This window comes from Facklamia sp. P13064 (assembly GCF_050409425.1).
GTDB lineage: Bacteria > Bacillota > Bacilli > Lactobacillales > Aerococcaceae > Facklamia.
Genome location: NZ_JBNUPM010000013.1, coordinates 1 through 56345 on the forward strand (window position 1 = coordinate 1; position 56345 = coordinate 56345).

Sequence of the window (56345 nt, forward strand, 5' to 3'; positions counted from 1 at the left end):
CTGCTTCATGATAAGTCCAATTGAAGACTTTCTTTTCATCGGATTGCCATTTTTTTGTCTGTTCTTTTAACATCGTGCTATAGGGGATGATGGCGATGGTATCGGGATGATGGTCTTCTAAGTAGGCATAGTTGGACTCGGAACCATACCCAGCGTCCATCGAAACATAAGTCATCGAATCAATGAGTGCACGGTGGGTCTCAAAGAATGGTTGAAGCGTTCGTGTGTCGGTTGGATTGGGATAGATGTCATAAGCTAATACATATTGATGACTGGTGGCGATTTGTAGGTTATAGCCAGGTTTAGTTTGACCGTTTCGCATTGGATCTTCTTTCATCCGCATAAAGGTCGCGTCAGTATCCGTTTTAGAATAAGAATGACGGTCACCTAAAAGATGACGATGTTTTTCATAGTTTTGTTTCTTTTCAATGCGTTCATTGAGTTGGTGCTTGAGAGATTTTAAGCGACGACGTGATTGCTTGGCCGGATTAGGCGATTGTTTCTTTGTTTCTTCCACTTCTTTTTCTAAAGCTTCGAGACAGCTCTCTAACTGTGTCATCACTTCTTCCAGCTGATCCATCGTTAAGTCTGTTCCCTCAGGAAGTGTCATGTCTTGATAGGCTACTTTGGTTTCTTTTAACAGCTCTTTGATTTGTGCTTCATTGGCTTCATCAAAACGGATGATGTTCTTTTTCCAGACGAAGGTATATTTATTCGCATTCGCTAAAATTTTTGTTCCATCAATAAATAAAGCATCGTCTATCAGACGTTGTTCCATTAAATAGTTTACAAGTCCATCAAACCCAGCATCTAGAATGTCTTGTATGCTCTCATCCACTCGGCATCGGCAGATCGTGGTATGTGAAGGGACTCTACCTTGTGTTAACCATTGAGCCGGTAAGTTTTCAGCCGCAAAGCGTTCAATCTTCCGACTGGTAAATATCTCTCGAGTATAGGCAAAGAGAATGAGCTTTAAGACGGCAGATAAAGGGTATTCTCTCGGGCGACCAAACACATAAGGATGATCAATGGCTAATTGGTTGACCAAGCCATCAATAAAGTGGACAACATGTGCTTCTTCAGGAATATAGGCATAAGAGATTTCCAAAGCTAATTGATTTGTGTTATAATGAAAATGCATTTTTATGTCCTTTCTTTTGTGTTAGAGGAGAGGCATTGACGAAGCAGAAAGCGTCAACTTTCTGCTTTTTTATATCTTTATTATACCATAAAAACCACTATAAACATTGTTTAAACAACGTTTATAGTGGTTTTTCGGTTTGAGACTTATGATACAGCCCCTCCAATGAATTATTATTCTGCTTCAGCTTTTTCGTTTGATTCAACTTTCTTATCTTTACTATCCTCTTTGTGGATTGAATAAGTAATGATTACCGGAGTCCCTTCTTCTGGTAAAATCTCACCATTTCCTGAAAACGCTACTTCCCCTCTTTTTTCAACGGCCCCGTAGGTATAAGTAGCATTTGAAATAAGTCCGACTGGGCATGAATCTAAACAAGTGATACAACCTGTATGTTTATCATGGGCACGCCCTTTATTTCCACCAAAGCGGAATTCAAAGTCATTGCCATTAGAATCAATAATTGTTTCACTTAGGTTGTATTCTTTTTCAGCACCTTCCCAAGTTACTTTAATATCCATTAAATCCCCTGCAACATGCGTTTCTTCCGCATTTTCAGCCGTCATATTATCGCCTGGTTCTGCCCCGATTTCTATTAAAGCTTCATAGAATTTATTTTGATTAGCAGTTGTTCCGAATACCGATTTTCCACCAAAATTACCATCATCGAAGACCACGGCATGACGGGTAGATGTTTCTAAGTATTTTCCATTTACGTAAGCATATATCGAAATGGTGCCTGCTTCCTTATCGACCACCATCGGGTTTTCCTCTGTCGGTAAATTTGCAGGAGCATCTTCCTTTGCAAGTGTTGGGACAGATAAAGATAAAACGGTAACGAAGGCAAAGACAAGTGTCATTAATTTTTTAATCATTTTGTTCATATTATTCATCCTTTCAAAATTAAACTTGCTGACTTTTTAGCTTTCGATCTTTCAACCAAAAGTAAATCATTAAAAGAGTCATGACTATCATCAAAATTAAAGTAATCATTTTAATTTGACCTATCTTCATATCTAAAAAAAACATATCGCGAACATTATAATAAAAAATATTAGGTGATTTAACAAGCATTAAAGTAACGACACTAATAAGTCCTAGGAAGTAAGTTATTGGTTTTATCTTGAACAAAAAACTTACCATGATAAATAGAACAAAAACTATCCAACACAAAACCCAAGTATGCACTCGCATTTCTAACCATACCCAATATGACATTAAAGCGCTTGCTAGAAGAGCAAAAATAAACCCTGAGCAAATTGCTATTAGTAAATTATGCCATTTGAACATCCAAAAACCTCCTTTGCTATTTAATCTTCCAATTTAACATTTAGCCAGCGCTGAAATAAATTCTTTCGTATTTGATCTGCCTTTTTAACAACAGGTGTATTGATTAAAGCTTTTTTTAAAGGTCTAGAGCTTGAGTAAGGACTGAAATCAAAATCTTCCGCTATTAAAGAACCCATTGAGAGACTATTAACAGAAACATTAAAAGAAGTCCATTGATCCTCAAATAATTCAGGATTTACTAAATAGACCGCTGCTAATGAATCCCAATTATAAAAGCCTTTAATACCATACTCATCTTCATTATCGACAAACCAAGGTTCTGCATAGTTTTGAATTAAATGAGCAATGGCCGATTGTTGGTTAGAAAAAGCTTCTTCATATTCTGATCGAGTAAATAAAAGATCTAAACAGTGATTAGCTGTTAAAATAGAAACATTTCTTCCCTTAGTTAAAACGGTAAAAGCAGCCTGCGGATCAATGGAAAAGTTCATTTCTCGCATTTCTTGCTTGTCAAAGATCAACGGCTGAGTAATCCCACCCATTAAGACAAGTTGTTTAACTTTTTTGAAGAAATTACTGTCTCTTAGATAGGCCCCTTGCAAGTTGGTCATTGAACCGACTGCAATAATGATTAACTCATCTTTATATTTATTAGCCAAATCTACCAATAGCTGGCTTGCTGGTGTTAAATAATCAGCTGTTTCACTTGCACCTTTTGCATAAGGAATTGAATGAAGGCCAAGTTTGCTTATTAATTGACGGGTCGATTGGTCTACTTGCTCAATGGTCGAATTCCCAAATGTCGAAGTGATACCCACTATAGCGACTTCTGGACTCCCTAATAAATACATCAGCGCCAAACCATCATCAATGTCGCGATGGGGTGTGAAAAAAGTATTATCAAAATCAATTAAAACTTTCATTATCCCTTATTCCTCCTCATCTACTTCAAGCTTTTGGGCTACTTCTGGATTTTTCTTCTTAATAAATTTCCCTAAAAAGGCTGTGCCGAATACTAGTAAAGCCACTAATATTATTGATAGTGAAAAAGAGGCATCACTAGGTTCTAAAGCCTTATCGCCAACATTTACAAAAATAAATGTCCCCGGCAAAATGCATATGAGAGAAATCCAAAGATAGTCCCAGAATGAGATATCCGTTAAGCCAAAAGCATAGTTTTCAACATTATAGGGAATTACAGGCATAATCCGAGCCAATGCAAGAACTAACTTTAAATGTTGGTTATCGGTGGTCAATATCCCTTTGGAACTAGGATATCTTTTAAATAAAAATTTTTGTGCCGGTTGCCTAAATAAATAGCGCGAAATTAAAAACATGAAAGTTAGATTCAAAGCCGCACCTATAAAAGTCAAGATGGAGCCTAACCATAATCCAAATCCCATTCCTCCAGCAAAAGCTAGGAAAGGAACAGGGAAAAACCCCATCGGTAAGAAAACCCAAAGTAATACATAAATCCATTTTGCAGAAGACCCTGATTGTAAGATTATTTCTCGTACACGCTCGGTTGAAAAATTTAAGGTCAGCCAGATAGTTAAAGCTACTAAAGCAATCACTAAGCAAACCTTAAACCATTTACTTAGCTGCTTTTTTTGCATGGCGTTCATTATAAATCGATTTAACAATATAAATGACAATTGTTACAGCAAATAGTGACATTAATCCAATAAATAATTGTTTACCGCCACCACCGAAGTTTTGTCCAATATAAGAATAAACAAGAGTAGCCGGCAATTGACCGATTCCGGTTGCTAAAAAGAATGGCCAGAATTTCATAGAAGTTAAACCAGCTGCATAAGAGACTAGGTCAAAACTAACAAATGGTAATAAACGGCAAACTACAATGGTGTACTTTCCATATTTTTCAAAAAACACATCTAAAGATTTTAAGGCTGTTTTACTGGTAATCTTGGCAACTGCGTCGCGTCCCAAAATTTTAGCAATGTAAAAGCATAAGGTCGCTCCAGCCATTGAAGATGTCCAAGACAATACCGCTCCCCAAAACCATCCAAAAATGGCAGCATTAGATAGAGTGATTAAGAAAGCAGGAATGGGTGAAAGAATCGATTGCAAAATCATCAAGAAAAAGGAAACACCAGCAGCAACATTTCCGTAAGAACGAATATAAGCAATTGTCTCTTCTAAATTAACTGCTTTCATGGCTGAAATAGACTCGTTAATAAATGACTGCACCGAGGGAATAAAGAGATAAGATAAAAGTGATAATACAAGTACAACAATCACTGCCAATTTATTTTTTTTCATAAGAACCTCCTAAATATTAAACTCCACCACCATCAAAATTTTACATTTTTATAACAATTCCTCGATTTGCTCTAGTAATTGCTTTTCATTGATTAGGCCAATATGATGGTATACTACCTCTCCTTCTTCATTTATAAAAATAGTAGCGGGCAAAAAGGTAGCTTGTAGGGACATCATGGTTGAAAAGTTAACATCATAGAATACAGGAAGAGTCAAATTAAGGTCTTCTAAATATTCGTTCACTGCTTCTTTAGTTTCGCCAGGTTGCGAATTAGTGGCATTGATCATATAAAAATCAATATCTTCTTGGTAATCTTCCCAAGCCGTTTGAAAATAAGGCATTTCTTTTTTGCATGGTGGACACCAAGTTGCCCAAACATTAACAACCATAGGTCGACCAAAATTTTCAGATAAAGTCATTGATTTATCTACTTGATCTTTAATCCTTACACTATCTACATTAAGATGACCATATCGATCTTGTTTTTCTTCATTTGTGCTATTAAGCTGACTACTTTCTTCCCTTGAAGTTTGAAGAGATACTTCTTTTCCTTCAATAACCTCTTCGCTTGTTTTGTTAAATGTTAAATCGATCTCATTGACAGTTTCCTGAATTGTTTCTTTTTTATCGATAGATAAACTTTGATCTTGAACTTTGTTATAAATAAAGCCCCCCAGACCTATAATAACGATTAAAAGCAAACCATACGTTAATAACTTTTTCATTGTATTCCTCCTAGACTAGTTGTAGTAAAAGCGTTTCTAAGATGCCTGATATTGTTAATAAACCGAAAAGGATTAAAAACCAGCCTGAAGATAGATTGACTAAGTGATAATGTTCCTTGATAAATGTAAGGACTTTTTTACTTTCATCTACCAATAATGCAGACAGAATGAAAGGAATACCTAAACCTAAACAATAGCTAATTATAAGCAAAAATGAAGTCCAGCTAGTAGCGACACTGGCTATATAAGTTAATGCAGAAGCCAAAAATGTTCCAACACATGGCGACCAAGAAATGGCAAAGACTAGACCAAATAAATAAGGATTGGCCACATAGGAACCTCGCGAATGAGGCCTTAACTTAGTCATTAGCTTTTGACCATTAAGATAATCGACACCCATAATAATCATAATGCTTCCTGCGATAAAGTTAACGACTTGTCGGTGCATCATAAAAAAGGATCCTACAGTGGACACAAAAAGACTTAATAAGATAAATATCGTAGAAAATCCTAACATAAATAAAATTGCTTTAATGAGGGTTTGTTTAGTAGAGCTCTCCCCTTCACTGCCTGCAAAGAATGCAATATAAAGTGGAAGCATTGGCAGTAAGCAAGGAGAGACAAAAGTCATTAATCCCTCGATAAATAATAATAGATAGTCCATATTTTTAAGCTCCTTTCTCACAAAGATTATCATGCCATTGGAGTCATTCAACTAAAAGTAATCACGCTAGTATAAATAAATTAATTATTTGAAAGTAAGCCGCTATTCGCATTATGTGATTGAATAATTAAGCTTTTTTAAAAGGTCTTATCTCCTCTGCCCCACCTGATACAGCAAAATCTAAGAATTGATCCATAACTTGCCAATGCTTAATAGAATCATTCGCCTCTCCAAAAGTTAAACCTAAAGGAAAATCAATGGTAAACATTCTAGGTGGTCTCGATTTGGCTGCCACTTTAGGTAAGTGCATAATTGAAGCGGTACGGATCCCTTGCTTTTCTACTTCTCTTTGGATTAGCCCAACGGACTGATGGCAAATATATCAGCCAGGAGAAAGGAGTACCAAATCTACTTGATCTTCAACTAACTGACGGGCAATCGCAGGTGCTGTTTCATCAATTAGTAAATTTACTTTTGGTATATAACCCATTAGGCCATAATGGCGCGGTGCAACAGAGCCGATTTTGCCCTTTGTTGCCATCTCTTGAAGCATCTGTATGGGAAAGACACAGTTTAAATCTTCATCTGCCGGTCCATGATCATAATGATCATGAGTAATCATAATATTTTCCACCCGACTATCCCCAGGAATCATTCGGAAAGTATGATCTCCCTTAATATTAAAAGGGGCATCGCTTTTCAAATGGGTTCCTGCTGTTGTGATAAATGCTACCCTACACTCTGAAAGAGGTTTAGTTAATTCAACATTAGAGGGGGCTTCATCGATGGTAACCACCATTCTTTTGGCTATGGCTGCAATGATATTTTCTTTAATACTTCTCTTTTTCATTCGAATCCCCTTCTACGAATAATAGACTTGAGTGATTGCTTTCATTGAGTAACCCTTACGAAATAGATACTGGCAATATTGCATCTTAAGAAGTGTTCTAAAGACACCTTTTTCTTTAAAACGACGGTCCGAGGTATAAATGAACTGATCTGCTACAACTAATTCTTCACCCTTAGCCTTGTTTCGTAAAAATAAATCATAGTCTTCCATTAAAGATAAAGCATGAAAACCTCCTAGTTCCCAATAGTAATCTTTTGTCATAAAAATCCCTTGATCACCGAAAGCTATCTGTCGATGTTTAAGTCGCCAATTTGATCCATAAGCAATCGCTCTTAGCCATAAATTATCTGTTTGAAAGTCTAATGGAAAAGCTCCAATCTTTCCTTTCAGCAGACTACTCAGGATGACCTTTTTTGGAGAACGTTTAAAGTAGCTATCTGCATGTAAGAATAAAAGATAGTCTCCTTTGGCCTTTTTAGCCCCTACAGCTAATTGACTACCACGACCCTTTGGACCATTCAGGACTTTATATTGATTTTCGCTAATAAATTCTTGAGTTCCATCTTCACTACCACCATCTACAAACAGAATTTCAATTTCTTCGTCCTTTAAATGCTGTAGATGCTTTAAAGTTTGAGGTAAAATTTTTCTTTCGTTATAAACTGGAATAATCACACTGATCAAATAATTCATAAGGTAATATCCTCCAACTTTTCAATATAAGCTTTAATTTCTTGTAAGAAAACAGGGCTAATAAAGCGGGAGATGGTTTCAAAAGAGTGGTCATTTGACTTAACTTTTTGTGCTTCTAAATATTGAACATAAGCCATCGAACACCAAGTGACTCCTCTTAAACAAGTAAAATGAAGATATTGTTTAAGCTTATCTTTATTAATTTTCACCTGGGAGGACTTATCATACTCTTTAATGAAAGCGGAGATTTGCTCATATGAAAGTAAGTGGTCTGTTTTCCATAATGTGGTTGTGGGAGCTAGAAAATGAGCGATATCTTGTTCCCTCTCACCAACCAAAGGCTTCTCCCAGTCAATTAAATAGGAATCACCTTTAGAATTAATCAAAAAATTGTGTGAATTAAGTTCTGTATTAATAACGCAAGGATTGCTTAATTTATTATTGAACGAATATTTTTTCAGACCTGCCATCAATGCATCGATTAGATCAATAACCTCAAGATCTCTGCCCTTCCATTTTTGATAATGACTATACATGTCAACAAATTCCTGATACATCAGTTGGAAGGGATTATTAGCCTTAATAAGATGAGGAATGGTCTGGCTATCTACACTATGGATTCTAGCCAAAATATTAGCAGCTTTGGATAAGTCCTTTTGATAGTCTAAGGGATGACCGGGGAGGTATTCTTCAATTAAATAACCCTTACCTAACAACTTAGTATGAGGCTGGCATTGATATACCTTCGGCACAACCCCTGAAGAAGCCAAACCCTTCAGTGCTAAGTATTCATATTCAATTTGATTGTCTAAATTCATTTGCGAACCTAAAGCAATCCTAAAAATCTTTCTGCCCTTATCAATTAGAAAGTTGGCATTATATTCCCCCTGATTAAAATAAACTGCATCTGGATCTCCTGATAGATAACGCACCACATCTTCCCGCGTGTCTAGGTCACGAATGGTTTCTGTCAACGCATAGGAAAGTTTTGCTGCAGAAACTTTATTGATCGTCCTTTGGCATACTTCATCGTGTGAATAATTCTCTAAATCAAAAAGAGACTTAGAGAACAAACGGCTGGCTATAATGCCATAACCTCCATCTAAGGTAGGAGCTAAAACAACATCTTCAGTGTCTAGCATGTCAATCATTTGCTCAACCAAAGATTGCTTGATGTCAACTAGATCACAGCCTAATAAAAGAACTTTATCATAGCCACGGTTAAAAATTTGCTGCATGGCTCGCGACATTCGTTCTCCTAAATGAGCTGTTTCAAGCTGGCCGAATATCTTATCACTATCAATAGCTAAGTATTTTTGAATGGCTAATTTTTGATCAGCAGGTGCTACAAAAAGAAAGATGTCTGCATCCACCTTACAAATTTCTTTGTAAGTTTGTTGTAAAAGGTGAATCGATAGATGGTGAATATCTTCCTTAGGTAAAAACCCTTGTAATCTAGTTTTGTTATATCCAATTAAAGGTAATTTGACAAAATAAATAATTGCAGTCGACATTATATGGCTCCTATCTTAATTTCGCATTCTTTAGTCTGAGGATGGAATAAAAAAATTAATAAACAACCTATCAAATTTCCAACTCCTAAAAGTGGTAATCCTACTAGGAAATACGGATACATAATTAAAAGACTTTTATCTGTAAAAAAGCTCATAATAATTAGTTCAGACAGAGAAACGATCAACAGTATCGCCCAATGTGTTTTCCAAGAAAATTGATAACAAAATTGAATCCAGCTTTTAGTTTTAAATAGAGCAATAATAGCAATTAAAATAATGAAAATAGCTACAACATACCAAATCCAATGATAGTTTTCAGCAAACCAAAACTGATTAAATTGAAATTCTCGATAATACACATGGCGATAGAGTCCTATCCGCTTACTAGCATATTCATTCACAAAAAAACCACCTGTGACTATTAATATTTCAATCGCCCAATATATTTTACTTAACATTTTGGACCTCCTCTTATAACCTTGCTCATTATAGCATACAGCTACTTTTTTTTGAATGAATGTTTTATTGATATTACTAATAAATAGCCCGTATTTATTTAATAAGTCTATTTGTGATTAGATGACCATTTTAATAAAATAAAGACATCAAAATAAAGGAGTGGGTATAATGCAAAAAACACTTTTAAAATCTTTAAAACTTATTGTCACTTTTGTAGCAGTTTTTGCTTTGGGTCTTTCGAACGTTTACGCCCAAGCTGAGATAATGACAGGCGAAGAACTTGAAAAAATCCAACTAGATAAAAAGAAAAAGGAAAAATATTTGGTAATTGATGTCCGACCTGAAGAAGACTATGCAGAAGGACATCTTTCACATGCCATTAATATCCCTTTAGATCAATTAGAAGAACAATTAGAACGATTAGAAGACTACCAAAAGATGCCAATTATTGTTTATTGCAACACAGGTAATAAGTCTGCAGAAGCTGCTAATCTTTTAATCGATAATGGCTTTGAAGATGTTAAAGATGCTGTAGGGGTTAAAGACTTTGAATATACTTTAGTGACTTATGAATCTATCTTGCCAGATACCTTCATTGAAGCAGCCGAAGCAGGCGAAACCATTTTCATTGATGCACGTGATCTTAAAGACTTTGAAAAAGCAAGTGTAGAAGGAGCCATTCATGCTTCAGTTGATAAGCCAGAAACTGTTTTAGAACAATTACCTGAAGACAAAGAAGTTGAAATTATTACTTTCTGTTATTCTGGTAATAAATCCGCTCAAATAGCTAACTTCTTAACCGAAAAGGGCTATACTAATGTCAAGAATTCTCTAGATGGTACAAAAGAAAATAAAAAAATTCCAATTATTGAAAAAGCTTCATAAACGATTGTAAGCAAAAAGCCCAACTTATAATTGGGCTTTTTCTATTTAAATCTATCATTCAAAACTAATAATATCTGCATGATTAACATAAAGCCAATATTTTTCGCCTACTTTATAATCTTTTAATGACTGGTGCAAGACATTGACACTCCATTGTTCACTTGAATTGATTAATTGAAATTTTAAATCTACATACTCTGGGTATTCAAAAAAATGGGTTAGTTTAGCAGGGAAAATGAGACTGGAAGAGGAAAATAAACGTTCTGTCTTAACTTCCACACGAATTGGTCTGACAAAAATTTCTTTGCCAATATAGTCTTTTAATTTAACATTAAAATCCATCTCTAACCAGTCTTTTCTACTTTCTTCAATAACTTTTAAACGGTTCAACACTCCAAAGAAACTACCCACATATTCATTTTTAGGATGATCAAAGACATTTTTAGGATAATCCACTTGCACTAAATTACCCTCATGCAGAAAAGCGATACGATCAGCAAATTGTACCGCTTCTCGCTTATCATGTGTCACTAAGATGGTTACCAGCCCTTTTTTAACATGTAAGTTATGTACTAACTGGCCCATCTCCCTTCTAAGAGGCTCATCGAGTCCGGAAAAAGGCTCATCCAACAAAAGAACCTGAGGTTCATTGGCTAAGGCTCTTGCGAGTGCTACCCTTTGTTGTTGACCACCTGATAGTTTATGGATGGAAGAAGCTTGTAAACCAGGTAAATGCACATCATTCAATAAAGATGCTACCCGCTCATCGATCTCTTTAGCTTTCATTTTCTTTAACCTCATAGGAAAAGCAATATTTTCTTTAACGTTATAATGCGGAAAAAGTCTTAAATCTTGAAAAACCACCGAAACTGGACGGGAATGACTTGGTTCTTTCATAATAGAAGTTTGATTAAGTAAAATATCTCCCTCAGCATTTTCAATTAGTCCAGCTAGTGTTTTCAAAAAAGTAGTTTTTCCAGATCCAGAAGGCCCAAGTAAAGCTAAATACTCTCCTTTTTTAACTTCAAGATTAAGATCTTTTAAGACTTTGTTATGACCCAAACTCACTGATATATTTCTAATGATTAAAGACACGGTTCACCTCCTAATAATAGTCGAATTTTTCATATTTACTTTGATATAAATTGGAAAGCCAAGAGAGTAGTCCCATAACTAAAAAGCTAATAATTAAAAAGAACAAAGCGTATATGCTAGCAATTGTACGATCGTTTCTTTGTAAATAAGGAAAAATAATTACTGATAGGGTTTGAATCTTCCCCCCACCTATCATTAAAGTCAGGAAATACTGACTAAAAGAAACAATGAATGACGTAGCCAAACTGGTCGCAAGAACAGGGAGCAGCAGTGGAAAAGTTATTTTCCAGAATGCTTTCAACTTATTTGCTCCTAATACCCATGCTTGCTCTTCTAAATGAAGGCCAACCGCATGGTAGGCATCAATCACTAAGTATGAAGCATAGGGTAAGGAATAAATCAAATGGGCTAATATCACGCCCCAAAGCTTATTAGCCCAGCCCCATTCAAACATTTTTTGATGAATACCTGTAGCAAAAACAATCACAGGAATTAGAAAAGGTAGGGCGATAGTCAACTGAATAAAATTCTTAAAGAAGCCTTTAGCCATTACCGTCGCTCTAGCAGTCATTAAGGCAATCAAAGATGACAGCATGGCTACACATGACGAAATAAATACTGAAGATAGTATAAGTGTTAGTAATTGATTAGGTTGCCGTACCAGATTTTCAAACCCTCTTAGGGACAAATTGTGCGGGATCAAATGAGGCCATGGCCAGCGAGCAGTAAATGCCCAGATTAATAAAATACTAATTGGCAAAAAAATAACTATAAATATTAAGAAATGAATAGTCTTACGATACATCTCGACCCACCTTTTCTTCACTGAATAGTTGTTTCTTTAGTTGTGGATAAAATGCTATCAGATAAATTACTACAACGGCCATCAAACTAATGAGTATTAAAATTCCATTATATGCCATTGCCAAAGGACGTTGGCTTAAATCAGGATGCATATATGCTTGATAAGCTGCAATTGGTAATGCCTTAGGTAAAGTTGGTCCTAATAAAGCTGCTAGCTCGTAGGAACCAAAAGCGTACATAAATATAATGAAAAAGGCAGCTAAGATTGTGTTTTTTGATAAGGGTAGCACAATCTTAATAAAACTTTGTAAGCGACTGGCTCCAAGCGTCTGTGCAGCTTCGCCAAGTTTATTATTGATTGAACTTATTATAGGATAACAATAAAATAAAACAAAAGGAATTTCTTTCCACATAAAAGAAAAAATAATGCCCCAACCATTTGGTTGAAACATTAATGCATCAAACCAAGCTTGGGCATTTGAAATTCCCATTGCAAATAAAATTCGTGCAAATATTCCGGTTCGTCCAAACAGTTGTAAAGTAAACAGTGCGACCACTAAATGAGGAACAATTATAGGAATTTTTACTAGCGTCTGTTGCCATCTACTTAATTTTTCTTGAACAAGCCAAAAGTAAGCCCAAGCTAGACCCATAATCGTTGAAAGAAAAGCTGAATAAAAAGCAATTTTCAATGAAAAAAACACTGATTGCTTAAATTGTTTATCATTTAATAAATCTTGATAGTAAGTCAGACTGAACTCATTTAAATTTAAAGAAGGAATGTATCCAAAAGACTGCACTATTCCAATCATTACACCTAACAGTAAAAACAAACTTAAAATGAACTGAGGCATAAATAAGAGAACTGCATAAAAACGCTTCTTCTTCGTAAGCTCCATTTTATTTTCCTGCCACTTCATCTAGCCAAATTTCTTCGATCAAAGGCACTAATTGTGCGGGCATTTCTGGCAGTCGCTTAGATAAAAGTTGTTCTTGTGGTATTATCCCCTCGCCAATTTCTACTTCCTCAAAGTCTGCTTTTAATTGATCATTTAATTTATCATTATCGATTACCGGAATTAGACCGAGGTGTTCGTATTTTGATAATTGCATTTCTGGCGATAGCATTTCATTTATTGCTACCATAGCGGCTGCTTTGTGTGATGCATTTTTACCAATTGCTATAAAGTTAGTATTACCTATTGTGCCCTTTTCAAAAACAAATGATTGGGCAGTCGATGGATACATTCCCTGTTCAATTGATCGAGCAATTTCATAAGCGTTATAGTTGATATGAAAAGCAACTTCTCCATCCATAAATAAATTGTTTAAGGCAGGACCATCGCTTGGATAAGTTTTCCCCTCACTCCATAAATAAGGAGCCAATTCATTTAAGTAATCCAAAGCCGGTTGAATGAGAACTTTCAGCTCTTCTTTATCTGTTTCCATCTTTTGAAATTCTTGATAATCAACAAATTCATAGATAATATTCCGAACAAAAGCGGAACCGGTAAAATCTGGCAATGCCGGATAAGTAAAGCTTCCAGGATTTTCTTTTACATATGCTAACAAGGATTCAGCATCTGTAGGAGTTTCTTTAGTTACTTCTGAATCTTTAATTAAAACAAGCTGAGATTTTGAGTAAGGAGCTTCAAAACCTTCAATTGGATAGCCAAAATCCTGATTGTTTTCTATATCTTCTATATCTATAAATTCTTGATAATTTGGTAAAATTTCTGTGAATGGACCATATAAGAGTTCATTTTCTCGAGCAGATTTAAAATTCTCGCCATTGATCCAAATCATATCCATTTCACTTTCGCTAGTTTGAGCTTGCTTCTCACTCACTAATTGACTCAAAATTTGATCGATATCCATCGGAATACGGTTTAACGTAATATCATATTTTTCTTTAAGTCTTGGTCCATATACTTCATCTAACCACTGGTTAAGCTTTTCATCGCCGCCCCATCCATAAAAATTAACTTCACTTCCTTTTGCTTGCTCTACTATTTCTTCAAAAGATAAGTTGTTTAATGGGCTTCCCTCATTGGCAAAAACATATGTAGTATTGACTATTAAACTGGTTATAACAGCTAAACTTAATAATTTTAGAATTTTTTTCATTAATATTCTCCTTAATAAAAAGCATGCTCGTCGTCAATGGCGAGCACGCTTCCTTGTATTTTTGAAGATGCTTTCTAATTGGTTTCTTTTCCTTCTTCTAAATCTCCAACTGTTTTATATTTTACCGAATCTGATTGAGGATCACCAATTTGAACTTCCAAATCATCATTCATTTGCCATTCATTCCATCCACCATCAAACATGGTAACATCTAAACCCCGCTCATACATCAACAAGAATGGAAGGCTAGATCTCCAACCAGTTCCACAATAAAAGGTTAAATCATTTTCAACATCAAAACCTTCTTCTTGCCAAAAAGCCAAAATCTCATCGAAGCTTTTATTTGTACCGTCTTCATTTTTAAAATCTTCCATTCCTGAACTATTAGCTTCTCCAGAGCCCCTCAATAATGGACGTCCCCAAACTGCTCCTTTAGGTTCTCCCGCTTTAGGAATATAAGAGTATCCTGATTCTATACCTAACCATTCATTTTCAGAACGTAGAGAGACTAAGCGAAAGTTGTCATTATTAGCTAAAGCATCCACAGTATCATCTAAAGATATAAGATATTCAGAATGAGCAGGCACTTCGACTCCAAATTCTTTAACAGCTGCAGGGACCACTTCACCTTCTTCTATTTCGTAACCTGCTGCTTCCCAAATAGCTAAGCCGCCATCTAGAATTTTAACGGATTCAACTCCTGTGTACAATGCAGCATAAGCTACACGGTCTACACCTGTATCAGGTCCATATAAAATCAACGTCATATCTTTATCAATCCCATATTTTAATAAAGATTCTTCAATTTCTTCGGCAGATCGCAAATTCCATACAGGACCCTCTTCAACCGAATCCGTATTAATATGAATCGCTCCAGGCAAGTGTTTTCTCAAATAATCTGGACTTGCATCGGCTTCGCCCCAAGTGACTTCCGCCAATACATATTTTTCAATGTCTGAATTACCATCTAAGACCTTTTTAATCCATTCTGCATCAACATAAACTTGTTTGTCCGGATCGACAGGGTATTGCTCCTCACTTGAAGCTTCGGTAGTGTTTTCTTCAACTTCATCTTCAGCATTAATTCTAGCAAATGGTTGCATAAGCCCAACAAATAATACAGTCAACATCAACCATGAAAACATTTTTTTCATAAGACACCTCCTTATATATATATTTTTACTGGCTAATCATATCACTTCAAATATGCACCGACAAGCTTTGTTAGAACAGCCTTGAGCATTTATCAGAATAACTGATGAAAGCGATATCAATTCAAATTAACCATGAAGGCCCTTATCTATTAAGATATAATGGGAATGATAATATAAATTTTAAAGAGGAGAAGATCTTATGATTTATTTAGATAATGCAGCCACTTCCCTAAATAAACCTCAAGTAGTCATTGATGCGGTCATTGACGCCATTCAGCATTCTGGCAATGCTGGCAGAGGTTCTTCGGATTCAGCCATGCAAGCTTCTCGAAGCATTTTTCAAGCCCGTCAATCTTTGAATCAATTGATTAACGGCAAAGACCCTCGGCAAATAATTTTCACTCATAACGCTACAGATAGTTTAAATACAGTTATTAAAGGATTATTTAAGAAAGGTGACCATGTTATTACGACTGTCATGGAACATAATTCCGTTCTAAGACCTCTCTATGAACTAGAAGAAAATGGTCTTGAACTGACTATTTTAGGCATCAATTCGAAAGGAATTATTGATCCGGCAACAGTAAATAATACCATTCAAAGCAACACCAAAGGAATGGTCATCACTCATGCTTCCAATGTTACTGGTGACATTAATCCGATCAAGGAAATCACTCAAATTCTACACCAACACAATCTTTTAGGTATTGTAGATGCCTCACAGACAATTGGCTGTATACCTATCGACGTAGAAGCTTTGGACATAGATGTTCTTTGTTTTACAGGACATAAAAGTCTTTTAGGTCCGCAAGGAACTGGTGGTATATATGTTCACCCAGATGTAGAGATTCATCCACTAAAATCAGGTGGAACAGGCATTGATACCTTTAGTCATCATCAACCTCTTGATTACCCCTCACGCTTAGAAGCCGGAACTTTAAATAGTCATGGAATTGCTGGTCTTGCAGCAGGTGTAAATTATTTAATTGATTATGGAGTGAATAAAGTAAGAGATTATGAAAGGAATCTCTTAAACATCTTTTATAAGGAACTTCAATCCATTCCCCAAATAAAATTTTATGGTCATTTTAATCCTACTGTAGACCGCTGTGGAATTCTTTCAATTAATCTAGGCGATTTTGACTCGGCCATCGTAGTTGAAGAACTAATTGACCGAGCTGAAATTATAACACGAGGTGGTGGTCACTGTGCTCCTTTAATGCATGAAGCATTAGGAACCAAGGAACAAGGAGTTGTGCGATTCTCACTATCGCATTATACGAAAAAAGAAGACCTCATGGTCGCCGTTGAATGTCTTAAAGACATTCAAAAAGATCTATCTGAGTAATTTTAAACGATTCGACAATTATTTATTATTTTTTCTAATAAATACCTCTCTCACCTTAAAATCAAAAATAAATATTAAATCGATATCAGAAAGTAGTGACTTTTGTGGAATTAAAACAAATCCAAACCTTTATAACAATAGTAGAATGGGGTAGTTTTTCAGAAGCTGCTAACCAACTCTACCTCTCTCAACCAACTGTCTCTTTGCACATTAAACAATTGGAAAATGAATTAGGCATCGAATTAATTTCACGCACAACTAAAAGCCATGAATTAACTACCCAAGGACAGGAATTTTATAAGTACGCACAATCCTTATTAAAAATGTCACGTAACATTGAAACCACCTTTTCTCAAAGAAACAACCATGAAATCACAATCGGTGCCTCATCCATTGCTGCTTCTTATCTTCTTCCGTTAGCTCTTTCGGAATTTGCCAAAGATAATAAAGAGATGCGGGTCTCCCTTCACCAAAGTGATACCATTGATATTATTAATGATATTGCCCTAGGGTCTTTAAATATTGGTATTGTTGGCTCTCAATCGATGAATAGTAACTTGACTTTTGAGAAGCTCTTTTCGGATAAATTAGTCATTGTTACCCCTTATAATCAAGAATTCATACAATATAAAGAAACAGCTTATCCAATTAAGAAGATCTTAGAAAAACCTTTCATTACTCGCGAGGAAGGTTCAGGAACACTTAAAGAATCAGCATTGATACTGAGAGAGTTGGATATCGATCCACTCAAACTGAATAAAGTTTTTGAAGTAAATAATAATGAAACGATAAAACAATTTATTAAGTTGGGGGTTGGGATTTCCATTCTATCAGAGCTAGCTGTTCAGCCTGATGTGAAACATAAAGAAGTTTTAACCTTCGATATTGAAGGAGTGAATTCTATACGAAACTTTTACTTGGTTTATCGTAAAAATACACACCTTCCTGAATCCGTTAAAAACTTTATCAATTATATTCGTAACTATCAATTATCGGTTGAACCTTTTCAGTCCGATCAATCAATTAATTAAGACTTAAGTCTGTCTGATTTTGGTTAATTTTCATCTATGATTGTCATATCATCAACATATGTTAAAATGTTTTTGAGGAGTGTGACCCGATGGATGAAAAAAGACAAATTTTAACCCGAAAATGGATGCATTTCCTCAATATTTTGGGACTCATAGTTACTTTCATATTAGTTATGTGGGGAATTCAAGCAGGTGTTTTTACCGACGAGAGAAAAATGCTAGTAATGATTAAAGGTTTTGGCTTTTGGGCGCCCTTGATTTTTATTATCATTCAGATAGCCCAAACCATTATTCCAGTTATGCCGGGAGCGATTACTATTCCCATCGGAATCTTAGCCTTTGGTCCCTTTTGGGGTTTCGTCCTCAATTTGTTACCCATCTATCTCGGATCTTGGGTCAACTTTTGGATTGGTAGAAGATATGGAAAACCTACTGTCCGAGCCATACTCGGCGATAAGTCTTATGGTAAAATGATCAGACTTTACGAAAGAAAAAACATGGGAAATTGGCTTTTTACTTTTTTAATGTTTTTTCCCTTCTCGCCAGCTGATATTCTCTGTTATGGAGCTGGAATCACTACTATGACTCGCAAGTACTTCATTTTATCCTTGCTATTTGGCAAACCTGTTTCCTTAGCTTGTTATGGTTTTGGAACAACTTATATTTTACATTGGTTAACATCATTCTTTTAAAAAAGAGGCTATCACTATATAGTTGATAACCTCTTTTTATGTTTTAAGCTTTGTTAATTTCCCACACTCGGTTAATTATTTTTAAATTAGAACCACTACTTGCCTTTTCTTTTTCAATTAAAAATGGTCTTTTAATTAGCATACCGTTTTTACTCATTAGCTTTAAAACTTCTTCAGAAGACATACTATCTAAACGGTCTTTTAATTTCATATCTCGGTAGACCTGTCCAGAAGTATTTAGCATTTTGCGAATATTGCCATCTGTCGATTGATAAGCCACTTTTAATTCCGAAAGAGAGGGGGGATTGTCGCGAATATCTTCTATCTCAGTCAATTCCAAACCATTTTCCTGCAAATACTTCATAATCTTGCGACAAGTTGAACATTGCTTTAAACCATATACTTTAATCATCATTTTCCCTCCGTCATTCATTAAAGAATACATAGCATAATTAGCTCACAGTATTATAAAATTGACTCTAATTTTTATCTCGTCCAAAAAATCGCCTTCCAATTTTGAAGACGAGTTCTTTTATTATTCATCGTAAAAACGGCGATTTTTATTATTAGGATTATAAAAAGTAAATCCTTGTCCAATAACTTCTTGAACATCACTAACTGTAACAAAAGCATTTGGATCAATTGAAGCAATATGTCGCTCTATTTTCACCACTTGCTGTTTAGATACAACAATATATAACACTTCTTTTTCCTTATGGGTGTAATAACCATAAGCTCTGAAAACAGTGATCCCTCTTGCAATTTCTTCGGTAATCATCTGACAAACTTGTTCTGGTTCTTTAGTAATAATTAACATTGCCTTCCGACGACTAAAGCCATCCGTAACAAATTCTAAGGCAGCTGAGGTTAAAAATTTCATAAAAATAGTAACAATAGTGTTTTCAGCACCTATAACAAACCCAGAAGCTAAGACAATTGACATGTTTAATAAAAAGGTAGCTGTGGCAAAATTAATCCCAAGGTATTTCTTTAAAATCATGGCGATAATATCTGTTCCAGCCGAAGAACCATGTCCTTTAAGAATTAATCCTAAACCAATACCCATTACAACTCCGCCTGCCATTGCCGAAATTAGCCGGTTTTCTGAAATAAAAACAGGTGGAAAGACAGTGTTTAAAGCCCAGGAGGTTACAATCATGGCATAAATTGTAAAAATTAATGTACGTTTTTCAAGAAATCGATAACCAATCAATAGAATAAAAGAATTTATAATGAGGTTTGTGGTCCCAGTAGGAATATCCTTGATATATTTTAAGATAATCGCGATACCTGCCACTCCACCATTACCAAAATGATTGGGGATTACAAAACTGTTTACCCCAGCAGCATAGACGAGACAGCCTAAAGTAACCATAAAGATGGAATAGGCAAGTGCCCATGGTTTCACCTGTAGCTGAAGTTTTGAAATTGACGGTTTCATTTATTCGCTCCTAATTTTATATTTCATTATCTATTATAGCGTTTATTCGATTTAAAAAACAGAACCTTCAGATGACTTTTTAATTAAATTTCTGTGGATAAAACCTCAGTCATTTCTCATCTTTTTTATAAATTACTCCACCGTTACCGATTTAGCTAAATTACGTGGTTTATCTACATCAAGCCCCCGTTCAACTGTTGCTAAATAGGCAATCATTTGGCAAGCAACCACACTCACAATTGGAGTTAAGAGCGGATGCACAGATGGAAGAACAAAGTCTCCTTCACTTGCGTATGGTTCACTTGCTATTACAAACGTTTTGGCTCCGCGCGCTTTCACTTCTTCTAAACTAGACCGCGTAATGGAAGCTGTTACTGGGTCAGTTATTAATGCAGTAACAGGCGTTCCCTCTTCTATTAAAGCAATTGTTCCATGTTTTAATTCTCCTGAAGCAAAAGCTTCGGTGTGAATGTATGAGATTTCTTTTAGTTTAAGAGCTGCTTCCATGGCTACTAAATAATCCATATGACGCCCTAAATAGAAAGCATGCACTTTATCTGCAAGTCCATTTTTTACCCAAGAATTTAAAGCCTCTTTTTGAGTAAGGACCCTTTCAATGGCTTGAGAAACTAATGATAACTCATGTTTCATTGAGAAATCCTTTTGGCTTGCAAGAACATCTGCTAAAATCGCTAAGACTGTTAATTGAGCTGTATAAGCCTTTGTAGAAGCCACAGCAATTTCCGGTCCTGCATTCAATAAAAGTGTATAATCCGATTCTCTCGAGAGAGTAGATCCCTTGACATTAGTTATAGTTAAAGATGGATAGTTTAATTCATTGACTTTCACTAAAGCTTGTCGACTATCAGCTGTTTCGCCTGATTGAGAAATAAATATAAAGAAAGGTCTTTGACTTAATAGCGGCAAGTGATAAGAAAACTCTGATGAAAGATGAACTTCCACTGGTATTTTCGCCAAGTCTTCAATCATCACTTTACCTACTAAACCTGCATGATAAGAAGTCCCACAAGCTAAAATATAAAGACGATCCGCTTGCTTAATTTCAGATAAAAGGTCAGCTTCAATAGTAAATTCACTATCTTGATTCTGATAATAAAGAATATTTTTACGAACTACAGCAGCTTGCTCATCCATTTCTTTAAGCATATAGTGCGGATAAGTTCCTTTATCAAGATCACTAGCATCTAAGTCTGCAATATAAGAAGAACGGTCAATGACTTGACCCGATAAGTCCTCAATTAAAATGCCATCCGATTGAATCATCAATAATTCACCGTCGTGAATTTCAATATATTCACTGGTCAAATCAATCGTTGCCATTGCATCCGATGCAATTACATTGAAATCGTTTCCCATGCCCACTAATAATGGTGATTTTTTCTTAGCAGCATAAAGAGTTGTGGGGTCTTCTTTATCAATTAATCCAATAGCATAAGAGCCTTCTATCAATTGAAGCACCTTTTTTAATGCTTCTTTGGTAGATATTCCTTCTTGTGAGAAGTTAGCAATTAAAGCAACAATTACTTCTGTGTCTGTTTGTGACTTTAATGATACTTCACTTAAGTAAGTTTTCTTTAAGTCTAAATAGTTTTCAATCACACCATTATGGACTAAAGTAAAGCGATCAGAATTAGATTGATGGGGGTGAGCATTTTCTCTATTAGCAGAACCGTGGGTTGCCCACCGTGTGTGACCAATACCAATACTAGAGTTAAATTCTTGATTTATTGCCCTTTCAAGGTCGGCAATTCTACCTTTCTCTTTAAAAAGATGACCCCTACCTTCTTGATCTAAAAGATAAAGTCCGGCCGAATCATAACCACGGTATTCTAATTTTGCCAATCCATCAAGTATAATTCTTTGTACATTTCCTTCACCAATAAATCCAACAATTCCGCACATAAAATACGCCTCATTTCTTTCAATATTTTATGCTTTCGGTGCATAGAATAGACTCTGTCCAAGTTCTCGCGATCTTGTTTTAACTATTCTTAAAGACTGCACAGCCTTGAGTCATCCGCCGAAAATTCGATAAACTCATCCTCGTCACCTATTTCAATAGGTCTGGCGCTATCCAATTTTAGTCTCCTTTTATATTTTCTGAAAGCCTATTAAACTTACACTAAGCACGACTAAATGTCAAAAACTTCACACAAAAAAGCGTAAGGATTAAAAGGAATCTTCACGCTCTTTTGAATTATATTTATTTTGTTCTCTTTTTTAAACGTTTAATAACCGTCGTTGAATATGGAAGCAAATTAATCGATTTAATTTGATTAAGATATTCATTTTCTTCAAGATCAACAACATCATCGTAAACTAACATCGTATAATTGCCTAAAGGAACATTAAAGTGCGCATATTCTTCACCACCATTAAACATTAACAAGAGATCATAGCTTTTACCGGCATAACGAACCGCCATGATTTGGTCTGAAGCTTGAATTACTTCTGTCGAACAACGTAAGCTCTCATAGCTAGTTTGGCGTAGAAGAGGCTCTTCTTTTCTTAATTGAATTAAACCCTTTACGAATTCCACCGTTTTACAATGTTGAGTCATTAGAGACCAATCGATTTGATTAATAGCATCTGGTCGGTTATAAGAATCTCTGACTCCTTGCTTGCTTCTTAAAAATTCTTGACCAGCATGAATAAAGGGAATCCCTTGGGCTAGCAAGACTAAAGCCAATCCTAATTGCTGTTTTTTTATAATAATTTCCGGTAGATGATAAGGGTCAGCCATCATTAACCGATCATAGAGTGTATAATTATCGTGTGCTTCACAATATTGAATCACTTGCATGGGATTATTAAATTTTTCAGAATCATAGCGAGCTAGAAAATTATTAACTAGTGGTTCTTCCATGTACCAAGCACCATTAATAAACCCCCTTGCCTCAGGATTAAAATCATTCCCTTTTATAGCCTCTCGGATCCCATCATTAAATTGAGCTATTCTAGGCATTTTATAAGCATTATTTAAATTAGCTTTTTGATCTGGTGGAATGGGACTAGCCATATCCCAACCCTCACCTAAAATAATTATACTAGGGTCAATTGCATCAAGAGCTTCTCGAACAGCTTTTAAACTCTCAATATCATGCAAACCCATTAAATCAAAGCGAAATCCATCGATATGAAATTCACTTGCCCAGTATTGAACAGAGTCTACGATGAACTTTTGCATCATCACACGTTCAGATGCTGTATCATTTCCCACGCCACTGCCATTAGTTAACTGTCCAGATTGGTCATAGCGAAAATAATAGTGCGGGACTGTTAAGTGGAGAGGATGGTTTTCAACTTGGTAGACATGATTATAAACAACATCCATAATGACACGCATCCCTTTTTGATGAATAGCATGAATCATTTGTTTTAATTCTTTAATTCTAACAATAGGATCATAAGGATCTGTTGCGTAAGAGCCTTCTGGAATATTGTAGTTATAAGGATCGTAACCCCAATTATATTCATTTGGTTGCTCAAAGGTTTCATCGATAGAGTCAAAATCGAAAAGAGGTAAAAATTCTAAATGGGTCACTCCCAACTCACTTAGATAGTCTAACCCTGTGGAATCCCCTTCAGGATTTCGTGTGTCGGTTTGAGTCAATCCTAGATACTTTCCTCTATCAGTAATGCCAGATTCGCCTTGAATCGTTAAGTCGCGTACATTCACTTCATAAATAACCATAGCTTCGTCTCGAGGAAAAGACGGCATCCTTTTCGACCAGCCTGCTGGATTGGTTTTTTTCAAATCAACTACGACTGATCTCCTACCATTAACTGTACATGCTCGAGCGTATGGATCGATTGTTTCCTTTTGGCTCCCGTCTTTGAAATCAATACGAAAGCGGTAGGTTGTTTGATGATGGTCCCCTGCTAATTCTATTTGGAATACAGGGCCTTGCTTAACCATGAGGTGTTCATCTTTAACTTGACCATAATAACCTTCAAAAACAATTAATTGGATGGAGCGAGCAGTTGGTGCCCATACTTTAAATACTGTTTTATCAGGTGAATAGATAGCTCCTAATGCACCTAAATATGCCATTTGATCTAATTCTTTAATCCTCTCTTTTGTATACATACCTTCACTCTCTCATCCTTTATTTTAAAAAAAAGCAATAGAATAACGATTTACTATCGCTTCTATTGCGTTTTACACAAAATCTCTCTCAGTGAATTCTACTATTAACTATTTATAACGTTTGCGATGTGACAATTGACAATAACGTTCATACCAAATATCGATAAAGGCCGGATTAAAAGGACCTTTTTTTTCCTCAATCCAACGGACCAGCTCTTGAATGTTATATTTCAAAATGCGATCAATTTCGACTGGATAATTATAACGTCGACTATGTACTTCATACTCATCTAAATCTAACAATCGCTTCTCACCATCTGGAAACATTTTTATATCAAGATCATAATCAATATATTTTAACGCTTCCTTGTCCATAACATATGGAGAGGCAAGATTACAATAATAAGTGACACCTCTTTTACGAATCATCGCTACAATATTAAACCAAAAATGTTGATGGTAATATACAATTGCAGCTTCTCGTGTCACCCATCGACGACCATCTGATTCGATCACTAAAGTATGATCATTGCACCCAATAATAGACTGCTCACTGGTCTTTAAAACCATCGTATCGCGCCATGTTCGATGCAAAGAACCATCGTGTTTATAACTTTTAACAGTAATGAATTCACCTTCTCTGGGCTGCTTCATCACTGAACCTACTTTCTATTGTGTAAATAATTAGCCATTCGGCTATCAACTTTTCCTTGAATATTATATCATACTCGCTTGTCTTTATGGGAGCAAATTTCATTTTATAAGAGAAAGCTTATTCTCTCCTTAAAATAAATTATTTCCTAAAATTCGAGATTTATGCTATAATTTGTTCAATAAAAAAAAGAAAGGAAGCTTATTATGAATTCAAGCACTTCCCCCAAAAAACCACTAGAAATTGGTATATATACTTTAGGTGATCATGTACCTCATCCAATTACTGGCGACCGTATTTCACAAGAACAAAGAGTCAATGAAATTATTCGTTATGGTATTGAAGCAGAAGCGGCTGGCTTAGATCTTTTTAGTGTCGGTGAAAGTCACCAACCTTATTTTACTAGCCAAGCGCATACAGTTATCTTAGCAGCTATTGCTCAAGCAACTTCTAAAATTAAACTTTCTTCTGCTGCAACCATCGTTTCAACTTCAGATCCCGTTCGCATCTTTGAAGATTTTGCTACCCTGGATCTTATTTCAAAAGGAAGAATGGAGATCATTGCAGGACGCGCTTCACGTGTAGGTCTTTTTGATTTATTAGGCTATAATATGCGCGATTATGAAGCCTTATTCGAAGAAAAATTTGAACTTTTACGTCAGATTAATGAAGATTTAATTATAAATTGGGAGGGAGAATTTAGAGCACCTTTGAAGAATGCTTCCATTCTACCTCGACCTTATCAAAATCGTAAACTGACAATTTGGCGCGCAGTTGGCGGCCATCGCACATCTGCTATTCAAGCCGGACGTCAAGGAGCCCCTATCTTCTTAGCACATTTAACTGGACCAGTCGATATTCATTTAGCTAATATTCAGTCTTATCGGGAAGCCTTAGAAGAAAGTGGCTATCAAAGCCAAGATTTCCCTGTGGCAACTGCTGGAATGCTATACGTAGCTGAAACTTCACAAAAAGCCAGACAAGAAGCCTATACTTTCATTTCTAAAGGCTTTACCTTCTCAAATGGTCAAGAATTTCCTAAGCGAGCTTTTGCCCAATCAGAAAACCTTAATGATATTCTTAACGTTGGAAGTCCGCAAGAAATCGTTGAGAAAATTCTCTATCAATATGAAACTTTCGGTATCAGCCGTTATGTGGCTCAAATTGATTTTGGTGGAATTCCTTTCGAACATCTAATGAAGAACTTAGAACTTTTAGAGGCTAAAGTTTTACCCGCTGTTCGCCGCTATACTGGTCAAAAAGCTGCCGATCAAGCTGAGCCAACCGATCACGCTAAATTTAGAGAGACGGTCCAAGAATTGACCAAGGAAAAGGAAGTGGAATAATGAGATTAATTTTACTTTCTGGTTCGAAGATGGGTAGTAAAACTCGCATTGCTATGAACCTCACTAAAGAGATTATTCAAACAAACTATTCAGACTTTGATGTGGAGTTGATTGATCTAGCTGAAAAAGATATTGAATTCGCGGATGGTCATCACTATGTTGAACTTACTGGCGATAGTGCTTATGTTACAAAAGCAATCATGGAAGCTGATGCTATCATAATTGGTAGTCCAATCTTCCAAGCCTCCATCCCAGCCACACTTAAAAATATTTTCGATCTTTTACCACAAAATGCTTTAAGAGACAAAACAGTTGGAATGGTGATTACAGCAGGTAGTCCTAAACACTACTTAATTGCCGAATATCAATTGAAGCCTATACTTTCATATATGAAAGCTATGGTTATTCCTTCTTATGTCTTTATTGAAGAAGCTGACTATCATCAAGGTGAAATAATTAATCAAAACATCCATTACCGTTTAGATGGTTTAATTAAAGATACTTTATTATTTAGCCAAGCTATGGAATTAAAACGCCAAAAAGAAGAAGAAGCCTATGACTTTTAATAATTAAAATATATCGTTTGTAATCAAAAGACCTCTAGCTCTTTTTGCTAGGGGTCTAAATTTTTTAAAACTTATTTGTTTGATGCATCATTTAAAAAAGTCGTAAGTCATCATTAGAAGATGCTTTATTACTATCTAATAATTTTATCTGCAGTGAGGACAAGGCCAATTGACTTATATCACTCTCTGCTACCCACCGAAAGCTACTATCATTTAGATGAAGCTGATCAAGTAATTGCTGTCCACTACTTTCAAAATTGACCGCTAAAATGCCAACTTGCCAAATTCGATGGCTAAAAACATGTTTTATTGCTGGAGTAAGCTTTTCTATCTTGACTTTAAAGTATTGCTGAATTTCTTCTACAACAGATTCCATTACCATTTCATCTGGCTTGAGATAAGTATAAAAGAATGCCTCTTTAACTTCATTTGCATCTTTTAAAGCTAGCAAATCGACTTCTACTAAAGGATAGTGCCATAAGCCGAACAATAATTCTCCGGTTTGATGCTGACGCATTAAAACTTTCCCTTCTTTATTTATAATTTTATAAGCAAGCCATTCTTGTCTTATCTGCTTAGTCTTCTTATGTTTAACTGGATAAAGATGACTCGTTCCATTTTGATAAGATTGATCAAATTCTTCTAAGATATGGTTTTCAGGCCGGTAATTGCTTGGTGTCATAACGGTAGCTCCAATATCCATCAAAGCTTGATTAAAGTCACCCGGTCGTTTGGGGTCAATCAGAGGGTCTAATATGGCTTTAAAAACTTTACGGTTTTTTGCTTGACCAATATCTTCCTCTACTTCAAATAAGCGAGCGATAATACGCATTAAATTGCCATCAATGGCAGGCTCAACTAAACCAAAGGCAATCGAGCCGATAGCTGCTGCTGTATAAGGTCCAATACCTTTTAAACTTAATAGCTCCTTCATGGTTTTTGGCATGATGCCATCATAATCATTCATAATTTGTTTAGCAGCAAATTGCATATTTCTTACCCTTGAATAATAGCCTAAGCCTTGCCATAGCTGATGCAGTTGTTCTTCAGAACTTTGAGCTAAAGCTTGAATAGTTGGTAACTCGTCTATAAAACGCTCATAGTAAGGGATAACCGTATTCACTTGCGTTTGTTGCAGCATAATCTCACTGACCCAAATTTGATAGGGATCTTTGCTGTGGCGCCATGGTAAGTCTCGCCCTTCTTCATCGTACCAAGTTAATACTGTTTTGCGAAACTTCTGAATTTTTTGAGGAGACCAATCAAGATAACTACTTATAAATTTACTCATTTAACTACTCATTCTCCCCTTTCATATTCATCACACTTTCATTATCCTCTAGCCAATTTTGAATGTCTTGATATTCAAATCCCTTTTGTCGCAAGTCGACAATTAGACGCTGCTTAAGTTCGTAGCCTTCATGTTTTTTGGATCTTTTGCGGAAAATTTTTTGCCCCTCTTTATCCAGCAGATCCTCCTGAAGTTCAGGATCGCCTTCCATTTTATAATTATCTAGAAAGGTTTGAATGATTGTTCGATCATAGCCCTTTTGGTTAAGGTGTTGGTATAACTTTGTTTTTTGCATGGCTAAAGACAATCGTTTTTTACTTTTAATAAACTTATCCGCTAACATTTTTAAGTTTTCTCGTTGCAAATTTTCTGGATACTCCATTAAAGCTTCTTCAATTAATAGATCATTTAAACCTTTCATTTTCAGCTCATAAGAAATGTTTCTTGGCCCTTTACGGTTGATATTGGCTTGAGTGCGTACATAGGCTTGGCCATAAATAAGATCATTAATTAAGTTTTGTTCTTTTAGTTTGTCAATAATTTGATCAATCAAACTTTCTGAAATGTCAAAAGATGCATAGTCAACATTCCTTTGTTGTTTACCGGGATTAACTAGTGGCGTTTTGCAGTTACTAGATTCCAATTCCTTAGAAAAATCCTGCCTTTCTTCCATCTTCTCACTTTGTGACTCTTTTATCATTTTATCAAGATAATCACGTACTTCTTGTTCAGATTTCAAACCATAAGACAGATAGTTTAGCGTTTTTTGATAAAAACGATAATGAAATTCAGCTTCTAAAATTTTTCTAATTAACTCTTGATCGACTGCTAAACCTTTTCTGATAGCAAACTTAATTAAAATTGCCTCATCGATTCCAAAAGCAAACTGATTATCTATAAAAATAGAATAGCGTTGCTTATTCTTTTTTTGAACCTGAATTTTTGATATTTTCAAATCATCACCTCTATTTATTATTGTAACACGATTTATCCAACTTCTCTGATTCAGACTTCTATTCTGTTATCGAGAATATGCTATAATAGACAAAAAACTAAAGGGGCTTGCTCATGGATAAAAGAGAACAGTCAATTCTTCAACTAGCCACTCTTGCTGGGACCCTCTTGATTCAATCAGAAGCTGAAGGTTATCGAGTTGAGCGAACAGTTAACCAAATTCTCTCATTAAGTAACTTTGACCAACCCGCTGTCTTTTCATCTGCTTCTGGCCTATTTTTAGCTTTACAAAGTAGTCAGTTTAAAGAAGAAAGCCCGGTGGGAAGCACAATTATTGTAAGGGTGAAAAACCGCAAAAATCACATGCGCATCATCCATCAAGTCAATGAAATCATTGGTCAATTATTAGACAAAAGTATTAGTCCACAAGAAGCCTATTTGAAACTAAACAGCATTCAAGACCAGGAATATACCACCCATAACCAATTTGTTTGGACAATTCTTTTGATCATGTCCTATGTTATCTTATTAGAAGGTGGTTTAGGCGATTTGGTGATTGCTCTAATTCCAACCATCATGATTCTATTTTTTAAACTATCAGAAGATAACTTTGGTCTCAACCGTTTTGCTGTCAATGTCTTAATGACAAGTTCACTAGCCTTTGTATTACCCATTATCCATTGGTATGTAACCACCCGCTTTAACCTAAATATTGTTATTGGTGCCACTTTAATGCCACTTTATCCCGGAACGGCTTTTACCAATGGAATCCGTGATTTGCTTCACGGGGATTACTCTACTGGTATAACTCGTTTAATAGATGCTTTTAAGGAAGGATTGAGCCTTGCTTTGGGTGTCGGAATTGGCTTAGCTATCTCATATGGAGTGATTAACTTATGGAATTAAATCATTTAATATTAAGACTCGTTGCTAGTTATCTAGCAACTGTAGCAGCAGCTATCAATGTCAATGCTCCACGTAAATTCATTTATTGGTCAGGTATACCGGGAATCATTTCATATGCTGTTTATTTATTTGTTCTAAGTCACACCAATACCTTTATCGCTACTTTTATTGGTAGTCTTATTGTAAGTATTATGGGCCAGTGGATGTCACGTAAGTTTAAAACCGTCGTTAATGTTTTTTACATCCCTGCTTTCTTTCTTTATGTACCGGGAATTGCCATTTACGAGACTGCAGAATACTTTATGCAAAACAATTTGATTGCAGCTAGTCAGTCCTTTTATCAAGCCTTGGTGACTGCTCTTGCCATTGGTTTAGCGGTCTTTGTCGTGGATTCAGCTATGGATACTTATAAATATCACCTTAATAAAAGGTCACAAGCCGATTAAATTTTATACTCAATCGGTCAGTCTATGGTCGGAGTAATCTTTCTATTTAAAATGTTAAACTTATAAAATCGAGGAGTGATTTTTTGAATAATTGGCGCCAATGGCTGAAAGTAGTAGCCTCAACTTTTTTAATTATAACCATTATTTTTATTTTCAATCAATTTATGCAATTATACCGTAATTTAGCTTATATCCATCCTCTCTTAGCACTCACAGTCATTTTTATTCTAGCTGTTATGTTAATTTATTTTACATTCCTAACTGTGAGAGAACTAATGAAGTTGCCTAAAGAAATAGATTTAGCAGATGGAGCAGGTCCAGAAGAATACGATCAGTATGTAAAAGATAGTTTAGTCAAACTAATTAAGAACCCTACTTTAAAAGAGCTGAATTACGATTGGCTTGCTCACGAAAACTTATCCGCAGAAGAACAAATTCACTTGGCCCATCATTCTTTAAGAGAACATGGCTTAATTGAAATCAAAAAACAAGCTCAAATGGTTTTCTTAACAACTGCTATCTCACAAAATGGTTCCTTAGATGCCCTTACAGTTCTAGTTGTTTTAATGAAAATGGTTTGGCATTTGATCAAAGTGTATGATACGCGTCCGAGTTTCGGAAAAGTTCTTTCCATATACACTAATGTTGCAACCACAATTTTAATGGCTAGAGGGATTGAAGACTTAGATCTTATTGAAGCTCAAATGGAACCTTTCATCTCTTCCATCCTTGGAGGCAGTCTATTATCCATGATTCCAGGCTCTGTTTCGATTACTAATTTAATAGCCAACTCGATTTTAGAAGGATCCATTAATGCCCTACTAACCTTAAGAGTGGGAATTGTTACTATGGATTATTTGGGCAGCTTGAAAGATGCTGATAATCAAGTTATCAAACGGTCTGCAACCATTGAAAGCACAAAATTGCTCGGTCAAATTATTAAAGATGGCAGTTTAAAAGTTATCCAAACCATCGTTAAATCTGTTAAAAAAACAGGTATCGAAAACAGTAAGAAATGGAATCCGTTTACAAAGATATAATAACAATGCTAGCGATTTACGCTAGCATATTTTTCTGAAAAAGGTTAAATTACAAGTAAGGCTGTGCTATAATGCACTAAGTAAAAATAAGTATCTGGATTGGGGTTGATTTTATGTCATTTACAAGTTTAAAAGGTTTAATTGATGAAGCTAATGAAAGAGAACTAACCATTTCTCAAGTAATGATTCAAAATGAAATGGAATTACGAGGAATTACTGAGGAAGAAATGTTAGTTGCTATGGAAGAACAGTTTGATGTCATGGTCAATTCAGTAAGAAAAGGTACTTTGGAGTCTGTTATGAGTCATACAGGTGTGACTGGTGGAGATGGTCATCGTGTCTTTGAATATACCCAAAAGGATGACTCTTTAATCGATTCCTTCACATTAAGAGTTGTCGCAAATGCGATGGCAGTCAATGAAGTGAATGCTTCAATGGGAAGAATTGTTGCGACCCCTACGGCAGGTTCTGCCGGTATTTTACCTGCTTGTTTAGTTCATATGCTTGATACTGGAAATTTTGAAAAGGAACAATTAGTCCGTGCGATGTTTACCGCTTCTGCTTTAGGCTTAGTTATTGCTAACCGTGCTTCTATTTCCGGCGCCCAAGGAGGTTGCCAAGCCGAAGTGGGTTCTGCCACTTCTATGGCAGCTGGGGCCCTAGTTGAATTGAAAGGTGGAACACCTGAGCAAGTTGGTAATGCAGTGGGATTAGCACTTAAAAACTCACTCGGACTTGTTTGCGATCCTGTTGCAGGTTTAGTAGAAATCCCTTGTATCATTCGGAATGGACTTCATGCACTGACTGCAATGGCTGCTGCTGATATGGCATTAGCTGATGTGGTATCCATTATTCCTTCGGATGAAGTTATTGACGCTATGGATGCTATTGGTAATGAACTCCCTGAATCATTAAGAGAAACAGGCATTGGTGGTGTAGCGGGTACTCCTACTGCCCGTCGTATCAAAGAACAGGTCTTTGGTAATTCAGATGAATTAGTAGCTGATGTTGAGGTTGAGTTATCTGGAACAGGTGAAAAGATTTTAGAGGATGGAGTTAGCGCGTCTTACCAATCTGGTTTCGAAATTATTGGTCCAGTAATGGTCGGTCCTTCATCTTCTCATACTGCCGGTGCCGTTCGCCTCGGTAATGTTGCTCGTCAACTTCTAGGAGAAGAACCTGAGGAAGTCGTATTCACCCTAATGGATTCTTTTGCTAAAACTTATCAAGGTCATGGCACTGACCTAGCATTAATAGCCGGCGTTTTAGGCTATACGACTCGTGATTCAGAAATAGCTGATATACGCGATATTGCTGAAGAACGTGGATTAAAGATTAATTTCCTCGAGCGTAATCTAGGAAACTATCACCCTAATACTGCTCGTATTCATATCTTCGGTCCAAATAACCACGTCACCATCATTGGCTCATCAGTAGGTGGTGGAAAAATCGAAATCAACAAATATGATGAATATGATGTTCGCTTTTCTGGCGAACGCCCTACTTTAATTATCCGTCATAAAGATAAAATTGGAACAATCGGTCGCCTTTCAACCTTCCTACAAGATCATGATATAAACATCTCATACATGACACACCAAAGAGCTAAAATTAATGGCCCCGCTATTACTATCTTTGAAATGGACCAAGAGCTTAACCAAGAAGATACAGATGAGCTTCTTCTTCGCTTTAGCTTTATTGATGATTTAAAGGCTATCTATGTAAAATAAATTAAAACCTATTCCCAGTCATGGGGATAGGCTTTTCTCATAGTATTTTTACTCCTCGTCATTTCGTAATAAATGGCCATCTTCGTTCTTGACCAAAAAGTGAACAGTAGCAAAGACAATAAAGATAGCTATGGATCCTAATACCAAATCTTCCATTGTTTGCGCATAAATCAGCATTTTTCTAGCAATTACAAATAAGATCAGTTCTAAAACTGCTTTAGGAGAGTGAAAAAGCAACATAAAAATTAACTCAATTCCCACTAAAAGCAACAAAGCATAACCTAAAAAATTTTGAAAAACAGAATAGGTTTCTATAACATCTGCTTGTAAAACTAAATAACCGTATTTAAATAAGTCAATCATTCCTACAGCGACACTTAAAGTAATAGCTATAACTATTACCATTTCAAGTAAACGAGAGTATTCTTCGAGAGTCTGTTTTAATCTATCAATATTAAATTTCATTTTTTCGCTCCCTATATAATCTTTAATCTGAACGCTTAGCCATCAATACCACGTTCAATTGCTTTTTTATATGAATCGACAATCTTCTCTTCTTGTTTAATTAACTGTCCTAAAGTTAAAGATAATTGTTGAGAATCCTCTAAACTATCTAATTGATCCTTCTGATAATCAATGTCTCGCCAGACTAATTCATGTTCCAACTTTTTCCCTATTACGTTTAACTTCTCAATAATTTGATGCTTGAGCCGTTTTTTCCGTCTACTCTCTTGTGATTCTATTTGAGGTAGGAGTTGATAAATTTTCTCGAGTGGAATTTTTCTTTGCATATGTCCGTGCTTGACGATACAATATTCTTTACTAAAAGGACTGATTCCAGGATAGATTCCATGAATTTGATAAATACCATCGTATAAATGATACGTTCCCTTTTTAAACTCAGGAAGAAATACTCTTTTCAGTCGATAGACTGGATCTTCTCCCACAATCTCAGCTATCCACATTTTTTCATCACTATTTGGGCTTAAAGTTAGTTTTTGGGCTTTAAATTCTTCGTTCAAATCGATTACCTTTCAATTCAAATAAACCTTTCATAAATTCAGGAATTTGCTTTATTAATCTGGATGGTAACACAATAAATTCTTTTTGATTAATTTGATTAGCAATCGCTGTGTGCATATAAGCAGCTATCAATACAGCACCCAAAGGGGATGAAGACTGTCCCATCAATCCAGATATCATACCAGCTAAGGTATCGCCCATTCCCCCTATTGCCATGCCTGCATTGCCCGGGATATTGCTATAAGATAAGCCGGAAGGCTGATAAATCTCAGTTTGATGCGATTTTAATACGAGGATAGCTTGATATGAATCTGAAAATTCCTGAGGATCATTGATATTGTTCGCTTCTTGCATTTTTAGCCATTCACCCAAATGAGGGGTAAAGATTAATTGGCCTTTACAAGAAAATGGACCTTCTTTCGCCCACAGGCTAATGGCATCTCCATCAAGAATTAACACTTGATTAGGTTGGATACTTGATAGCGTTTCACTTAATATCTCAATACTTTCTTGACTCCTACCAAGGCCCGGGCCAATTAACACGTGATTTGCTTTAGAAATCCACTGTTTCCTCAAATTTTGATCTGCCCAATTCCCAACCATCATCTCTGGAGTATGCAAATGACAAACATTTATATTAGTCTTTGCAGTTAGCAAACTTGTTAAGCCCGAACCAACATGAACACAGGCGCTAGCAGCTAATATTGCAGCCCCCGCCATCTGTTCATTACCTGCTATAATCAAACTATGTCCGTAGTTCCCTTTGTAACTATCAGATGGACGAGGATCTATAAGTGATCTTATTTTAGTCAAGCTTAATTCAATCATCGTTTTCCTCATTTCCTTGAATATAGTATTATATTAAGCTGAAATCTAATAACAAGCAAGTCAAAATAATACGCTTACAAAGTAAAAACGATGAGGCTAGGAATTTCTCATCATTTTTTATTTTTTTAATCAATAACAAGAATTGAAATACCTACTGACTGAGGTCCGGCATGTACTCCTAAAACGGGAGTTAATTCAGTCACAATGGATGTTTCAGCATTAGCAATTTCTTCAGCCAAATCTTTTTGTAATTGAGAGATTTCTTCGTTATTATTGCCGGCAAAAAGAGCGATTTTGTAGCGTTTAGCTCCTTGCAATTTTTCTTTAGCTGCTGCTAAAAGGGTTGCATAAGATCTTTTCTTCCCTCTTGCCTTATTAATGATTTCAATTTCACCGTTATGAATAGTTAATAATGGATTAATATTAAAGAAAGCACCAATCATACCAGCATACTTATTAAACCTCCCACCCTTAATAACATATTTCAACGTTCTAAACAGAGCGTAAATACCAGCTTTATTTTCCACTCTTTCTAATTCAGCTAAAATTTCCTCAGCTGACTTACCATCTTCTCTGAGTTCAGCAGCATAGATTGAAAGTAAACCAGTGATTGAAGCAATATAATTGGATTCATAAATGAAAATTTCTAAGTTTTTATACTGTTCTTTAACTACTTCATATAATTGACGCATACCGGTTAATTTTAAAGATGCTGTAATTACTACTGCTTGAGTATAACCCTTCTCTACTAAACGATCCAAAAGATCTATAATTTCTTGGATAGGCGGAATACCAGTCGATAAGACGTCATGATGTTGCATCTGTTCGTAGAATTCCCTAGAATCAATATCAATCAAGTCACGATAGTGTTTATCTCCCATTTGCAACATATAGTGAATGATTTCAATACCGTAATGTTCAGCAAGATCTGCCTTTAAGTCTTGTGAAGTATCTGCAATAATAGCTAATTTATTCATTATAATCTCCTATCTGGTCATAACCACCTGATTCAATAATCAATTCGGCTAGTAATTTAGTAGCAAATGCATGTGATACTGCATTAATACCTTCGGTTTTTTTACTTATTTCAATTCCTTCAACAACAAAGGGACGATTTTGACCTACCGTTTTAAAAACACGTTGAACAGCATTGTTAATTGACTCTGAAAACAAATCAAACCCTTCTTCGATCGTTACCCTCCTCGTTTGGAGTTCAATGCCCCTTCGAACGGTTTCAATAGGCAAAATACGTTTATAGATAGCAATAATTAAAAGAAAGGCTATCTGTTGACGTCCATACTTCCTACCCTTGATTTTAGGGATGACACCCCATTTAGAATAATTTTGAATCATCGTGGAAGTCATTGCTACTTCGTCATTCATGATTGGGCCCAAACAATCTTGAATATATTCAACCACTTCTTGGTTGAACATGGACTGTTTAGGTAATTCATCCCATGAAGGACAATGGAAAGCTAATATCTTCTCAATTTTTATCGTCACTTAGCACCCCTTTTATCTAGTTATCACCACTATATGTTACCATCTAAATACATTCTGTCAAGCAAAAAAACATATTAAAAAAACTCGAGAAAATATCTCGAGTTTTTTATTCATCAAGTTGACCATTATGAAACACTTCAGACACATCGTCATCATCTTCTAGAGCATCAACAATGGTTGTCAGTACCTCATAATCTTTTTTTGATAGATTGACAAAAGTTTTGGGTATTAAGGTTAATTCAGCTGTATAAATCACTAGCCCTTCTTGCAACAATTTATCTCTTACCTTGGCTAATTCACTGGGATCCGTATAAATCTCAAAAACTTCTTCAGAACTTTCTAAGTCTTCGCCGCCCACTTCTAGAACAAGCATCAACATTTCATCTTCATCTAGATTGTTCTTTTCTCTTTCTAAAACAATATAGCCTTTGCGATCAAACAGGTAATTAACCGTTCCGGATTCTCCAATATTACCACCATTTTTATTATAAGCAATCCTGACATTGGTCATAGTTCGGTTACGATTATCAGTCAATGCTTCGGTCAAAATAGCTACCCCTTGAGGGCCAAAGCCCTCATATATCACTTCATCATAATTCTCTCCTTCAGAGGAGGTCGTCGCCTTTTTAATGGCTCGATCGACATTATCATTTGGCATGTTATTGGCTTTAGCCTTGTCCATAGCTAAACGCAAAGCGGGATTAGTGTCCGGATCCCCTCCGCTCTGTTTAGCTGCCATATAAATTTCCCGTGATAATTTTTGGAAGAGTTTCCCTCTTTTAGCATCCTGGGCACCCTTACGATTTTTTATATTATTCCACTTAGAATGTCCTGCCAATGTTATCGACTCCTTTCACTTTTATAAATCTATTTCTAATAAGATGGGGGTATGATCTTGACGCTCGCCTGAATCGATCATTTCAGATCTTTGAACTTTATCAGCGATTCGATCACTCACTAAGAAATAATCAATTCTCCAGCCTGAATTATTCTGTTTACTTGTTCGAACCCTTTGGGCCCACCAAGTATAAACGCCTTCTACTGGACCATGTAAATGACGAAAAGTATCCGTGAAACCTTTGTTTAAAAGATTAGTAAATCCTTGACGCTCTTCATCTGTAAAGCCTGCAGAAAAGTGATTTCTGTCTGGATGAGCCAAGTCAATTTCTTTATGAGCTACATTAAAATCACCTGTCGCAATCACAGGCTTTACTTGGTCTAAACATACTAAATAATCAGCATACTTTTCATCCCAAATCTGACGATCCTCTAGTCTCTTTAACTCGCTTCCAGCATTTGGAGTATATACATTAGTAAGGTAAAAATCAGCAAATTCCAATGTCATTATTCTACCTTCATAATCCATTGGATGAGGACAAGAAATTTCTGGATAAGAAACTTCAGCTTTTAAGTCTTTCTTATACATAAACATCGTTCCAGCATATCCCTTACGAGCTGGTTCTTGAGAAGAACGCCAAGCTATTTGATAATTAGGGAATAGTTCCTCTATAACCTTTTTATGTTTTTTGGTTGGTCCCTTAGCAGATAACTTAGTCTCTTGAATAGCTATTACATCTGCTTGCAAAGCGTTGAGTTTAATCAAAACTTCTCGAGACAGGATGGCTCGATTAGAATCACTGGTCAATGCAGCGTTTAGTGAATCAATATTCCAAGATATAATTTTCATTTCATTCTCCTTTTTAAATATTAGCCTCTTTATTTTATCATATTTAGCCTTGCTTCTCGAATGGTCTATAAATCTCTCAACTGTTTCAACTCATAGTGTTTACGATAGAATGCTAGTATTAAAATAATTAATGAACCTAACCAAGCCATCGGATTAGATAAGACCGTTCCAGAAAATCCAATCATAGGAGTTAATACAAAAGCGGCAATAACCCTCATGACTAATTCCGCAATACCAGCTAATCCAACTCCTGCTAAAGCATTTAAACCAATACTTCGCCCCACTATAAAAGTGTCTACCATATTGTAAAATAATTGGAATAAATTCCCCATTATTAAAGGAATCGAAAAACGAATAATCTTTTTAATGGAGGATCCGGTTGTCATATCATTCAATGGCCTACCTCCTAAGTTTAAATACCTACTCAGTATAGGAAAAACTAAAGATTGCTTCAATGAAATGAAAACACATTCTTTAGTAAAAAAAGCCGAACATTTAAATTTAACAAAAGATTATATATTTTTATGCTCTTCCGAAAGACAACTATCTTTGTTACAATCATTTCATCAATTTGAGGAGGAATTCAATGGAAGCCATTCGCAATTATTTTAAGTTTTCTGAGAACAATACGGACCTAGGAACAGAGATACAAGCAGGAATCACTACCTTTCTTGCTATGTCTTATATCATGTTCGTCAATCCAGCCATTTTGTCACAAGCAGGTATGCCGGCACAAGGAGTATTTCTAGCTACTATTTTTGCTGCTGCTATTTCAACTTTATTCATTGGAATATTTGCTAATGTTCCTTACGCCTTAGCTCCCGGGATGGGATTAAATGCATTCTTTACCTATACGGTTGTTTTTGCCTTAGGATTCACTTGGCAAGAGGCACTATCCATGGTATTCATTTGTGGAATCTTGAACGTTTTAATCACTATCACTAAAATTCGTAAATTATTAATCGTTTCAATTCCTGCATTTTTACAACATGCTATTTCTGCTGGTATCGGTATTTTCATCGGCTATATCGGTTTAAAAAATGCTGGTCTTTTACAATTCACCTCAGGTGCCGGGAATATTATCTCTGTCAATAATGGAGATCCTATGGCGGAAACAATCTCTGGTGGAGTATTCAGCGTTGTAACTGATGGTGGTATTGTCCCAGAATTGGTTAATTTCACCCAACCAGGTGCCTTAATTGCAGTTGTTGGTATAATTGTCACCATTATCCTAATGATGAGAAAGTCTAAAGGAGCCATTTTAATTGGTATCGCTGTTACAACTGTATTAGCTTTCCTAACCAATGTGGTTGACTTAGGACAAGTTTCATTCGCCGATAATTCTCTCTCTTCTGCTTTTGCTGACCTTGGGCAAATTTTTGGCGTAATTTTCACCAGTGCAGGAATCCCTTCTCTATTTGGCGATCTTACTCGCTTACCAATTGTTTTAATGACAATCTTTGCTTTTTCACTTTCTGATGTTTTTGATACAATTGGTACCTTTATTGGTACTGGTTTACGCTCAGGTATCTTTTCAAAAGCCGATCAATTAGCTTTAGAATCCGGTTCAGGATTCACTTCTAAGATGGATAAAGCCTTGTTCGGCGACTCAGTAGGGACAATTTTTGGAGCAATTCTAGGTACTTCCAATACTACAACCTTTGTCGAGTCATCTGCTGGGATTGGAGCTGGAGGTCGTACAGGCTTTACTTCAGTGGTAACAGCGCTTTGCTTTGTTCTTTCTGCTTTCTTATCGCCAATCATCTCTTTAATTCCTGCACAAGCAACAGCACCAGCCTTGATTATTGTCGGGATTTTGATGGTTAGCTCTCTATCCGATATTGACTGGTCGAATTTTGAAGATGCTGTGCCGGCATTCTTCGCATCTGTTTTTATGGGTTTAACCTACTCCATTTCCAACGGAATTGCAGCAGGATTCATTCTCTATGGAATCATTAAAACAGCTAAAGGACAAACTAAAGAAGTTCATCCAATTATTTGGGTATCGATTGTTCTCTTTATCATCAACTTCATCGTGCTAGCTATTATTTAAGAATAATACTTAAAACACCTGCTTTCTTTTTAAAAAAAGCAGGTGTTTTTATTTAATCTTCTTGATTGATAATGCGGTAGTATGACCGAGAAGTTAGATGGTAGAAAATCAGATAGAATAGAATAAATCCCGATAGGACCATACTGAAGCTAAACAAATAATCATTAAAATTATTAACACCTAATAAACCTAACAGTTTGAATATAATTTGACTCGCAAACAGATTATGAACAACTGCAATGATTAAAGGTAAGAAGAAAAACCAAAGTACTTGAGAGCGGATGGTTTTCTTAATTAATTGTAAAGGTAAGCCCACTTGTTTCATAATTTGATAATTCTTTTTATCTGCATAACCTTCTGATATTTGCTTGAAGTAAAGCATCAAGATCATTCCTATTATCAGTACACTTGAAACGATAAGACCGATAAATAATAAGCCACCATTAAGCTGATAGAGCAACTCCTTTTTATAGGCCTTACTCTCCATGAAAAAGCCTTGCTCATCAACCAATTTTTGAACTGTTTTTTCAAACTGAGGCTCTTTCAAATCAAAATATAAAGAGCTTACAGTAGATAATTCTATATCGGACTTATCTAATAAATACCTTTGCATCGCTTGTAACTCTGCTAAAGAATTGACACCAAAATACAGTGCATCAACACCAATGGTATAAGGAATAATTTCACCTTTACCAATATAGACCGCGCGTTCTAATCCATCTTTCCAATAAATTTTTTCCCAATGTGATACATCCTTTAAATTAGAGGCAAGAACCCACTGATCTTCTGGAACAGATTCATCGGGATATCTAGCTAGATAATCTGCCTTTAACCCGAGAATAACAAAGCTATGCTCTCCTTCTTCCACTTTTTGCTTTTGACCAGGCTCTAACAAAGGATAAATATGATCTTCTTTAATCAAGACAGCCTCCATCGCATTTGTCTCAATTAAATTGTTCGAAATCAAATCAGTTGATTGAAGTTCTGCTTGAAAATTTCGTAACAATTCTAATTGTTCCTCTGTTGTTTTTTCATAGGCTTGAGAAGGAGCAAAAGTTATTTCATACTCTCTTGGCATGGAACCTTCAGCAGCTGCTTCCATATTGCGATAGGTGGTTAAGGTCATTGCCAAGACCATCATAATACCAGTGGCTAAAATGGTTATCGAGGCTAATGATGTGGCATTTTTACTTATTCTCTGCAACATGCCTGAAGTACTTAAGAAATGAGTGGGTTGATAATAATAGCGCTTATTTTTTTGCATCAATTTCAACACAAACACCATAAAAGCCATGAAAAAAGAATATGTTCCGATCATCACTAAGAAAATAGCGATAAAAATCATAGACAGTGAATCTAAAACACCTTGAGTAGTAAGGGCAATATAATAGCCAGCCGCTAAGGTGATTAAACATATCGCCAAAATAATCCAACGGTTCTTAACTCGCCCTTGTCCCTTACGGCTATCCTTCATCAAATCCAGCGACTGTAAACGATGAATTTTTAAGGTGGATAAGAGATAGATAATAGCGTAAGTTCCCACCATCAATACTAAGGTTTCTAGGGCCGCTTTAGGATCAAAAGGATAATCCATAAATCCGGCTCCGGTATCCTTCATTAAACGATTAAATAAGACAAACAAAAAATTACCACTTAAATAACCTATTAAAACACTAAATAAAGCATTAACTAAGAGGACAATCGTAAATTGAATGAACGAAATACGACCTACATGCTTTTTGGCTAATCCTAGAATGGAATAGAGACCAAATTCTTGCGTTAACTTTTTTCGTATAAAGCTAGAAGCGTACAAAACAATAATAATATTCAAAAGAGTCGCAAAGAAAACACCAATCATCAATATAGAATTTAAACTGGCTGACCGTTCGATAATATATTGATTGCCAGTGAGCGATAAAATAATATATTCTAAAGCAAATAGAATAATGGAAGCAAGACTGAAAGGTAAAAAAAGTTCTTTGTTCGACTTCATTGATTTTATAGCTGACTTACGGATAACAGTCGACATACTTAGCATTTTGCTTCCCTCCGTCCATTCAACATCGCTAAGGCGTCAGCAATCGCATCTTGAAAATCAAGTGATGATTGTTGGCCTCGATATATTTCATGATAAATGACGCCATCTTTGATAAACAAAACTCGGTTAGCAGAAGACGCTGCCTTTATCGAGTGAGTGACCATCAAAATCGTATTACTTGCTTGATTTAATTTTACAAAAATTTGCATAATCTGTTCAGAAGTCTTTGAATCTAAGGCCCCAGTGGGTTCATCAGCTAGAATAATATCCGGTTGATTGATTAGAGCACGAGAAATTGCAATCCGTTGCGCTTGGCCTCCTGATATTTCATAGGGATATTTATCTAATAGTGCCTCTACCCCCACCAAACTAGCTACCCTTTTAAGTTGTTCTTCCATTTCAACCACTGATTTCTGTGATAAAACCATTGGTAAGAGGATATTGTCCCGGTTGGTAAATCCATCTAATAAATTAAAATCTTGAAAAACAAACCCTAGCTTCTCACGGCGAAAACTGGCAATTTGCTCTTCTTTAAGCCCCGACAAATCAAAATCATTTATCAAGACACGACCGGCAGTCGGTTGATCAAAAGTCGCTAAAATATTCAGTAAAGTTGATTTCCCCGACCCTGACTCTCCCATAATAGCTACATATTCCCCTTCATTAATAGCAAAATTAACATCTCTTAAGGCGATAGTCTTATTGCCTCTCCCACTGTATATTTTTTCAACATGTTCTACACTTAATAACATAAACTAGTCCCCCCTCTATTTCTTAAATCAAGTCTATAGGAATATTTAATTATCAGCCTTTATCAAAACTTACAAATTGTAAAAGAACCTTACATTTTTGTAAGGTTAACTCATCTCTTGATTAAATTGTATGATAAAACGGCTTCCTTCACCCTTTTTTGACTGAACACTTACGGCTTGGTTGAGACGCTTACTAATTAACTGCACCATGTATAAACCAATACCAGAAGATTGCTCGTTCAGTAAACCATTATGGCCCGAATAACCCTTATCAAAAATCTTAGGTAAGTCTTGAGAATGAATACCTCTTCCATCATCTTCAATGACCAAGTCATAACTAGCTTGTCTCCATTTAATCCATATATTCCCTTTGGGGCTGTATTTTAAAGCATTGGATAAGATTTGTTCGATCATAATCTGACACAGATTAGCCTCCGTTAAAATTGCTTGATCGATCGGTTGATAGTGTAAAGTAATCTCCTGATTGATGAACTGATGGCGGTAACGTTTTAAGAGCGGTTGGATAATCTCATTCAATTGAACCCGGCTAAAGACCATGTCTCTTTTAGGGTTAGTTACTTTAAGATAATTTAAAGCTAAATTAGAATAAGATTCAATTTTGACTAACTCTTGATTAAGTAGCCCTTTCGACGGATCATCGCTTTCTTCTAAGAGCATTTTACTTGCCGCAATCGGTGTTTTAATTTGATGGACCCATAATAAGAAATAGTCTTCCAAATCTTTCTCCCTATTTAATTGAATATTCTTCTCAACAAGTGAACTCTCCAATAAAGTTTGAAATTTTACTTGGTAACTTACTTCCATTTGAAAATAAAACCATTGCCTCCCTAAATATAAGACTAAAATAAGCACAATCAGTAAAGAAGGGATGAGGTAATGCATCCAGTTTAGATGAAATAAGTAAAAAACAAGAGCAAAAAGAGCTAAGATAAAGAGAACAAATAATATCAGACCGCGATATTCATTAATGAAAGCTTTCATTTTTTGCCTCTTTCTTTAAAAGACAATAACCGACTCCTTTTTTAGTACCAATTACCGGCCCACGATTAAATGCTATCAATTTTTTTCTTAAGCGTGAAATATTGACCGCTAATGTATTATCATCAATAAATTGGTTTTCTTGCCAGCAGGCATCAAGTATTTCATCCCTTCTTGCATAATTCCCCTTTTTCTTAAATAAGACTGCTAATATTTGGTATTCAGTGGCGGTTAAGTCAATAATTTCTTCTTGGTATCCAAGGCTTAAAGCTTGTGTATTTAAAGTCATCCCATCAAAACTAAGATTAAGACTGTTATCTGGTTGATAGTTATAACTTCTTCTTAAAAGAGCCTGGATTTTTGCAACAGTCAGCTGACGATCAATTGGCTTGACTAGATAATCATCTCCCCCCATCTGTAAGGCTACTAGCTGGTCCATACTTTCAGATAAAGAAGAAATAAAAATAATTGGAATTTGTGATTGAGCCCGCAACTGACTACACCAATAATAGCCATTTTGATAAGGTAAATTAATATCTAAGAGGACCAGATGGGCTTGCCAAGAGAGGCATTCTTCGACAACATTTTCAAAGTCTAGACACTTTCTAACTTCAAACCGATGCTTAATTAGTGTATTCGCTAAACCCTCAGCAATAATCGGGTCATCTTCAACGATAAATACTCGCATACCCTTCTTCCTTTCTAAAATTGATCACGCGCTTTTCTTAATTGGATGAAATCTTTCAAGCTTTCAGCTTGTAGGAACAGATTAATTTCCTTTTCAACAGCTAAACTAGTCGGGAGGCTCGGTAAGCCTTTGGACCTTAAAACTTTGACAGCTTGTTGCTGGTTCATTAAGTTTTGGTTGTCAGGTTCGATGGTTAAAGCAAAGGCCAAGTTGGTTAAAGTGTATTCGTGTCCAGCATAAAGTTGCGTTTCATCAGGCAAGTCTTTTATTTTTTGAAGACTGTCATATTGCGCTTGATAATCATTAGTAAATACACGCCCACAACCCGCTGAGAATAAAACATCACCACAGAAAAGATGCTTCCCCAGTAAATATGACACATGCTCAGCACTGTGCCCTGGTGTTTTAAGCACCTCAAACTCTAAACCACTTATCTCCAACCGGTCACTCCCTTTGACCACTTGATTAACTCTTTCTTCAACTTCAATCGGTCCGTAAACGGTCACCGCATGCTTTTGACTGGCTAACAATTCGCTCAATCCACCGACGTGGTCCTCATGAAAATGCGTTAAGAGAATCGCTTTGACTTTTAAGCCTAATGTTTTTAAGTAATTTATTAAAGGTTCACTTTCTCCTGGGTCCACGACAATAACTTCATCTTCTTTTTCAATTACCCAAATATAATTATCTTCTAAAGCAGGAATTGCTTTTATTTGCATCAGTCTCATCCTTTCTAAACTTTTTCGTGATTTAATAACCAAATCTTCCTATCAGTCCCTGCACTATAAGCAGTCAAAGCATTTGTTGCTGAGATCACTCGATGACAAAAAATGAGCAACAAAATAGGATTGGCTCCCACTGCCCCTCCTACTGCTTGAGCAGATACCTTTTGCTTAGTTTCGGCTTCAATAGTTTTCGCTATCTCTTTATAAGTCATTGTCTTTCCGTAAGGAATTTTCTTTAATATTCGCCAAACGTTTTGCCAAAAACAGTCTGGTTCATTGGATTGAGAGGAAAAAATAATGGCAGAGTTAGTTTGTCCGCGGAAATAGCTTTCTAACCAATTGATATAGGGTTTAAATTCAGGTCTCGACCAGGAAATAAAGTGCACATTGTCCGGTAAATTTTCTTCCACCTTTCCTTTGTTCTTGAACCATCGGCTAATGAGCGCTTCTTGGTCTACTAAAAGTTGTAATCGTCCAATCGGACTATCATAAATCGTAGGGATCAACAAAACTCCCCCTGATCTTTCATTCAATTTATCCTAACAAATTAGCATCTACAAATGAATAAAAACCGAATCTTAATTGAAGATACTGACATCTTTTAAACCTTCTAAGTTAACTCGGTAAGTCAATCCAATAACGATTTACCCTTACACCCTTTTCTATTCTTTGGTCTTCCAATACACCCTTCCACTTTTTAATGGTCGCTTGAGAGGCTTTATTACTGGCTCTACAAGTAATTAGAATGCGTTCATTTCCTAGTTCATGGGCTTTCTTCAAGGCCTCACCTAGCATCCAACTTGCTACACCTTTAAACCGATAGTCTGGATGAACCACATAACCAATCTGACCCCCAGAATGAAGTAAATAGTCATTCAGATGAGGACGTAAATTAATGGCACCGATCATTGTTCCTTTTTCATCAAGACATAGCCATTGAATCACGGGTACTCTACCGACAGGTAGTTCCTTCCCTTGAGACCAATTCTTCATTAAATTAATCCACTGGTCTAATTTTCCATGATATCGGTGAAGACTAGAAGTCCCAGCAATCCATTGATCAGATTCAGGATAACTGTCTAAAAATGCTTCAATTCTATCTATATCTTTTAAATCAGGTTGTTTTAAAAACATATGATTATCGTTCCTTTTCTTATAAATGTTAATAGCTTATTGCTTTCAAGAATGGTATAGTTATTTTAAGGCAAAATTTAAGGAGTGATCTTTTGAAAGACATCGTATCCATACTCTTGACTATCGCTTTAATCGCTGGTAGTAGTTATCATTTTTATAAAAGAAGTCGCAATCTTTTTGTAGAAGTAACTCAAAGCTACTGGATTTGGACTCAATTAATAACCATCGGTTTGTTAGTTTGGATTGGTTTTCAATTTGCAACTAGTAGGTGGCATTATTTATTGATTGCTTCAGCCATTCTTTATTTTATCTCGGGCCCATTAGCTAGAGGTATCTCAAAAAATGATTTTTCTATTTTCAGAGGAACTTTATCCGTAATGATTCCAATTTCTTTTGCAAAGGTCGATCGTGTTGTTTTAACTAGAGATCTTAAAAAAAACCGTATCAATCTATTAGGAAAAGCCAATAAGCAGTATTTTGCCCAATCTTTTCCTTTAAATGATGAAGGCAAACTAATCGCCCATTTAAAAGAAGCAAATATTGAAGTAGATGTTCAAGATGTTACACGTCCTTAAAGTAAAGTCAGACAATCATTGTCTGGCTTTTTGGAAGCTTAATTATAAATAATCTTTAGATTTTAACCAAAACACAACAACGATACTGATTATTAAGCTTAATAGAATTGTCATAAAAAATCCCGCTTCGCTATTTGCAAACGGAAGTGGTACATTCATTCCCCACAGTCCTCCAATAATTGTCGGAATCGTAAGAATAATCGTAATCGAGGTTAAAACTTTCATTACATTATTCAAATTATTGGAAATTACATTCGAGAATAGATCACTTAATTGACCGGTGATTCGCATCCCTTCATTAACCATTGATTCGGCCTGATACGACTCAATCAAGACATCATGCATTAAAGACTTCAAAGCAGGCACAGACTGAAATCTTTCATCCTGACTAATTTTTTCCAGAATTATTCGATTATTATGCACGGCTGTTTTTATATATGCCAAGCTTTTATCAAGTCTCATAAGACGGTAAAGTTCTTTATTTTGAGAAGAATACTCAATATCTTTTTGCATGTCTTCAATTTCTTCATGCACCCAAGCTAAAACTTTAATGGTTTCGTTTTGAATTTTCCAAAAAACTTTCATTATCATCTCTTCATAGCTTAATTGAATATTTCGATCAAATTGTTTAAAAAGATCTGAAAAATACTGAGGATCTTCATTGAGACTCACAAACAGCTGGTCTTCCACTTTTACTAGCGAAATAGCTCGTGTCTTGTATTCGCATTCTTCCAAATTATTAGATTGTGGTAGTAGGTATTGTAAAACGACTAGGTAAGTCGAATGCCCTTTGATATTAACCCCATCTTCTATACGCGCTATTTCAAAAGGATCGTTGACGCTTGTAAGGTAGTCGTTAGGAATGTTTAACTTTCCACAGATATTCTCCAACTCTTGCTCGGCTAACCCTTGAAATAATTGCCAATGAACATCTTTCACCATCTATTCAGTCTCCTTTAAATTGTTTAGAAATTTCATTTACTTGGTTTAAATTGCTCAAGAATGCTCTTTTTTATATTCAAACTATTTAATCGTTGACCCCACTTTATTATAAGTGGATTTTCACTTCAAATACTATTATATCACTCGCTAAATGTATAACCTTCAATTAACAAGCTCTTGTCAAAAAAAATAAGATGCCCTAGAATAAAAAAGGAGGTTTTTTATGAAAAACACTTATACTTCAATCAAAACGCTCTTGCTCTGCGCCCTTACCGGATTAATAACTGGCTGTGTAATAGCAGCTTTTAATCTTCTTATCAATCATCTTGCAAATTTTTCATACTCCTTATTATCACTCTCGCATCAAAATATAACAAATCTTATTATTTATGCTTTGTTTATGCTAGGTCTGGGATTTTTTACCGCCTTTAGCTTAAAAATGGAACCAGCTATCGGAGGGTCAGGTGTCCCACGAATAAATGGCCTTCTTCACAAGCATTTAAATCAAAATGGGCTCACCGTTTTAATTTACAAATTTTTTGGTGGAATTGCTGCTATTGGCTCCGGCTTAACTCTAGGAAGAGGAGGCCCATCTATTCAAATCGGCTCTACTATCGGGCAAGTTGTGAGTAAGTTTTTTCATAGCGATTCTTCTATCAGTCGTTACCTAATAGCTGGTGCAGCAGGAGGAGGAATGGCGGCTACTTTCAATGCACCTTTATCAGGGCTATCTTTTATCTTAGAAGGTTTATTCTATAAAACAAGTAGGCAATTATTTATTTATGCCGGTATAATCGTGCTGCTTGCTAATCAAACAGCTAATAGTATTTTAGGAAATCAACCTTCTATTATTCTGCTTAGACAAGCAGAACTTCCAGATAATTTATTGATAACTTGTCTTGGTTTAGGGCTTATTACGGGTCTTTCTGGTGTATTGTTTAATTGGATAATAATCCAGGGAAAAGGTCTTTCACAGGTTTTAGCAATTCCTCAATGGCTAAAATCAATCCTACCTTTTATATTAACCGCTATTATACTCTATTTTGACCGTAATTTATTTGGTTCTGGAGCTAATTTAATAAGTTTCCCAATCGGCGCGAACCCTAATCCTAACTACCTATCTTATTTATATTCAATGAAGATATTATTATTAGCATTCGCTTTTTGTTCAGGCATGCCCGGTGGTATCTTTTTTCCATTATTATCTATTGGAGCTATATTAGGTAATCTCTATGGCAGTTTATTATACAATTTAGGATTGATTCCCTCTGACCTTATCATCTATCTTTCTTTATTTGCAATGAGTGGACATTTTGCTGCAATTGTCAGAGCACCCCTTTCTGGTATTTTTTTAATTCTTGAAATGACAGGTGTTTCTCTCCCATGGTTATTTCCTATCACCTTGGTTACTTATCTTAGCTACTTAGTCGCTGAGTTACTAGCAAGTCCTCCCATTTGTGAAAGCCTACTTGATCTGATATTACTTAATCAAACTCACTTCAATCATACAAAAAAGTCTGTTCCTCAATAAAGAGAAAACAGACTTTTTATATTACATGGTACATTTAAGGGGACCCCACTATGTTTGCTCAGTTTAAACGAACTATTCGTTTTAATGGATTAGTGATACTCTTTCCACAATAAATAAACTAAGGCAACAAAGAAGAGTAAGCCTGATACCTGCCATATAACATAGTTCATAATTGAAGCAATAACTAATTTACCAAAATCTTTACCTAGAGGGTAAAATCCTAAAAATTGGGTATCTGCGGTTGACCTCAAACGTTCTTTTAAAATATAAATAATTAACATAATAGCTAGTGGAAATAGAATGAAATTACTTAAAGCATCAAAGCCATTAATAGCAAAATAAATAAAAGAAGCAACAAAATTATAAATCCAAAAATTCTTTTCAACACTTTGCACATATATATTTAGTGGGATCATATTCATCTTCCTTTCTATGGTTTAATTATACTATTTTAAGTTTTCAAGCTAATCAGACTTAGGACCTAAAAGAAAAAGAAGCCATTATTTTTTTAATTCAACCACTCCTTGCGACTTTGCCAACTATAGTTGCTAGATAAGCAGCTAAGTCTTTTGATAAAATTAAGGAAAGTTTAAATAGGAGGAATTTATTATGACTATTGGTGAGCGTATTCAAACTTTAAGGAAGAAGCAAGGCTTGTCTCAAGAAGAACTGGCAAATAAAATTTATGGCTCGCGACAAGCTGTTTCTAAATGGGAAAGTAATCAAAGTAATCCAGATCTCAAAAACATTGTAGCTTTGAGTGAAGTTTTTAAAACTTCAACAGACTCCATCCTAAAAGATAGTCTAGGCGATTTTCAAGCTTTTCAAAGTAACAATCCACTCTTTATTCTAGCCTTTGCCTTAACTTTTTTCATTTTAGTTGGCGTTTGGGCTTATTCAGCGAACCGTTTTCGTGAGGATGAGATCTTTTGGATGGCTTTCTTGTCTGCTATAGCTGGGGGAAGTTTAGGGTATATTGTACAAGTCATTTTACACAAGAATCGTAAAAATCAATAGAAAGACAACATTTAAGAAAAATCTTTAATGTTATCTTTCTTAATGAAACTCGCTTTAAAAATCTTTTTTGCTATAAGATCGAGCAGCTAATATGTAAGAAAGACTGAGTGATAGAATGATATAAACTGACAATGGCATGAGTAGTTCTTGAAAAGAAAATTGATTGGAAAAATTGGTAAATGGAGCAAATAATGGTTCATTTAGAGTTCCTTCACTTTTAGCTAAAAAAAAGAAAAAATAGAAAGACATTAAACTACATATTTGGTAAAAAAATTTACCAATAACATAATATGCAAAGTATGAAAATGAGATCGAACCTATTGAATAAGTAAAGGCAATTAAAACTTCATTAGGAGAGTAGGCCTTGAATTCGGGTAAAAGATAATTTGGTAAAATAAAACTAATAAAAAATAGCGTCCCCATCAAAATAGTGTAAACATATTTAGCTAAGACGATTTTTTCAGCCTCAATAGGTAAACTATTTAAAAGCACTCCCGATTTCTTAAAATTTTCCTTTTCATTCATAATTAGTGGGTACCAAACTGTCAAAACAACGGGACAAATGATTGGAATTTGAAATGAATCGGATAGAACACATCCCACAAAAAATATAGCCATAAAAATCAGTAAATTTTTTTTAGAATTTAAAATAAATTCTTTATGGATTAAAGCTTTCATACTATCTCCTTTCATCAAATAAATTAACCATTATCTCTTCAAGATTAGCCGGATCGATAATCACTTGTTCTCCAAATAATTCTTTAAATAGCTCATAGTTTGACGAAAGGCCCTCAAATCCGACTGATGTTTCTCGGCAATTAATTAATTGGCTCCTGAGCTCGTCGTCTAAAATTTCTTTAGGTCCCTTCACTAACCTGTATTGGTTGAGGAGATAATCTTTTTCTTTATTAATAATCAGTTCTCCATAATGAATCATTGCAATATGATCAGCTATTTTTTCTATATCTGTCATAATATGACTTGAGAAAAAAACAGACTTTTCAGAGTCTTGGATATAGTCAAACAAAATATCTAAAACTCTATTTCTTACGATAGGATCCAGCCCAGAAGTTGGCTCATCAAGAATAATCAACATAGGATCATGTGATAAGGCAATGGCTAAAGAAAGCGCTACTTTCATACCCGTTGAGAGTTCTTCTATTTTTTTAGCTTTTGATAATCCAAATGATTGGGTGTAAGACCAGTAGGTTTCCCAATCCCATTTTTTATAAAAAGGGGCGATCATTTTTCCCGTTTCTTCGACTGTTAAGTGATCATAGAAATAATTTTCCGCATAAACAAAGCCTATCTCTTCCTTAATGGCTACCACATGCTTTTTAAGATCCTTACCAAAAACTTTAATCGATCCACTTTCTGCTTTCATAAGTCCCATAATTAATTTTATGATCGTGGTTTTTCCAGATCCATTCGGTCCCACAAAACCAGTCACATAACCTTTACGAATCTTTAAATCTAAGTTGTTAATTGAGAAGTCAGTAAATGTTTTTGATACTTGATTCATTTCAATCACAAATTCTCCCATTATTTACCCTCCTTATAGATCCTTTCCACCAATACTTTTATTTCTTCCAAACTGAGGTCAATCATCGCACTTTCTTCAATCAGATTTTTAATTAATGCTTCCATTCTTTTTAAGTATTTCCTTCTAATGAAATCATGGTCTTGCTCAGCTATATAGGTACCTTTCCCGACCACTGAAGTTACATAACCTTCTCTTTCAAGGTCTTCATAAGCTCTTTTGGTCGTTATTACACTGACTTTTAAGTCTTTTGCTAAGCCCCTTACCGAAGGAAGTAAGTCTCCTTCTTCCACATCCCCATTTAAAATGGCTTGGATAATCTGTTCTTTTATCTGTTCATAAATAGGCTTGGGATTTAACTTAGATATTAAAATGTTCATTGATTCACCTCACCTTAGTTGTTGTGTATATATACAGTATATACACAACGGTTGTTTTTGACAAGTTTTTTCCATAAAAAAAGCCTCCATTCTTATAATAAAGAATTGGAGACTTAGACTTTTATTTCATATAGGTTACTAACTGATACTCGTCTGTTCTAAATAAACCATTTTTCTTATAAAAACTTTGTGTTTTATCAGTATCGTCAGTCATCAATATAATTTGCCGCACCGCTTGGTATTCTTTTAATATCTTCTGCAATAACTGACTACCAATACCTTGTCCTTGATAATCTTCAAGTACTAAAATATCTTGAATATAGATAATGGTTAGCCCATCCCCTACTACACGTGCTAGGCCAATTAGTTGATCACCCTCCCAAGCTGTCCAAACTTTTAAGCTGTTTTGGATAGCTTTTTCTAAAAGCTCTGGTTCTTTAGTATAGGCTGTCCAACGAACATTTTCATAAAGAGCTAAAATTTGCTCAAATGGAAGCAGTCCATCTTCTCTAATTTCAATATCGTTCATTAAAATCCTTCCTTACTTTATAAACTTAAAAAATCGGCTTAGTTTAACGACGAAAAATAATCATCACAAAACTGATTCCATTGGACTTGATATTCATCATGTGTCAAAACTTTTAAGTCATAAGGTGATAATATGTCACGAGCTATTGCCTCTTTGACAAAATATTCCAAACCCTCATCAGCAGCTGTTTCATAAACTTGAATCGTTTTAAAGCCATTTTCTACAGCATAAGCCAAACGGCTATGCCCGTCTAAAGAGACCCATCTCTTGTTCATTTTTGTAACTGGTATGATGATATCTGTCTGTTTTCTGATAAAAGATGAAATAGCCTGCAATTTGTCCTTATCTACATAGAACTGCGAAGGCTGAATGTGATCCAGTTCCAAATAAAAAAGTTTAACCGGTTGAAATTGTTTAATTATTTGATTGTTTTTATCGAGAAAAGTATCTATATGTTCAGCATAAAAGCGAAAAGCTTCAATTAAAGCTGGAAAATGATTGGCCTCTTTTCCTAGCACTCGGGCCGTATGTCCATTGATAATATGGACACTATAGGGCTGGTTATCAATCAAAAAGGCTCCGTGCTGACTTAAGACTTCCTCATTAAAGCGGTCATCTAGATAATGATTGACCCGTTTAACTTCCAATATACCCCTCCTATAAAATATCCAAAAAATTGATTGCACAACTTAACCGTTAGATTTTAAATCAACTCATTTTATTTTACGATCTTGATCTAATTTGATTCCTATATAAGCTAGAAAGCATCCTGCTGATAATAAAAAGTATTCTTCGGCAACGATATTTTCAATACCCATCATCTTTAAGATAGAGAGTATACATAGAAAAATAGCTATTAGTGAAAGGGTGTTCGCTTTTTGTTTTAAAGTCATTTTAACCTCCATATAAATAATTTATAATTGTATTTTTCTACATTTTAATCAAACGACATCTTTTTTATAACATACTTAAGACTGATACTTCAAAAACAAAAAATTATGTTTTAAAGCTTAACAATTCATTTTTATAAAATATCCAAATAAAACTGATTGCCTACATCCAAGCCTTTCTCAGTAAACCAGATACCCTGGTTATCGTAATCTATCAAGCCTAACTTTTTATGTTTAGACAGGACTGCTTGGTACTTGGTTAAAAAATCAATACCAAAGCGCTGATTAATTTCACTAAATTCAAACCCTTTTAATAAACGTAGGTTCAACATAATATATTCCTTTTCGCGATCTTCCAAAGAAAGCTTTTCACTGATCTGAATAGGATATTCGCCTTGATCAATCATGCCGTAGTAATCATCAAAACGTCGATGATTAACAAAACGCACGAAATCAATATTAGAAGAAGCTCCTAAACCAATTCCTAAATAATTCTTCAACTGCCAGTATTTTTTATTATGGCGACTTTCAACATCACCTTTGGCAAAGTTGGAAATTTCATATTGGTGGAAACCATGTTTTGTCAGTTCTGATTGGATATAATGGTACATTTCTCTTTCAATTTCATCGTCTAAAACGCGCATCTGTCCGGTTAATACCCAACGCTGAAAAGGAGTGTTCTCTTTAATCATTAGGGAATAATAAGAAATATGATTAAGCGGTAATTCCATAGCTAATTCTATGTCCCTTTTTAAAACATCCATGTCCTGTTTAGGGTTAGCAAACATCAAATCAATTCCCAATTTCTTAACACCTAAGTCTTTTAATAAAGCAATCTTTTGATAGACTGTTTCACGATCATGTAAACGCCCCATCATTCTTAAGGTTGCATCATCAAAGGACTGGACTCCCATAGAAAAGCGATTAAACCCATATTTTAAATAGGTTTTTACTTTTTCTTCCGTGACAGATTCGGGATTCATTTCAATCGAAATCTCACAATCTGAAAGAATCACAAAATGACTCTGGATGGCTTCCATAATCTTAACCATCTGTTCAGCTTCTAAATAAGAAGGTGTTCCGCCACCAAAATAAATTGTGTCTAATTGATAGTTTCCACTATAAAGAGCCATTTCTTTAATTAAGTAGGTAACGTATTCATCCATTCTCTCTTCCATATCCACAAAGGTTAAAAAGTCGCAATAATGGCATTTCTTTTGACAGAAAGGGATATGTATATAGAGTCCAATTGTTTCTTGCATAGCTTCTCCCACCTTTAATTCTCTCATTCTACTATAACGAGTTTGATTTAAATTTAATAGTACTTATTCTTAAAAAAGAGAAGACGATTGCCTTCCCAAATACTCTACCAATGAAGAGTCACTTGATGTTCCATTTCAATTGAAGCATCCCCAAACAAATCGAGCAACCAACGGCCATAATCATTGAGTTGGTCCAAAATTAAACGCGCACGGTATATTTCAATCTCTAAAGGACGGCTATCTCCTAGGACATCCCATAAAGCATCTAAATTATGACCCGTGTAGTGGGGCAAATTTAATCGATCAATCAAATAGCAATAAGTCGTCTCCTTGTCTGTAAAGGCTTGGCCATCTAATATAATTTTCATACTCTTCATCCTTTCAATAAAGCTGCTTAAAACTATCATAATGATCGTCAGTGTAATAAATCAGCCCATCATTAGAATACACGATTCGTTCAGATCCACGATGGTGACTGTACCCTGCTTGAATATCAGCTTCATAGTATTGCCTTCCTTTTTTCTTAGGTAATTTACCCTCTCGATTGCCAAATCGATTGCCACCAATCACATAAATCGGATCAGCAGTTGACCAGTTTTGCTTAGTTGCCTCTTCCTTAGTTATATAATTAGCTGGCAATCGATTATATTGATGAATATAGGCAGCGACTTGTTCTAGATTATAATAAAACGCTTCTTCTTGAACGACCTCGCTCGTATTTTCTTGGTTAAGCCATGGATCTGTTTCAACTTTTAATTCTGTAAAACCCTCTCGGCTTGTTTTACTGGAATCACTTGCTAACTGTTCACTGACTGGTTCTTCAGTGAATTCTTGCAAAAACTCTTCAACTTGTAAGCAGCCACTTAAAGAGATGGCTAGAAAAAGTATTAATAAGCTTAATAAATAGTTACATTTCGTTTTCATGCATTCCTCCAAAAATATTTCAGCAACACATAGATACTAGCATACTTTTCGCATATTTATTCTTTTTATTTAAGAGTTAAAGTTTT

General features: G+C 35.4%; 64 protein-coding genes. 14 read left to right on the forward strand and 50 right to left on the reverse strand.

Annotated features, from left to right (window positions below; genetic code table 11):
* The 12 genes from ACQV2S_RS06425 to ACQV2S_RS06480 form a co-directional block, all read right to left on the reverse strand.
* On the reverse strand, nucleotides 1–1141 hold a 1141-nt coding region (locus ACQV2S_RS06425), incomplete at its 3' end, for a transposase (RefSeq protein WP_428885227.1).
* A 173-nt stretch (nucleotides 1142–1314) separates the two neighbouring features.
* The gene (locus ACQV2S_RS06430) at nucleotides 1315–2025 is read right to left on the reverse strand and encodes a YdjY domain-containing protein (RefSeq protein WP_428874878.1); all 711 of its coding nucleotides are present in this window, start codon (nucleotides 2023–2025) and stop codon (nucleotides 1315–1317) included.
* Nucleotides 2026–2044: 19 nt separating this feature from the next.
* Complete coding sequence (locus ACQV2S_RS06435; protein ID WP_428872798.1) at nucleotides 2045–2431, reverse strand: hypothetical protein; 387 nt, start codon at nucleotides 2429–2431, stop codon at nucleotides 2045–2047.
* A gap of 20 nt (nucleotides 2432–2451) precedes the next feature.
* The gene (locus ACQV2S_RS06440) at nucleotides 2452–3354 is read right to left on the reverse strand and encodes a nucleoside hydrolase (RefSeq protein ID WP_428872797.1); all 903 of its coding nucleotides are present in this window, start codon (nucleotides 3352–3354) and stop codon (nucleotides 2452–2454) included.
* A 6-nt stretch (nucleotides 3355–3360) separates the two neighbouring features.
* Nucleotides 3361–4047, reverse strand: coding sequence for a TVP38/TMEM64 family protein (locus ACQV2S_RS06445; protein ID WP_428874880.1), 687 nt, complete (start codon nucleotides 4045–4047; stop codon nucleotides 3361–3363).
* The gene (locus ACQV2S_RS06450; RefSeq protein WP_428872794.1) at nucleotides 4025–4714 is read right to left on the reverse strand and encodes a TVP38/TMEM64 family protein; all 690 of its coding nucleotides are present in this window, start codon (nucleotides 4712–4714) and stop codon (nucleotides 4025–4027) included. The genes ACQV2S_RS06445 and ACQV2S_RS06450 overlap by 23 nt, the downstream gene beginning before the upstream one ends.
* A gap of 48 nt (nucleotides 4715–4762) precedes the next feature.
* Nucleotides 4763–5440 carry a TlpA family protein disulfide reductase gene (locus ACQV2S_RS06455; RefSeq protein WP_428874881.1) on the reverse strand — a complete coding sequence of 226 codons (678 nt, stop codon included), beginning with the start codon at nucleotides 5438–5440 and terminating at the stop codon, nucleotides 4763–4765.
* A 10-nt stretch (nucleotides 5441–5450) separates the two neighbouring features.
* Nucleotides 5451–6104, reverse strand: a complete 654-nt coding sequence (locus tag ACQV2S_RS06460; protein ID WP_428874882.1) for a cytochrome c biogenesis CcdA family protein — start codon at nucleotides 6102–6104, stop codon at nucleotides 5451–5453.
* A 127-nt stretch (nucleotides 6105–6231) separates the two neighbouring features.
* A complete protein-coding gene (locus ACQV2S_RS06465) occupies nucleotides 6232–6954 on the reverse strand; it encodes a glycine/sarcosine/betaine reductase selenoprotein B family protein (RefSeq protein WP_428872790.1) in 723 nt (240 codons plus the stop codon).
* 12 nt (nucleotides 6955–6966) lie between these two features.
* Nucleotides 6967–7647, reverse strand: coding sequence for a TIGR04283 family arsenosugar biosynthesis glycosyltransferase (locus tag ACQV2S_RS06470; RefSeq protein WP_428872789.1), 681 nt, complete (start codon nucleotides 7645–7647; stop codon nucleotides 6967–6969).
* Complete coding sequence (locus ACQV2S_RS06475) at nucleotides 7644–9161, reverse strand: TIGR04282 family arsenosugar biosynthesis glycosyltransferase (protein WP_428874883.1); 1518 nt, start codon at nucleotides 9159–9161, stop codon at nucleotides 7644–7646. Before ACQV2S_RS06475 ends, ACQV2S_RS06470 begins: the two co-directional genes overlap by 4 nt.
* Nucleotides 9161–9619 carry a hypothetical protein gene (locus ACQV2S_RS06480; RefSeq protein ID WP_428874884.1) on the reverse strand — a complete coding sequence of 153 codons (459 nt, stop codon included), beginning with the start codon at nucleotides 9617–9619 and terminating at the stop codon, nucleotides 9161–9163. Before ACQV2S_RS06480 ends, ACQV2S_RS06475 begins: the two co-directional genes overlap by 1 nt.
* A 169-nt stretch (nucleotides 9620–9788) precedes the next feature.
* Here ACQV2S_RS06480 and ACQV2S_RS06485 point away from each other — a divergent pair, with 169 nt between their 5' ends.
* The gene (locus ACQV2S_RS06485) at nucleotides 9789–10505 is read left to right on the forward strand and encodes a rhodanese-like domain-containing protein (RefSeq protein WP_428885228.1); all 717 of its coding nucleotides are present in this window, start codon (nucleotides 9789–9791) and stop codon (nucleotides 10503–10505) included.
* A gap of 54 nt (nucleotides 10506–10559) precedes the next feature.
* Here the strand turns inward: ACQV2S_RS06485 and ACQV2S_RS06490 are convergent, their stop codons facing one another.
* From ACQV2S_RS06490 to ACQV2S_RS06510, 5 genes are all read right to left on the reverse strand, one after another.
* Entirely contained in the window at nucleotides 10560–11600 is a 1041-nt protein-coding gene (locus tag ACQV2S_RS06490; RefSeq protein WP_428874885.1) for an ABC transporter ATP-binding protein, read from the reverse strand.
* A 10-nt stretch (nucleotides 11601–11610) separates the two neighbouring features.
* Nucleotides 11611–12405, reverse strand: coding sequence for an ABC transporter permease (locus ACQV2S_RS06495; protein ID WP_428874886.1), 795 nt, complete (start codon nucleotides 12403–12405; stop codon nucleotides 11611–11613).
* Nucleotides 12395–13303: an ABC transporter permease gene (locus ACQV2S_RS06500; RefSeq protein WP_428874887.1), complete on the reverse strand. Its 909-nt coding sequence runs from the start codon at nucleotides 13301–13303 to the stop codon at nucleotides 12395–12397. The genes ACQV2S_RS06495 and ACQV2S_RS06500 overlap by 11 nt, the downstream gene beginning before the upstream one ends.
* A 1-nt stretch (nucleotide 13304) precedes the next feature.
* Nucleotides 13305–14531, reverse strand: coding sequence for an ABC transporter substrate-binding protein (locus tag ACQV2S_RS06505; protein ID WP_428885229.1), 1227 nt, complete (start codon nucleotides 14529–14531; stop codon nucleotides 13305–13307).
* A 74-nt stretch (nucleotides 14532–14605) separates the two neighbouring features.
* Nucleotides 14606–15685, reverse strand: coding sequence for a sulfurtransferase (locus ACQV2S_RS06510; protein WP_428885230.1), 1080 nt, complete (start codon nucleotides 15683–15685; stop codon nucleotides 14606–14608).
* 199 nt (nucleotides 15686–15884) lie between these two features.
* Between ACQV2S_RS06510 and ACQV2S_RS06515 the strand changes: the two genes are divergently transcribed.
* The 3 genes from ACQV2S_RS06515 to ACQV2S_RS06525 all read left to right on the forward strand — a co-directional run bounded on the left by ACQV2S_RS06515 (nucleotide 15885) and on the right by ACQV2S_RS06525 (nucleotide 18756).
* A complete protein-coding gene (locus ACQV2S_RS06515; RefSeq protein WP_428875766.1) occupies nucleotides 15885–17033 on the forward strand; it encodes an aminotransferase class V-fold PLP-dependent enzyme in 1149 nt (382 codons plus the stop codon).
* 104 nt (nucleotides 17034–17137) lie between these two features.
* The gene (locus ACQV2S_RS06520; protein WP_428872777.1) at nucleotides 17138–18064 is read left to right on the forward strand and encodes a selenium metabolism-associated LysR family transcriptional regulator; all 927 of its coding nucleotides are present in this window, start codon (nucleotides 17138–17140) and stop codon (nucleotides 18062–18064) included.
* Between the two features lie 89 nt (nucleotides 18065–18153).
* Nucleotides 18154–18756: a TVP38/TMEM64 family protein gene (locus ACQV2S_RS06525; protein ID WP_428872776.1), complete on the forward strand. Its 603-nt coding sequence runs from the start codon at nucleotides 18154–18156 to the stop codon at nucleotides 18754–18756.
* Nucleotides 18757–18799: 43 nt separating this feature from the next.
* On the opposite strand, the gene ACQV2S_RS06530 is transcribed toward ACQV2S_RS06525, so the two are convergent.
* The 5 genes from ACQV2S_RS06530 to ntdP all read right to left on the reverse strand — a co-directional run bounded on the left by ACQV2S_RS06530 (nucleotide 18800) and on the right by ntdP (nucleotide 24962).
* Complete coding sequence (locus ACQV2S_RS06530; RefSeq protein WP_428872774.1) at nucleotides 18800–19171, reverse strand: Spx/MgsR family RNA polymerase-binding regulatory protein; 372 nt, start codon at nucleotides 19169–19171, stop codon at nucleotides 18800–18802.
* 120 nt (nucleotides 19172–19291) lie between these two features.
* Entirely contained in the window at nucleotides 19292–20197 is a 906-nt protein-coding gene (locus ACQV2S_RS06535; protein WP_428872773.1) for a YitT family protein, read from the reverse strand.
* A gap of 132 nt (nucleotides 20198–20329) precedes the next feature.
* Nucleotides 20330–22120 carry a glutamine--fructose-6-phosphate transaminase (isomerizing) gene (gene glmS, locus ACQV2S_RS06540; RefSeq protein ID WP_428885231.1) on the reverse strand — a complete coding sequence of 597 codons (1791 nt, stop codon included), beginning with the start codon at nucleotides 22118–22120 and terminating at the stop codon, nucleotides 20330–20332.
* Nucleotides 22121–22421: 301 nt separating this feature from the next.
* The gene (pulA, locus tag ACQV2S_RS06545; protein WP_428872769.1) at nucleotides 22422–24308 is read right to left on the reverse strand and encodes a type I pullulanase; all 1887 of its coding nucleotides are present in this window, start codon (nucleotides 24306–24308) and stop codon (nucleotides 22422–22424) included.
* 108 nt (nucleotides 24309–24416) lie between these two features.
* A complete protein-coding gene (ntdP, locus tag ACQV2S_RS06550; protein ID WP_090289229.1) occupies nucleotides 24417–24962 on the reverse strand; it encodes a nucleoside tri-diphosphate phosphatase in 546 nt (181 codons plus the stop codon).
* Nucleotides 24963–25166: 204 nt separating this feature from the next.
* On the opposite strand from ntdP, the gene ACQV2S_RS06555 reads away from it, so the two are divergent.
* Both ACQV2S_RS06555 and ACQV2S_RS06560 read left to right on the forward strand, forming a co-directional pair.
* Nucleotides 25167–26306 (forward strand): LLM class flavin-dependent oxidoreductase, encoded by a 1140-nt coding sequence (locus tag ACQV2S_RS06555; RefSeq protein ID WP_428874894.1) that lies wholly within the window; start codon nucleotides 25167–25169, stop codon nucleotides 26304–26306.
* Entirely contained in the window at nucleotides 26306–26872 is a 567-nt protein-coding gene (locus tag ACQV2S_RS06560) for an NADPH-dependent FMN reductase (RefSeq protein ID WP_428872767.1), read from the forward strand. Before ACQV2S_RS06555 ends, ACQV2S_RS06560 begins: the two co-directional genes overlap by 1 nt.
* 91 nt (nucleotides 26873–26963) lie before the next feature.
* Here the strand turns inward: ACQV2S_RS06560 and mutY are convergent, their stop codons facing one another.
* Both mutY and ACQV2S_RS06570 read right to left on the reverse strand, forming a co-directional pair.
* On the reverse strand, nucleotides 26964–28163 hold the full coding sequence (gene mutY / locus ACQV2S_RS06565) for an A/G-specific adenine glycosylase (RefSeq protein WP_428872766.1): 1200 nt from the start codon (nucleotides 28161–28163) through the stop codon (nucleotides 26964–26966).
* Nucleotides 28164–28167: 4 nt separating this feature from the next.
* Nucleotides 28168–29118 (reverse strand): RecX family transcriptional regulator, encoded by a 951-nt coding sequence (locus ACQV2S_RS06570; protein ID WP_428885232.1) that lies wholly within the window; start codon nucleotides 29116–29118, stop codon nucleotides 28168–28170.
* A gap of 113 nt (nucleotides 29119–29231) precedes the next feature.
* Here ACQV2S_RS06570 and ACQV2S_RS06575 point away from each other — a divergent pair, with 113 nt between their 5' ends.
* The 4 genes from ACQV2S_RS06575 to sdaAA all read left to right on the forward strand — a co-directional run bounded on the left by ACQV2S_RS06575 (nucleotide 29232) and on the right by sdaAA (nucleotide 33239).
* The gene (locus ACQV2S_RS06575) at nucleotides 29232–30023 is read left to right on the forward strand and encodes a threonine/serine ThrE exporter family protein (protein WP_428885233.1); all 792 of its coding nucleotides are present in this window, start codon (nucleotides 29232–29234) and stop codon (nucleotides 30021–30023) included.
* Nucleotides 30014–30469 (forward strand): threonine/serine exporter family protein, encoded by a 456-nt coding sequence (locus tag ACQV2S_RS06580; protein WP_428872763.1) that lies wholly within the window; start codon nucleotides 30014–30016, stop codon nucleotides 30467–30469. The genes ACQV2S_RS06575 and ACQV2S_RS06580 overlap by 10 nt, the downstream gene beginning before the upstream one ends.
* Before the next feature lie 83 nt (nucleotides 30470–30552).
* Nucleotides 30553–31509, forward strand: a complete 957-nt coding sequence (locus ACQV2S_RS06585) for a DUF697 domain-containing protein (RefSeq protein ID WP_428872762.1) — start codon at nucleotides 30553–30555, stop codon at nucleotides 31507–31509.
* A 113-nt stretch (nucleotides 31510–31622) separates the two neighbouring features.
* Nucleotides 31623–33239: an L-serine ammonia-lyase, iron-sulfur-dependent, subunit alpha gene (gene sdaAA, locus ACQV2S_RS06590; RefSeq protein WP_428885234.1), complete on the forward strand. Its 1617-nt coding sequence runs from the start codon at nucleotides 31623–31625 to the stop codon at nucleotides 33237–33239.
* Nucleotides 33240–33287: 48 nt separating this feature from the next.
* Here sdaAA and ACQV2S_RS06595 read toward each other — a convergent pair whose 3' ends face one another.
* The 8 genes from ACQV2S_RS06595 to ACQV2S_RS06630 all read right to left on the reverse strand — a co-directional run bounded on the left by ACQV2S_RS06595 (nucleotide 33288) and on the right by ACQV2S_RS06630 (nucleotide 38675).
* Complete coding sequence (locus ACQV2S_RS06595) at nucleotides 33288–33704, reverse strand: hypothetical protein (RefSeq protein ID WP_428872761.1); 417 nt, start codon at nucleotides 33702–33704, stop codon at nucleotides 33288–33290.
* Nucleotides 33705–33739: 35 nt separating this feature from the next.
* Nucleotides 33740–34261 (reverse strand): hypothetical protein, encoded by a 522-nt coding sequence (locus ACQV2S_RS06600; protein WP_428885236.1) that lies wholly within the window; start codon nucleotides 34259–34261, stop codon nucleotides 33740–33742.
* Entirely contained in the window at nucleotides 34245–35090 is an 846-nt protein-coding gene (locus ACQV2S_RS06605; RefSeq protein ID WP_428885237.1) for an NAD(P)H-hydrate dehydratase, read from the reverse strand. Before ACQV2S_RS06605 ends, ACQV2S_RS06600 begins: the two co-directional genes overlap by 17 nt.
* Nucleotides 35091–35215: 125 nt before the next feature.
* Nucleotides 35216–36067, reverse strand: coding sequence for a DegV family protein (locus ACQV2S_RS06610; protein WP_428874896.1), 852 nt, complete (start codon nucleotides 36065–36067; stop codon nucleotides 35216–35218).
* Entirely contained in the window at nucleotides 36060–36593 is a 534-nt protein-coding gene (locus tag ACQV2S_RS06615; RefSeq protein WP_428885238.1) for a DUF1836 domain-containing protein, read from the reverse strand. The genes ACQV2S_RS06610 and ACQV2S_RS06615 overlap by 8 nt, the downstream gene beginning before the upstream one ends.
* Before the next feature lie 106 nt (nucleotides 36594–36699).
* Nucleotides 36700–37431, reverse strand: a complete 732-nt coding sequence (locus ACQV2S_RS06620; RefSeq protein ID WP_428872755.1) for a YebC/PmpR family DNA-binding transcriptional regulator — start codon at nucleotides 37429–37431, stop codon at nucleotides 36700–36702.
* 21 nt (nucleotides 37432–37452) lie between these two features.
* On the reverse strand, nucleotides 37453–38280 hold the full coding sequence (locus ACQV2S_RS06625) for an exodeoxyribonuclease III (protein WP_428872754.1): 828 nt from the start codon (nucleotides 38278–38280) through the stop codon (nucleotides 37453–37455).
* Nucleotides 38281–38345: 65 nt separating this feature from the next.
* Nucleotides 38346–38675: a hypothetical protein gene (locus ACQV2S_RS06630; protein WP_428872753.1), complete on the reverse strand. Its 330-nt coding sequence runs from the start codon at nucleotides 38673–38675 to the stop codon at nucleotides 38346–38348.
* Nucleotides 38676–38866: 191 nt separating this feature from the next.
* On the opposite strand from ACQV2S_RS06630, the gene ACQV2S_RS06635 reads away from it, so the two are divergent.
* Nucleotides 38867–40333, forward strand: coding sequence for an NCS2 family permease (locus ACQV2S_RS06635; protein ID WP_428872752.1), 1467 nt, complete (start codon nucleotides 38867–38869; stop codon nucleotides 40331–40333).
* Nucleotides 40334–40385: 52 nt separating this feature from the next.
* Here the strand turns inward: ACQV2S_RS06635 and ACQV2S_RS06640 are convergent, their stop codons facing one another.
* The 7 genes from ACQV2S_RS06640 to ACQV2S_RS06670 form a co-directional block, all read right to left on the reverse strand.
* Entirely contained in the window at nucleotides 40386–42371 is a 1986-nt protein-coding gene (locus ACQV2S_RS06640; protein ID WP_428885239.1) for an FtsX-like permease family protein, read from the reverse strand.
* On the reverse strand, nucleotides 42365–43123 hold the full coding sequence (locus ACQV2S_RS06645; RefSeq protein ID WP_428872750.1) for an ABC transporter ATP-binding protein: 759 nt from the start codon (nucleotides 43121–43123) through the stop codon (nucleotides 42365–42367). Before ACQV2S_RS06645 ends, ACQV2S_RS06640 begins: the two co-directional genes overlap by 7 nt.
* A gap of 105 nt (nucleotides 43124–43228) precedes the next feature.
* Complete coding sequence (locus ACQV2S_RS06650; RefSeq protein WP_428872749.1) at nucleotides 43229–44125, reverse strand: sensor histidine kinase; 897 nt, start codon at nucleotides 44123–44125, stop codon at nucleotides 43229–43231.
* On the reverse strand, nucleotides 44109–44810 hold the full coding sequence (locus ACQV2S_RS06655) for a response regulator transcription factor (protein WP_428872748.1): 702 nt from the start codon (nucleotides 44808–44810) through the stop codon (nucleotides 44109–44111). The genes ACQV2S_RS06650 and ACQV2S_RS06655 overlap by 17 nt, the downstream gene beginning before the upstream one ends.
* Before the next feature lie 14 nt (nucleotides 44811–44824).
* The gene (gene gloB / locus ACQV2S_RS06660) at nucleotides 44825–45529 is read right to left on the reverse strand and encodes a hydroxyacylglutathione hydrolase (protein ID WP_428872747.1); all 705 of its coding nucleotides are present in this window, start codon (nucleotides 45527–45529) and stop codon (nucleotides 44825–44827) included.
* Between the two features lie 14 nt (nucleotides 45530–45543).
* Nucleotides 45544–46041 carry a methylated-DNA--[protein]-cysteine S-methyltransferase gene (locus tag ACQV2S_RS06665; RefSeq protein ID WP_428885240.1) on the reverse strand — a complete coding sequence of 166 codons (498 nt, stop codon included), beginning with the start codon at nucleotides 46039–46041 and terminating at the stop codon, nucleotides 45544–45546.
* Nucleotides 46042–46150: 109 nt separating this feature from the next.
* A complete protein-coding gene (locus ACQV2S_RS06670; protein ID WP_428872745.1) occupies nucleotides 46151–46669 on the reverse strand; it encodes a GNAT family N-acetyltransferase in 519 nt (172 codons plus the stop codon).
* A 92-nt stretch (nucleotides 46670–46761) separates the two neighbouring features.
* On the opposite strand from ACQV2S_RS06670, the gene ACQV2S_RS06675 reads away from it, so the two are divergent.
* Complete coding sequence (locus ACQV2S_RS06675; RefSeq protein WP_428872744.1) at nucleotides 46762–47244, forward strand: hypothetical protein; 483 nt, start codon at nucleotides 46762–46764, stop codon at nucleotides 47242–47244.
* A gap of 42 nt (nucleotides 47245–47286) precedes the next feature.
* Here the strand turns inward: ACQV2S_RS06675 and ACQV2S_RS06680 are convergent, their stop codons facing one another.
* Nucleotides 47287–48186, reverse strand: a complete 900-nt coding sequence (locus ACQV2S_RS06680; protein WP_428872743.1) for a magnesium transporter CorA family protein — start codon at nucleotides 48184–48186, stop codon at nucleotides 47287–47289.
* Between the two features lie 223 nt (nucleotides 48187–48409).
* On the opposite strand from ACQV2S_RS06680, the gene ACQV2S_RS06685 reads away from it, so the two are divergent.
* Nucleotides 48410–49717: a ClC family H(+)/Cl(-) exchange transporter gene (locus ACQV2S_RS06685; RefSeq protein WP_428874901.1), complete on the forward strand. Its 1308-nt coding sequence runs from the start codon at nucleotides 48410–48412 to the stop codon at nucleotides 49715–49717.
* 89 nt (nucleotides 49718–49806) lie between these two features.
* Here ACQV2S_RS06685 and ACQV2S_RS06690 read toward each other — a convergent pair whose 3' ends face one another.
* Complete coding sequence (locus ACQV2S_RS06690; RefSeq protein WP_428872741.1) at nucleotides 49807–50133, reverse strand: hypothetical protein; 327 nt, start codon at nucleotides 50131–50133, stop codon at nucleotides 49807–49809.
* A 193-nt stretch (nucleotides 50134–50326) separates the two neighbouring features.
* Between ACQV2S_RS06690 and ACQV2S_RS06695 the strand changes: the two genes are divergently transcribed.
* Nucleotides 50327–50734: a helix-turn-helix domain-containing protein gene (locus tag ACQV2S_RS06695; protein ID WP_428885241.1), complete on the forward strand. Its 408-nt coding sequence runs from the start codon at nucleotides 50327–50329 to the stop codon at nucleotides 50732–50734.
* Nucleotides 50735–50788: 54 nt separating this feature from the next.
* On the opposite strand, the gene ACQV2S_RS06700 is transcribed toward ACQV2S_RS06695, so the two are convergent.
* The 9 genes from ACQV2S_RS06700 to ACQV2S_RS06740 form a co-directional block, all read right to left on the reverse strand.
* Nucleotides 50789–51412, reverse strand: coding sequence for an ABC-2 transporter permease (locus ACQV2S_RS06700; RefSeq protein WP_428872739.1), 624 nt, complete (start codon nucleotides 51410–51412; stop codon nucleotides 50789–50791).
* Nucleotide 51413: 1 nt separating this feature from the next.
* Nucleotides 51414–52277: an ABC transporter ATP-binding protein gene (locus ACQV2S_RS06705; RefSeq protein ID WP_428872738.1), complete on the reverse strand. Its 864-nt coding sequence runs from the start codon at nucleotides 52275–52277 to the stop codon at nucleotides 51414–51416.
* Nucleotides 52277–52654: a GntR family transcriptional regulator gene (locus ACQV2S_RS06710; protein WP_428872737.1), complete on the reverse strand. Its 378-nt coding sequence runs from the start codon at nucleotides 52652–52654 to the stop codon at nucleotides 52277–52279. The genes ACQV2S_RS06705 and ACQV2S_RS06710 overlap by 1 nt, the downstream gene beginning before the upstream one ends.
* 121 nt (nucleotides 52655–52775) lie before the next feature.
* Nucleotides 52776–53183: a GNAT family N-acetyltransferase gene (locus ACQV2S_RS06715; protein WP_428872736.1), complete on the reverse strand. Its 408-nt coding sequence runs from the start codon at nucleotides 53181–53183 to the stop codon at nucleotides 52776–52778.
* A gap of 38 nt (nucleotides 53184–53221) precedes the next feature.
* The gene (locus ACQV2S_RS06720; protein ID WP_428874904.1) at nucleotides 53222–53830 is read right to left on the reverse strand and encodes a hypothetical protein; all 609 of its coding nucleotides are present in this window, start codon (nucleotides 53828–53830) and stop codon (nucleotides 53222–53224) included.
* Nucleotides 53831–53896: 66 nt separating this feature from the next.
* The gene (locus tag ACQV2S_RS06725) at nucleotides 53897–54076 is read right to left on the reverse strand and encodes a hypothetical protein (RefSeq protein WP_428872730.1); all 180 of its coding nucleotides are present in this window, start codon (nucleotides 54074–54076) and stop codon (nucleotides 53897–53899) included.
* A gap of 131 nt (nucleotides 54077–54207) precedes the next feature.
* Entirely contained in the window at nucleotides 54208–55335 is a 1128-nt protein-coding gene (gene hemW / locus ACQV2S_RS06730) for a radical SAM family heme chaperone HemW (protein WP_428885243.1), read from the reverse strand.
* A gap of 104 nt (nucleotides 55336–55439) precedes the next feature.
* Nucleotides 55440–55703 (reverse strand): barstar family protein, encoded by a 264-nt coding sequence (locus ACQV2S_RS06735; RefSeq protein WP_428872727.1) that lies wholly within the window; start codon nucleotides 55701–55703, stop codon nucleotides 55440–55442.
* Between the two features lie 13 nt (nucleotides 55704–55716).
* A complete protein-coding gene (locus ACQV2S_RS06740; RefSeq protein ID WP_428872726.1) occupies nucleotides 55717–56259 on the reverse strand; it encodes a ribonuclease domain-containing protein in 543 nt (180 codons plus the stop codon).
* Nucleotides 56260–56345 lie beyond the last annotated feature (86 nt).

What these genes read in the sequence shown, in the direction of transcription:
- ACQV2S_RS06430 (WP_428874878.1), bottom strand. Translation starts at nt 2,025, where the DNA reads ATGAACAAAATGATTAAAAAATTAATGACACTTGTCTTTGCCTTCGTT.
- ACQV2S_RS06435 (WP_428872798.1), bottom strand. Translation starts at nt 2,431, where the DNA reads ATGTTCAAATGGCATAATTTACTAATAGCAATTTGCTCAGGGTTTATT.
- ACQV2S_RS06440 (WP_428872797.1), bottom strand. Translation starts at nt 3,354, where the DNA reads ATGAAAGTTTTAATTGATTTTGATAATACTTTTTTCACACCCCATCGC.
- ACQV2S_RS06445 (WP_428874880.1), bottom strand. Translation starts at nt 4,047, where the DNA reads ATGCAAAAAAAGCAGCTAAGTAAATGGTTTAAGGTTTGCTTAGTGATT.
- ACQV2S_RS06450 (WP_428872794.1), bottom strand. Translation starts at nt 4,714, where the DNA reads ATGAAAAAAAATAAATTGGCAGTGATTGTTGTACTTGTATTATCACTT.
- ACQV2S_RS06455 (WP_428874881.1), bottom strand. Translation starts at nt 5,440, where the DNA reads ATGAAAAAGTTATTAACGTATGGTTTGCTTTTAATCGTTATTATAGGT.
- ACQV2S_RS06460 (WP_428874882.1), bottom strand. Translation starts at nt 6,104, where the DNA reads ATGGACTATCTATTATTATTTATCGAGGGATTAATGACTTTTGTCTCT.
- ACQV2S_RS06470 (WP_428872789.1), bottom strand. Translation starts at nt 7,647, where the DNA reads ATGAATTATTTGATCAGTGTGATTATTCCAGTTTATAACGAAAGAAAA.
- ACQV2S_RS06475 (WP_428874883.1), bottom strand. Translation starts at nt 9,161, where the DNA reads ATGTCGACTGCAATTATTTATTTTGTCAAATTACCTTTAATTGGATAT.
- ACQV2S_RS06480 (WP_428874884.1), bottom strand. Translation starts at nt 9,619, where the DNA reads ATGTTAAGTAAAATATATTGGGCGATTGAAATATTAATAGTCACAGGT.
- ACQV2S_RS06485 (WP_428885228.1), top strand. Translation starts at nt 9,789, where the DNA reads ATGCAAAAAACACTTTTAAAATCTTTAAAACTTATTGTCACTTTTGTA.
- ACQV2S_RS06495 (WP_428874886.1), bottom strand. Translation starts at nt 12,405, where the DNA reads ATGTATCGTAAGACTATTCATTTCTTAATATTTATAGTTATTTTTTTG.
- ACQV2S_RS06500 (WP_428874887.1), bottom strand. Translation starts at nt 13,303, where the DNA reads ATGGAGCTTACGAAGAAGAAGCGTTTTTATGCAGTTCTCTTATTTATG.
- ACQV2S_RS06505 (WP_428885229.1), bottom strand. Translation starts at nt 14,531, where the DNA reads ATGAAAAAAATTCTAAAATTATTAAGTTTAGCTGTTATAACCAGTTTA.
- ACQV2S_RS06510 (WP_428885230.1), bottom strand. Translation starts at nt 15,685, where the DNA reads ATGAAAAAAATGTTTTCATGGTTGATGTTGACTGTATTATTTGTTGGG.
- ACQV2S_RS06515 (WP_428875766.1), top strand. Translation starts at nt 15,885, where the DNA reads ATGATTTATTTAGATAATGCAGCCACTTCCCTAAATAAACCTCAAGTA.
- ACQV2S_RS06525 (WP_428872776.1), top strand. Translation starts at nt 18,154, where the DNA reads ATGGATGAAAAAAGACAAATTTTAACCCGAAAATGGATGCATTTCCTC.
- ACQV2S_RS06530 (WP_428872774.1), bottom strand. Translation starts at nt 19,171, where the DNA reads ATGATGATTAAAGTATATGGTTTAAAGCAATGTTCAACTTGTCGCAAG.
- ACQV2S_RS06535 (WP_428872773.1), bottom strand. Translation starts at nt 20,197, where the DNA reads ATGAAACCGTCAATTTCAAAACTTCAGCTACAGGTGAAACCATGGGCA.
- glmS (WP_428885231.1), bottom strand. Translation starts at nt 22,120, where the DNA reads ATGTGCGGAATTGTTGGATTTATTGGTGAAGGAAATGTACAAAGAATT.
- pulA (WP_428872769.1), bottom strand. Translation starts at nt 24,308, where the DNA reads ATGTATACAAAAGAGAGGATTAAAGAATTAGATCAAATGGCATATTTA.
- ntdP (WP_090289229.1), bottom strand. Translation starts at nt 24,962, where the DNA reads ATGAAGCAGCCCAGAGAAGGTGAATTCATTACTGTTAAAAGTTATAAA.
- ACQV2S_RS06555 (WP_428874894.1), top strand. Translation starts at nt 25,167, where the DNA reads ATGAATTCAAGCACTTCCCCCAAAAAACCACTAGAAATTGGTATATAT.
- ACQV2S_RS06560 (WP_428872767.1), top strand. Translation starts at nt 26,306, where the DNA reads ATGAGATTAATTTTACTTTCTGGTTCGAAGATGGGTAGTAAAACTCGC.
- mutY (WP_428872766.1), bottom strand. Translation starts at nt 28,163, where the DNA reads ATGAGTAAATTTATAAGTAGTTATCTTGATTGGTCTCCTCAAAAAATT.
- ACQV2S_RS06575 (WP_428885233.1), top strand. Translation starts at nt 29,232, where the DNA reads ATGGATAAAAGAGAACAGTCAATTCTTCAACTAGCCACTCTTGCTGGG.
- ACQV2S_RS06580 (WP_428872763.1), top strand. Translation starts at nt 30,014, where the DNA reads ATGGAATTAAATCATTTAATATTAAGACTCGTTGCTAGTTATCTAGCA.
- sdaAA (WP_428885234.1), top strand. Translation starts at nt 31,623, where the DNA reads ATGTCATTTACAAGTTTAAAAGGTTTAATTGATGAAGCTAATGAAAGA.
- ACQV2S_RS06595 (WP_428872761.1), bottom strand. Translation starts at nt 33,704, where the DNA reads ATGAAATTTAATATTGATAGATTAAAACAGACTCTCGAAGAATACTCT.
- ACQV2S_RS06605 (WP_428885237.1), bottom strand. Translation starts at nt 35,090, where the DNA reads ATGATTGAATTAAGCTTGACTAAAATAAGATCACTTATAGATCCTCGT.
- ACQV2S_RS06610 (WP_428874896.1), bottom strand. Translation starts at nt 36,067, where the DNA reads ATGAATAAATTAGCTATTATTGCAGATACTTCACAAGACTTAAAGGCA.
- ACQV2S_RS06625 (WP_428872754.1), bottom strand. Translation starts at nt 38,280, where the DNA reads ATGAAAATTATATCTTGGAATATTGATTCACTAAACGCTGCATTGACC.
- ACQV2S_RS06635 (WP_428872752.1), top strand. Translation starts at nt 38,867, where the DNA reads ATGGAAGCCATTCGCAATTATTTTAAGTTTTCTGAGAACAATACGGAC.
- ACQV2S_RS06640 (WP_428885239.1), bottom strand. Translation starts at nt 42,371, where the DNA reads ATGCTAAGTATGTCGACTGTTATCCGTAAGTCAGCTATAAAATCAATG.
- ACQV2S_RS06645 (WP_428872750.1), bottom strand. Translation starts at nt 43,123, where the DNA reads ATGTTATTAAGTGTAGAACATGTTGAAAAAATATACAGTGGGAGAGGC.
- ACQV2S_RS06650 (WP_428872749.1), bottom strand. Translation starts at nt 44,125, where the DNA reads ATGAAAGCTTTCATTAATGAATATCGCGGTCTGATATTATTTGTTCTC.
- ACQV2S_RS06655 (WP_428872748.1), bottom strand. Translation starts at nt 44,810, where the DNA reads ATGCGAGTATTTATCGTTGAAGATGACCCGATTATTGCTGAGGGTTTA.
- gloB (WP_428872747.1), bottom strand. Translation starts at nt 45,529, where the DNA reads ATGCAAATAAAAGCAATTCCTGCTTTAGAAGATAATTATATTTGGGTA.
- ACQV2S_RS06670 (WP_428872745.1), bottom strand. Translation starts at nt 46,669, where the DNA reads ATGTTTTTAAAACAACCTGATTTAAAAGATATAGATAGAATTGAAGCA.
- ACQV2S_RS06680 (WP_428872743.1), bottom strand. Translation starts at nt 48,186, where the DNA reads ATGGTGAAAGATGTTCATTGGCAATTATTTCAAGGGTTAGCCGAGCAA.
- ACQV2S_RS06685 (WP_428874901.1), top strand. Translation starts at nt 48,410, where the DNA reads ATGAAAAACACTTATACTTCAATCAAAACGCTCTTGCTCTGCGCCCTT.
- ACQV2S_RS06690 (WP_428872741.1), bottom strand. Translation starts at nt 50,133, where the DNA reads ATGATCCCACTAAATATATATGTGCAAAGTGTTGAAAAGAATTTTTGG.
- ACQV2S_RS06695 (WP_428885241.1), top strand. Translation starts at nt 50,327, where the DNA reads ATGACTATTGGTGAGCGTATTCAAACTTTAAGGAAGAAGCAAGGCTTG.
- ACQV2S_RS06700 (WP_428872739.1), bottom strand. Translation starts at nt 51,412, where the DNA reads ATGAAAGCTTTAATCCATAAAGAATTTATTTTAAATTCTAAAAAAAAT.
- ACQV2S_RS06705 (WP_428872738.1), bottom strand. Translation starts at nt 52,277, where the DNA reads ATGGGAGAATTTGTGATTGAAATGAATCAAGTATCAAAAACATTTACT.
- ACQV2S_RS06710 (WP_428872737.1), bottom strand. Translation starts at nt 52,654, where the DNA reads ATGAACATTTTAATATCTAAGTTAAATCCCAAGCCTATTTATGAACAG.
- ACQV2S_RS06715 (WP_428872736.1), bottom strand. Translation starts at nt 53,183, where the DNA reads ATGAACGATATTGAAATTAGAGAAGATGGACTGCTTCCATTTGAGCAA.
- ACQV2S_RS06725 (WP_428872730.1), bottom strand. Translation starts at nt 54,076, where the DNA reads ATGACTTTAAAACAAAAAGCGAACACCCTTTCACTAATAGCTATTTTT.
- hemW (WP_428885243.1), bottom strand. Translation starts at nt 55,335, where the DNA reads ATGCAAGAAACAATTGGACTCTATATACATATCCCTTTCTGTCAAAAG.
- ACQV2S_RS06735 (WP_428872727.1), bottom strand. Translation starts at nt 55,703, where the DNA reads ATGAAAATTATATTAGATGGCCAAGCCTTTACAGACAAGGAGACGACT.
- ACQV2S_RS06740 (WP_428872726.1), bottom strand. Translation starts at nt 56,259, where the DNA reads ATGAAAACGAAATGTAACTATTTATTAAGCTTATTAATACTTTTTCTA.